Source organism: Crenobacter sp. CS_VA4, from assembly GCF_055597485.1.
Genome location: NZ_JBVMAE010000012.1, coordinates 1 through 53420, shown reverse-complemented (window position 1 = coordinate 53420; position 53420 = coordinate 1). Strand labels below are relative to the sequence as shown.

The window sequence follows — 53420 nt, the reverse complement described above, 5'->3', positions numbered from 1 at the left end:
GCGCGGCGGCGATCCAGCTCGCCAAGCTGATCGGCGCGCGGGTGTTCGCCAGCGCCGGCAGCGCCGCCAAGCTGGCGTACTGCCGCGAGCTCGGCGCCGACGAGGCGTTCAACTACAAGGAACTGCCGGCGTTCGGCCAATGGATCAAGGAGCGGGGCGGGGTCGACCTGGTGCTCGACCCGGTCGGCGCCAGCCATATCGACGAGAACGTCACCGCGCTGCGCCGCGACGGCCGGCTGGTGGTGATCGGCGTGATGGGCGGCAGCGACGGCCAGCTCAACCTCGGCCAACTTCTGATGAAGCGGCTGCGCGTGCAGGGCTCGACCTTGCGCGGCCAGCCGCTGGAGGTAAAGGCGCGGTTGACGGCCAGGTTGGCCGAACGGCTCGACGACTTCCGCACCGGCAGGCTACGCATCACGCTGGACAGCCGCTTCGCCTTCGCCGACGTCGCTGCCGCGCACCGCCACATGGAGAGCAACGCCAACCTCGGCAAGATCGTCCTGGAGCTGCCGGCGTAATATGTCCGTCATGCAGCCGGGATAGAGTCGGTGTCGCTTCACTGCTTCTTTGAGTGAACGGATGGGATGATCGGGGGCGGCAGGGGTGTCGCCCCCTCTTTTTTATTCGGCCTCGTCCTCATGACTGGCCGAACCGGTCAACCCCTCGATCAGCGCCACTTCCTGCGCATAGCTCAGGCCCTTGAGCTTCTCCAGCAGCGCATCGCCGTCGACCTTCCACTTGCGATCGAGTTCCTCGTCGATCAGCCGCGCTTCCACCGCCAGCCAAAGCCCGCGGCATGAGGCCGCGCTGTCGAAACGGATGCCGTGCAGCACCTCGGCGACCAGACGCAGCTCGGCGTCGATGAAGCGACGGCCCAGCACCGCCTGCTCGTGGCGGACGATCTCGGCGTAGCGCTCCAGCATCTCGCGGGTGCGCGCGTCGTCATGAATAGGGGCGACGACGTCTTCCTGCTCGCCGCTGAACCAGCCGACGATAGCCGGCACCAGTTCGGGCACCGTGTCGATCCACAGGCTGCGCAGCGCCTCACGGAAGCTGCCCGCATCGGTGAACGACAGCGTGTCGAACTCGAACGCCGGCATCAGCTGTTCGGCCAACATGCGGTTGGCGGCCCACGGCCGGCCCTGCTCGTCGAGCGTCACCGTCGCGCGCCACGCTTCGCTTTCGCCGGTGGCCAGGTTGTCGGCGATGACTTCCAGATAGGGCAGCGCCAGCTGCTGGCCTTCGTCTTCGGTGACGAAGCGCAGCGTCAGATCGAACAGGTCGCGCTTGGCGAGCGACAGCTGCTGCACATGGCCGCCTTCGACGCCGACCAGAATGTAAGCGCTGGCCGCCTCGTACACCGCCAGTGGCGCATCGGCGCCGGACGGCTCGAGCAAGCGGGCACCCAGGGTGTCGGCCAGCTCATTGATGTCGTGCACCCCCGCCAGCGGGCTCTGTTCGGCCGCGTGCTCGTCCCACAGCGCAGTCCAATCGTACATAAGCGTCTCCTGATAATTTTGCGGCGCAGTGTAGCGCAAACCGTCTGTCTTGTGGATGCAATCGAATTTGGGGGCAGGGGGTCGCCTGTGCTAAAATCGCGCGATTATTTTTCCGCCTCCATCCGGCCAGAAGACCCATGACCCGTCAAATTCGCAACATCGCCATTATTGCCCACGTCGACCACGGCAAGACCACGCTGGTCGACCAACTGCTGCGCCAATCCGGCACCTTCCGCGAGAACCAGCAGGTTGCTGAACGCGTGATGGACAGCAACGACCTCGAAAGAGAACGCGGCATTACCATTCTTGCCAAGAACACCGCGATCGACTACGAAGGCGTTCACATCAACATCGTCGACACCCCGGGACACGCCGATTTCGGCGGCGAGGTTGAGCGCGTGATGGGCATGGTCGACGGCGTGGTACTGCTGGTCGACGCGGTCGAAGGCCCGATGCCGCAGACCCGCTTCGTGACCAAGAAGGCCCTGGCCCTCGGCCTGCGCCCGATCGTGGTAATCAACAAGATCGACCGCCCGGGCGCGCGTCCGGACTGGGTGGTTGACCAGACCTTCGACCTGTTCGACAAGCTCGGCGCCACCGACGAACAGCTCGACTTCCCGATCATCTACGCCTCGGGCCTGTCCGGCTATGCCAAGCACGAGCTGGAAGACGAATCCGACAACATGCGTCCGCTGTTCGAGACCGTGCTGTCGCACGTTCCGACCCCCGCCGGTGACCCGGAAGCGCCGCTGCAGCTGCAGATCTCGGCACTGGACTACTCGACCTACACCGGTCGTCTGGGCCTTGGCCGCATCCTGAACGGCCGCATCAAGCCGGGCCAGGTCGTGGTAGTAATGAACCACGAAGACCAGACCGCACAAGGCCGTATCAACCAGGTACTGGGCTTCCAGGGCCTGGAGCGCGTAGCCGTTGAAGAAGCCGAAGCCGGCGACATCGTGGTCATCTCCGGCCTCGACGACATCGGTATCGGTGTGACCGTCTGTGACCGTGACGCCCCGGTCGGCCTGCCGGTTCTGGGTGTGGACGAGCCGACGCTGACCATGGACTTCATGGTGAACACCTCGCCGCTGGCCGGCACCGAAGGCAAGTTCGTCACCAGCCGTCAGATCCGTGACCGCCTGACCAAAGAACTGCTGACCAACGTGGCGCTGCGCGTCGAAGACACCGAAGACGCGGACATCTTCCGCGTATCCGGTCGTGGCGAACTGCACCTGACCATCCTGCTGGAAAACATGCGTCGCGAAGGCTTCGAAATGGCCGTCGGCAAACCGCGCGTGGTCTACAAGGATGTCGATGGCGTGAAGTGCGAGCCGTACGAGAACCTGACCGTCGATCTGGAAGACGCCACCCAGGGCGCCGTGATGGAAGAACTGGGTCGTCGCCGCGGCGAGCTGACCAATATGGAATCGGACGGTCAGGGCCGTACCCGCCTCGAGTACCACATCCCGGCGCGCGGCCTGATCGGTTTCCAGGGCGACTTCCTGACCATGACCCGCGGCACCGGCCTGATGAGCCATGTGTTCGACGACTACGCGCCGGTGAAAGCCGACATGCCGGGCCGTCACAACGGCGTGCTGATCTCGCAGGAAAACGGCGAAGCCGTTGCCTACGCGCTGTGGAACCTGGAAGACCGCGGCCGCATGTTCGTCTCCCCGGGCGACAAGCTGTACGAAGGCATGATCATCGGCATCCACAGCCGTGACAACGACCTGGTGGTGAACCCGCTCAAGGGCAAGAAGCTGACCAACGTTCGCGCCTCGGGCACCGACGAAGCGGTTCGTCTGACCACCCCGATCAAGATGACCCTGGAGTCAGCCGTCGAATTCATCGACGACGACGAAATCGTCGAGATCACCCCGCAAAACATCCGCATGCGCAAGCGCTTCCTACAAGAGCAGGATCGCCGCAAGAGCAAGAACGCCTAAGCGTTCTGGCTGGATGAGAAAAGGCACCGCAAGGTGCCTTTTTATTGCCCGCCGTTTACGGCTCAGCGCATCCGCTGCATCACCGGCACCGCGTGGCCGTAGAATTTTTTCCAACCGCGGCACAGATAGCTCAGATTGCCTTCGCCCGGCCGGGTCTTCAGGATGCGGGTGCGCAGGCATTCGCCGTAGCACAGGCTTAAGAATTGGCACTTGCGGCATTCGCTCGGCAGGGTGTTGAACTTGTTCAGGCCGAACTCCAGCTGCTTGATCGAAAACACCATCTCGCTCAGCGACTTCTCGCCGACCCGGCCAATCTCGTACTCCGGATAGACGAAGTGGTCGCAGGAATACACCCGGCCGTCGTGCTCGAGCGCGACGTTCTTGCCGCAGAACGGGCTGCTGGTGCAGATCATCGCCGGCTGCCCCTTGAGCTGCGCGATCGTCGTCTCGAACAGGTTGACCTTGACTCGTTTCAGGTCATGCGTCACCCACTCGTCGAACACCACCGACAAGAACGCGCCCCAGTCTTCCGACTCGACGCTCCAGTCGGTCACCACCGACAAGGGGTGCCCCGGCTTGGCGCGCGGGCTCAGCGCATCGACCAGCTGGCTCGGTTCCAGATAGCCCGGCGCGACGTTTTCGAACTGCTTCGGTTCGACTCAGGGGATGAACTGCATATACGTCGAGCCCACCTCGTCGCGCAGGAAACGGTAGACCTCGAGCGGTCGCTTGGCGTTCTTGCGGTTGACCGTGGTCAGCGTGCTGAACGGCACGCCGTGTTTCTTCAAGAGCTGCGTCGCCGCGAACACCGCGTCGAAGCTCGGCTTGCCCTTCTTGGTCGGCCGATACGCGTCGTGCAGCTCGCGCGGGCCGTCGATGCTCAAGCCGACCAGGAAGCGATGCTCGGCGAGGAACGCTCCCCATTCGTCGTCGAGCAGCGTGCCGTTGGTCTGCAGGTCGTTGGACACCCGCCGTCCCGCCGGGGTGTGGCGCGCCTGCAGCTCGACCACCTTGCGAAAGAAACCGACCCCGAGCAGCGTCGGCTCGCCGCCGTGCCAGGTGAAGGCAATTTCCTCGACGTCCTGGCTGTCGATGTAATCCTTGATGAAGGTCTCCAGCAGCGTCTCGTCGATGCGCCGGTTGTTCTGGTTGAGTAGGCCTTCCTTGCTCAGGTAGTAGCAGTAGTTGCAGCCGAGGTTGCAGGCCGAGCTGGCCGGCTTGATCGTGGTGTGCAGGTAGCGGGTGACGCCGGGCGAGGGCTTGCCGGCACCGGCGTCGAGATAGGTCTGCAGTGCTTCCGGACTGATGTTGAGACGCTTCGCCTCTTGTTTGATCGTGTCGCTGTATTGCATAGCGGATTCCATTCTTAGTTGCCGGGAGCAGGCACCGTCTCGAGACCGAGCCAGCTCTCGATGGCGGCCGCCCGTGCCGGGACGGCGCCGTAGCGGGGTGGAGGCAGGCGCAGTCTGTCTCGCAGCGCCCGGTAGGCTTGTGAAAAACCGCGCAACTGTTGCGTCACCGGCTTGTCCTCGGCGCGCTTACGCACGATCGCGGCCGCGACTTCCCGCTCGATCAGCGCCAGTTGCGCATCGAGGTAGTCGATGCAGCGGACACGGCAGCGTTCCGACACGCCGGAGAGCACCAGCAGCAACGGCACCAGGGCGATGGCAAGAAATCCGTCGAACGGCAGCAAGGCCAGCTGACCGGCCGACGCAAACAGATCGCGTTCCAGCAGCCGGTAGACGTCCAGACCCCAGCAGTGCTTGTCGGCCGCCATGGCTTCGCGCTGGCGAAGCAGCGCCTCCCGGAACGACGGGTCGACTACCTGGCGGTCGTGCGTCAACGGCGCAAAGCCGGTGCGCTCGCCGGCGACGATGCAGTCGGCCGCAAGATAGCCGTCTTCGCCATGACGACTGGCCAGCACCACGTGTTGCAAGCGATCCGGCTGCAGCGCATCCAGCGGCACCGTGGCGCAGGTGGCGGGTTTTTGGTCGCCGTGCAGCGTGCAGAGCCGGTCCGCGCCGAGTGCCGGGCAGCGCCCGCGCGACGGGTAGTCGAAGCCCTGCGCCGTGATCGCCACATCGCCATCCGCCGCAACCGATCCGGCAGGCGTGAACAGCAGCCGTTCGGCCAACTCGGCCATCGCCGCGGCATCATCCGGCGTCAGCACCTCGCCGCCGGCGAGAACGGCGCCGGGGACAGGGCGCCGGATGCGCCGCAGCGCCAGAGCGCCGATGAAACGATGCTGGTGGCGAAACAGCTCCGGCACCGACAGCTGCGGCGGCGTGTTGCAGCACTTGCCGCAGGCCGAGCAGTGAAATGCATAGCGGTCGGTCGCGGGCTACCATGGCCGCCGCACCGAGTCCTGATAGCGCGTCAGGATGAAGTGTGCGATGGCATCGCTGCGATAGCTGGCGATCAAGGTCTTGAGCCAAGGCCGCTCCTTGTCGACCGCCCGCACCGTGAGCACGCCGGCAAACGGCGTGCTCGCATCCTCCATGCCTATACCGTCGCGTGCCGGGTACAGCCCGGCGCGGACCGCGTCCGGATACCCGATCAGCGCCGCGGCGACCCGCGCACGACTGGCGGCCAGTTGCGAGGCGGGCAGGGCGACAACTCGGTAGCCGTGCGGGTTGTCCACGATGTCTTTGGGGCCGGCATCAAGCCCGGCGCGATCGGCCAAGGTGATCAGGCCGTAGTTCTGCAGCAGGATCAGTGCGCGCGCGGCGCTGGCGCGATGGTTCGGGATCGCCAACGTGTCGCCGTCCTTCAGCGCCTTGAGCTCGGTGATTTTCTTCGAATAGACGCCCATCGGCAGCGTCACCGTCGCCGCCGCGGCTATCAGCGGATAGCCGTGGCGCTTAACGTCGCGCTCCAGCGCGACGCCATCCTGGAAACTCGCGACGTCGAGCCGTCCGGCGGCGAGATCGCGGTTGATTTGCTTGCCGTCACGGTAGGCGACGAGCTCGACCTTGAGACCACGCGTCAGCTCGGCAGCCTTTACCTCGGCCAGGATTTCGGCCTGCGGCCCGTCGGTGACGCCAATGCGGATCGGCTTGGGAGTGGCAACGGCCTCGGCGGACAGCAGCGCACCGGCGAGATAAGCCAGCACGAGAAAACGGGGGAAAAACGTCATGGTGTTCATCGAGTGTCGTAGGCAAAAGCCGCCGGGCGTCGAACGCCCGGCGGGCACGGCTTCGGTCATCCAAGGCCGGCCGGATTTGGCCAATCTTGGGGCTCCGGCTTAGCTCGGCCGCAAGGGCTCTACGCCACCGACGCTGGCCATGTAGTCCTTCCACTGCTGCCGCAAGGCGCTGACCAGGCTCGGGTATTGCGCCGACAGGTCGGTGGTCTCGCCACGGTCGTTGGCCAGGTCGAACAGCTGCCAGTGGCCGTCGAGCGGGCCGAGCGGCGGTGCCGTCCAACGCGCCTTCCAACGGCCGTCGGCACTGACGATCATCGCGTGGCCGTAGCTTTCCTCGCCGAACGGCGTGCTACGCAACGGCGCCGGCGTCGCCACCTTCAGCGCGTCGAGCAGCGACTTGCCCGTCACCGGGTAGACGTAGCGGTTGTTGTAGACCACCTTGCCCTGGTTCTTGTCTTTACCGGTCTGCGGATCGATCAGCGGCGGTGCCGACTGCGACGGCGGCGTAATCCCCGCCAGCGCGAGGAAGGTCGCGGTGTTGTCGGTGACATGGGTGAACTGGGTCAGCGGCGGCAGCGCCTTGGTCTGGCCCGGCAGCTTCACGACGGTCGGCACGGAGATACCGCCTTCACCCATCGTCGCCTTGTAGAGCCCCAGCGGGGCCGCGCTCACCTCGGCCCAACGGGTACCATAGGCCAGGCCGAACGGCAGGCGGAAGCTCTTGAGCTGACCGTAGTCGGTGCCCAGCTTCTCGTAGACGCCCGGCTGCGCATTGGCGGTATCGGTCGCGGTCGGATCGGCGCCCGAGTCCATCGCCCAGCCTTCGGCCCCGTTGTCCGACTGGAACATAATGTAGGTGTTGTCGTACTGCCCGGTGTCTTTCAGGTACTGGATCAGCCGACCGATGTTGTCGTCCAGGTTGGACACCATACCGGCGTAGATTTCCATGTAACGCGCCTGGGCCTTCTTCTCGTCGGCCGACAGGCTGCCCCAATTCTTCACCACCGCGCCCGCACCGTAATCGACATAACCATCGGCCGGGCCGTGCTCGGCGTTGATGTACTTGGCGCTCGGCGTGCCGTTGTTGGCGGTCGCAGGCGAAGAAGCCAGCGTTTCCGGCAGGCCGGGGTTCGGCGTCAGATTGGGCGGAATCACGCCGAGCGCCTGCATCCGCGCGATGTGCGCCGAGCGCACCGCGCCGTAGCCCTGGTCGTACTTGCCCTTGTACTTGCTCAGCCATGGCTCCGGCACCTGCAGCGGCCAGTGCGGCGAAGTGTACGCGGCGTAGGCGAAGAACGACTTGCCATCCTTGCGGTTGGAGTCGATGTAGGAGATCAGCTTGTCGGTGTAGAAGTCGGTCGAGTAGAACTGCGCCGGGCTGCCGCCCGCACCACCGGGCTGTCCGGGCTGTCCCGGCTGCACGTACTTGCCGTCTTCGGTGTAATTCTTCGAGTTGGCCGCTTCGTGACCGAAGTGGTTGGCTGCGGCACCGCCGAGCAGAGTAAAGCTGCGCTCGAAGCCCCACTGATCGGGCGTCTGCCCGGCCGTCGCCGCGCTGCCGACGATGCTGGACCCGAGGTGCCACTTGCCGGCGATATAAGTGTGATAGCCACCGTCCTTCAACAGTTGGGCGACTGACAGCGCACGGTCGTTCAGGTAGCCCTCATAGCCCGGCAGGCCCTTGCGCTCGTCCTGCAGCGCGCCCATCATGCCTTCGCCGACCAGGTGATGGTCGATACCCGAGATCAGCATCGAGCGCGTGATCGCGCTGACCGTGCCGGTGTGGTGGTTGGTAAGAATGCGACCGTTGGCGACCAGCGCGTCCAGGTTTGGCGTCTCGATCTCGCCACCAAAGGCGTGGATATCGGAATAGCCCAGGTCATCCGCCATGATATAGAGGATGTTCGGGCGCTGATTCTGGGTCTGCGCGGCAGGCAGGGCGGCAGTACCGCCGGTTTGATCGGACCCGCAAGCGGAGATGGCGACGCTGGCAGCGACCGCGAGGCTGGCCGCACTCTTCGGGAATCCCGTGGGAACAGCACTTAACTGTGACATACAAAGGACATCCTGAATTTTTGTTATTTAGGAGTGCCCGATGCTAAAACCAACTTTTATTTAAATGAAATACTGTAGCGCTGTTTAAATATTCACATTCACCTTAAGATCAAGCGGTTATTTTCAAATAATCGCACCCCCTTCTCTCAAGATGCCCCATTAAGCACAGCTCCGCTTGTTACAACCTGCACCGCCTGTGCCGCCTGAAAACCCTGGGCGTCGAGGCTTTCTGGCGCCCCGGGTGCGTCTGGGATGCATCGAAATCGACACCTCGGTCAGAAAATCAGACGAAACGCCCGGAATTTCCCGCAGCGAAGTAGAAAAACAGGTGACTCGCCGTCATGGCAGCGCTTGGTTGGCCAAGTGCTGAGCGCTAAGCGCCTAACGGCGATGCGATTCCTCGTGAAAAAGTGCAGCCGAGACGGAATAAATCGACACAGTGATCAGTTTAGTCTGCATGACCCCGCCTATCGACGGGAGGGTGGGGTGCAAACCGAAGGAGAACTCCGATGAGATCGTCCCTATGAATGAAAAGGTTAGCGATTGGCGCCTTGCGATGTCAGCAATGGCCCGAGCTGGTGAAATCATTCTTTCGCTAGCCAAAGTGTCAATATAACCGAAACTGACAACACTTTTGCAATACTTAGTAAATTGGCTCGGAATGACTTTCCCAAGATAGTTTGAATAGTCATATCTGAAAGCCACCTACAAGTAAACCCAAAAGAGCTTACGCTGCGATCTACGCCGCCCATGCTCTTTGCAATAGGAGTCTCATCATGTCCATCGATAACAAGCACTCAGCCATTACCCCTGCCATACTGGGTTGCGCTGACACGGATCGCACCTTCTCTTCCCACAAGTTACTGAATATGCGACCAACCTTTCCTTGCGCCGCTAAAGGTGTGCGACACCTATTAATAGCCGGCCTAACGACCTTTGCCTCATTATGCTATGCCGATACGCTAACTGTAGGCATGCTGGTTAGTCAAGGCGCCCAGCTCCTGTCAAAAGATGCGCTACTGGCTCAGATGCCTGGAGAGACGCTTTATACAGAAACCGTGAACCTCAATGCGGAGTGGACAAACTTTGCGGATGGGAAGGTCGTCGGACAACTTCACGAGACATCAGAGAATATTGGTTACTATGGAATTGGCACATGGCATATCTCGGAGGATGGAAAATACTGCGTAGATATCACATGGCAAGTCTATCCAGATTCACACTGGTGCAGAGCGGTTTACAAGGTTGGAAGCAAAAGCAAATACTACATACCGGAGCAGGACACCCCTGATGCCATTCCTGTGAAATTCACAATGGTTCCATGACACGCAATCGGGCGATTATCCGATTGCTATAGAAACCTAATAAGTGTAAGCAGGCCAGGCAATGAGCAAGAGCCGTCGAGACCAAGGAAATGGTTTCTAATCTTACTCAGACTTGAAGGCAGTTCACCTCTACGGAGGAATCGCCGATGTAATTTCAACTACCGCTTGAAATTATGTTTGGTCCACCATCAAACTTGACGGACCAGGTAGTTTAGTTTTGAGCAGCGCATGGCGCTGCTCAAATTCTGTCTGACTCAGGTATCGCAAGGACGGATGGCGTCGTGGATCGAAGCCGTCAAACGCATGCAACCTAGTCTTATCATGACTCAGCTAGCGCGTCACGACAAGAAAACAGTTCCCTCATTTCTCGCAAAAGCTGGCCAGCGCACGATCAAGTGCAATCGCATGCACAGCATCGCCGCCATGCTGCTGCGCGTACACGCCAGCCGCCTTGGCGAGTGTGCTTCGGCAGACCGGCTGGCTACGCTGCGCCGAACTCGACGCCAGCAATAGCAGCAACTGTCCCTGCAAACGGTCGAGTCGGGGCCGAATCTCGCTGACGAGGCTGGCTCTTGGCATGTCGGGTGCGGCACCAGCACGGCGCCAGTCGGCGAGCAGGGCGTATTGCACCACCTTGCTGGCCTCGATCTGGTCGGCAAAGACACGCGCCACCCGCTCTTCGCTCAGACCGCTACCGGCCGACATGGCGACCGCACCGGCAATCACCTGCTGCTCGCGCGGGCGATCCTCCACCGGCTTGCCACTGTCCCACTTGGCGAGCGCCACTTGGTTGGCCACCGCCAGTCGCTGCGCAACGGCGTCGACCAGCGCATCGAGCGGATCGCCCGCCGGCCCAGCGGCCAAGGCCGGCAGCGCAGCGAGGCCGATACCTGCCGCAATCATCAGTCCGAACAATCTGTTCATTCATTCCCCTAAGTGGCGCCGGCGTCAGCCGCGCTCCGGAAATAATACTGCCCGGCGGCGCATTAAGCTCATGCGCGACCGGGCAGGTCATGTTCAAGCCATCCGGCGCTATGCGCCCGATGGCTTGTCAGCGATCAGGACGCGGCAGACGCAGCCTTGGCCTCGCTACCCTTGCCAACCGTCTTCCAGTTACTCGCGTTCAGCTGGTACAGCGTCACGGTGCCGTTCTTGATGTCGCCCTTGGCGTCGAACTGGATCTTGCCGGTCACGCCGTCGAAGTCGGTCTTGGAGAGCTCCGGCAGGTACTTGGCCGGGTCGGCCGAACCGGCGCGCTTCATCGCGGCGATCATCACTCGAGTGGCATCGTAGGTGTACGGCGCGTAGGCCTGGATGTCGGTCTTGAACTCGGCCTTGAACTTGTCGTTGAACGAGGCGAAGCCCGGCATCTGTTCCTTGGCGGCGCCGGCGGTCGAGGCGTAGGTGCCTTCGGCGTCTTTGCCTGCCAGTTTCGGGAACTCGGCGGTGTTCACGCCGTCCGCGCCCATAAACGGAGCGTTAAGGCCGATCTTGCGCATCTGTTTGACCATCGGGCCAGCCTGCGCGTCCATGCCGCCGTAGAACACCAGCTCCGGCTTCTCACCCTTGATCGAGGTGAGGATGGCCATGAAGTCGGTCGAGCTGTTGGTGGTGTATTCGCGTTTGACGACCTTGCCGCCGGCCGCCTCCACCGACTTGGCGAAGTCGTCGGCCAGACCCTGGCCATAGGTGGTGCGATCGTCGATCACCGCGATGCGCTTGGCCTTCAGTTCGCCCACGGCAAACTTGGCCAGCGCCTGCCCCTGCTGCTGGTCGTTGGCGATGATGCGGAAGGTGTTCTTATAGCCTTGCTGGGTGAAGGCAGGGCTGGTCACCGAGGCGGCGATCATCGGAATATTGTTGTCCGAGTAGATGCGCGAGGCCGGGATCGCGGCGCCCGAGGTGAGGTGGCCGATCACGCCGGCGACCTTGTCGTCGACGAAGCGCTGCGCTACCTGGGTCGCCATTTTCGGGTCGGCCTGGTCGTCCTCGGAGACGACTTCGAACTTGACCTTCTTGCCGTCGAGGGTGACGCCTTCGGCGTTGGCTTCCTGGACGGCCAGCTTCACGCCATTGTCGCTGTCGCGACCCCAGTGGGCGAACGGACCGGTCAGCGGGTTGGCGGCGCCGATCTTGACAACGACATCGCTGGACGAAGCGGCGGCACCGCTGGCATCGTTGGCCGCAGTATTATTGTGAGCCTTGTTGCAAGCCGCCAGTGATAGGACCGCGACGGCGATAAGCGAGAGACGAGCGTACTGCATGAAGAAACCCTTAGTTAAAAAGAAATCAGGGTCATCACCAGTCGATGTTTTTGACATTCACGGTTTGTGGGCAATACCGGGTTGCGGCGGCGCCCCTGTACGCGGCGACTGGATACAGTCGCCATCGTTGACATGGTCTCCGTTTTATCTTCTTTGCAAATAACCGTCAAGTCTGATGCCGAGCGCTAAAGAAAACGGCGCCACCTGGCGCCGTTTCTCTGCAGCGGATGGGCTCGAATTACTTCGCGCCGCCCGTGGTGGCCTTCACCTCCCACTTGCCGTCTTTCACCTCGTAAACGGTCACTGCACCGTTCTTGATGTCGCCCTTGTCGTCGAACTGGATCTGGCCGGTGACGCCGGTCAGGTTGGTCTTGCCGACTTCAGCCAGGTATTTCTTCGGATCGGTCGAGTTGGCGCGTTTCATCGCGTCAACCAGCACGTTCACCGCGTCGTACTCGTACGGAGCGTAGATCTGCACGTCGGTGTTGAACTTGGCCTTGAACTTGTCGTTGAAGGTGGCAAAACCCGGCATCTTGTCGCGCGGCACCCCACAGATCGACGCGTATTGCCCTTCGGCCGCGTCGCCGGCCAGCTTGATGAATTCCGGCGTCTGCATGCCGTCGCCGCCGATCAGCCTGGCCTTGAGGCCGAGTTTCTTCATCTGCTTGGCCATCGGGCCGCCTTGCGCGTCCATGCCGCCGTAGAACACCAGGTCCGGCTTAACCGACTTGATCGAGGTCAGGATCGCGCTGAAATCGGTGGCCGAGTTGGTGGTGAACTCGCGCTTCGAGACGGTCGCGCCCTTAGCCTTCACCGCCTTTTCGAACTGGTCGGCTAGACCCTGGCCGTAGGCGGTGCGGTCGTCGATGATCGCGATGTTCTTCGCCTTCAGGTTGTTGACCGCGAAGTCACCTAGCGCCGCGCCTTGCTGCACGTCGTTGGCAATCACGCGGAAGGCGGTCTTGAAGCCCTGCTTGGTGTATTCCGGGTTGGTCGCCGACGGCGAGATCTGCGGCAGGCCGTTGTCAGCGTAGATCTTCGACGCCGGGATGGTGGTGCCCGAGTTGAGGTGACCGACCACGCCGGCCACGCCAGCGTCAACGAGACGCTGCGCCACCTGGGTGCCGATTTTTGGATCGCCCTGGTCGTCTTCCGACACCAGCTGGAACTTGATCTTCTTGCCGTCGATCACCACGCCGGCCTTGTTCAGGTCGTCGATGGCGAGCGTGGCGCCGAATTCGTTGTCCTTGCCCAGGTGGGCAATCGGACCGGTCATCGGGGATACCTGGCCGATCTTGACGATCTGCTCGCCGCCGGTAGCCTGGGTGCTGGCACCGGCCGACGCCGCGCCTGCGGTTTTTTGTTCTTGTTTGCCGCAGGCGGCGAGGGTCATCACGGCGGCGGCCATGAGACTCAGACGGGCAATCTTATTCATTTGGTGTTCCCCTGATGTTTCCAATGTAGACGTGTGGACAGCCCCGCAATGGCACCCTCAGCCACGCAATGGCCTAGGCGGATTATTAGAAGCGGTTTTTGGCCTTGTCAACGCGATATGACATCGGACAGGGTTGCCGGAAAAATAAGTGTTACTTGTCTGCACCAGCCGATTTGGCCCGCGCCAGTCGGTCGACCACAAGCTCTTGAGGTTGCAGCGGATTTTCCCAGCCGGCCAGTTGCGCCTCGGCGATGTCCGAAAGCGCCGCGATCCAGGCCGGCGATTCGTTCAGGCAGGGGATGAAGCGGTAGTCGCCACCGCCGGCCGCGTGGAAGGTTTCCTTGCCCTCGATGGCGATTTCCTCGAGCGTTTCCAGGCAGTCGGACACGAAGCCCGGGCACATCACGTCGACGCGGCCGGCGCCGGCACGGCCGAGTTCGGCCAGTACCTCGCTGGTATACGGCTTGAGCCATTCGGCGCGGCCGAAACGGCTCTGGAAGGCGATGCTGTAGTCGTTCGGCGCCAGCTCGAGCGCCTCGGCCAGCAGCCGGCCGGTCTTCAGGCATTCGCAGTGATAGGGGTCACCCTTGTCGAGCGTGAATCGCGGCACGCCGTGAAAGCTCATCACCAGCTTGTCGGGGCGGCCGTTGAGCTTCCAGTAGTCGCGTACCGAGCCGGCCAGCGCCTCGATATAAGCGGGGTGATCGTGAAAGTGCCGCACCGTACGCAGCTCCGGCATATTGCGACGGGTCGCAAGCACGCGGAACACCTGATCGAGCGCCGTGCCACTCGACGACGCGGCGTACTGCGGGTAGAGCGGCAGCGCGACGATGCGCTCGACGCCGTCGGCGCGCAGCGCTTCGATCACCGACGCCACCGACGGCTGGCCGTAACGCATCGCGAACTCGACCCGCACCTCGCCGAGGCCTCGTTCGGCCAACATTTCGCGCAACAGCGCGGTCTGGCGCCGGGTATGCACCATGAGCGGCGAGCCCTCCGGCGTCCAGATCGTCGCGTACTTGTGCGCCGACTTGGCCGGGCGGGTATTCAGGATGATGCCGTTCAGGATCAGCCACCAGATCGCGCGCGGTATCTCCACCACTCGGGGATCGGATAGGAATTCCTTCAGATAGGGACGCAGCGCCTTGGCGGTCGGCGCGTCGGGGGTGCCGAGGTTGATCGGCAGGATGGCGGTGCGACCGGCAGGGGCATCGTGGCGGAAAGCGGGTTCGGTCTGGTAAGCGGACATGGTTTCTTCGACACAATAAAGCCGCCCGGGGAGGGGCGGCGGATAGTCTGACGACACAGCTGGACGAACGCATGGCTCGGCAAGGCTGGCAGGATTTAGTCTTCGCGCGCCGGCACCAGCACGGTGCGGTTGCCGTTGGTTTCCATCGGCGACACCAGGCCGGCGGTCTCCATCTGCTCGATCAGCCGCGCGGCGCGGTTGTAGCCGATACGCAGGTGGCGCTGTACCGACGAGATCGACGCCTTGCGGGTCTTGATCACGATCGCCACCGCCTCGTCGTACAGCGCGTCGGCCTCGCCACCCGCGTCGCCGCCGGCCACGCCGAACTCGCCGCCACCGTCCTCGGCACCACCTGACAGGATGCCCTCGATATAGTCGGGCTCGCCGGTGGTCTTCAGGTACTCGACCACATGGTGCACCTCGTCGTCGGCGACGAAGGCGCCGTGCACGCGCAACGGGTAGCCGGTGCCCGGCGGCAGGTAGAGCATGTCGCCCTGGCCGAGCAGCGCCTCGGCGCCCATCTGGTCGAGGATGGTGCGCGAGTCGATCTTGCTCGACACCTGGAAGGCGATCCGGGTCGGGATGTTGGCCTTGATCAGGCCGGTGATCACGTCGACCGACGGGCGCTGCGTCGCGAGGATCAGATGGATGCCGGCGGCGCGGGCCTTCTGCGCCAGGCGAGCGATCAACTCCTCGATCTTCTTGCCGGCCACCATCATCAGGTCGGCCAATTCGTCGATCACCACCACGATCAGCGGCAGCGTCTCAAGCGGCTCCGGCGTTTCCGGGGTCAGGCTGAACGGGTTGGCGATCTTCTGGCCGGTCTTCTCGGCGTCCTTGATCTTTTGGTTGTAACCGGCCAAGTTGCGCACGCCGACCTTGGACATCAGCTTGTAGCGCTTTTCCATCTCACCGACGCACCAGTTGAGCGCGTTGGCGGCGTGCTTCATGTCGGTGACCACCGGCGCCAACAGGTGCGGGATGCCTTCGTAGATCGACAGCTCGAGCATCTTCGGGTCGACCATGATCAGCCGCACTTCCTGCGGCGTGGCCTTGTAGAGCAGGCTCAGGATCATGGCGTTGATCGCCACCGACTTGCCCGAGCCGGTGGTGCCGGCCACCAGCACGTGCGGCATCTTGGCGAGGTTCGCCACGATCGGCGTGCCGGCGATGTCCTTGCCCATCGCCATCGTCAGCTTCGACTCGTTGTGCTGGTAGACGTCGGCGCCGACGATCTCGGACAGCCGCACGATCTGGCGCTTCGGGTTGGGCAGCTCGAGGCCCATATAGGTCTTGCCAGGGATCGTCTCGACCACGCGGATCGACACCAGGCTCAGCGCGCGCGCCAGGTCCTTCATCAGGTTGACGATCTGTGCGCCCTTCACGCCGACCGCCGGCTCGATCTCGTAACGGGTGATCACCGGGCCGGGATAGGCCGCGACCACCTTCACCTCGACGCCGAAGTCGGCGAGCTTGCGCTCGATCAGCCGCGAGGTGGCTTCGACCGTTTCCGGCGTCACCGGCAGTTGCTGTTCCTGGGCGGCTTCCAACAGGGCCAGGCCGGGCAGGGCGTTGTCACTCGGGTCGGCGAACAGCGAGCTTTGCACCGGTTTGGCCGGTTTCGGCGGCGCGACCGGGGCAGGGTAAACCATCGGCGCGGCCGGTTCGGCCGGCTCGCGGCGCGGTGCGATGGGGGCGGTATCGAACGGGATATCGTCGTCCTCGTCCGGCTCGGCCGCTTCGTTCAGCACCGGCTCGGGTTTGGAGGCAACGACCGGGGCAGGCGGCGCGGCCGGCTTGTCCGCCTTGCGCGGGCGGTGCTGCCAGCCGTCGTTCAGCTTCTGCCAGACGCGCAGCGCGGACTCTTCCAGCCCCGTGCCGATCTTTTCCATGATGTCGAGCCACGACCAGCCGGTGAACAGCGAAAAACCGATCGCAAAGAACACCGACAGCAGCAAGGTGGCGCCGGTCGCGCCGAAGGCGTGGTTCAGCCCGCCGCCGATGAAGCGGCCGAACATGCCGCCCGCCGCCAAGGGCAGCGACAGCGCCTTGCCGCCGAGGAACAGCGCCTCGAGACCGGCGCAGCTGAGGATCAGCATCAGGAAGCCACCGCCCGCCGCCAGCGCGACCGGCGAGGGCTTGAAGCCGCGGTTCTCCAGCGTCAGCCGGCGGTAGCCCCAGGCGATCGCCGCCAGGCAAAAGGTGACCAGCCACCAGGCGGAATAACCGAACACGTACAGCAGCATGTCGGACAGCCAGGCGCCGAACGCGCCGCCGATATTGCGGATGGTCGGATCGGACGAGCTGTGCGACCACGACGGATCTTGCGCCGAGTAGCTGAACAGGGCGATGACGAGGTACACCGCGGCCACCGCCATCAACAGCCACCAGGCTTCACGCAGCAGGTTGGCCAGACGGGGAGGGAGCGGTGTCGAAGAATTCTTGACGACGGCCTTGCGTTTGAACAGTCGCATAGTCCTGCAATATTGCTCTTAAAGGCCGCCAATTATAGCGTGATAGCGCGATAAAGCATGCTTAAACGGGATATAAAGCACCCAGCACGCGCAAACCGGCCGCACCGGTCACCGCCGGCAGGTTGCCGGGCCGGCGCTCGACGAACTGGCGGGCCAGCCAGGCGAACGCCGCGGCCTCGACCTGCTGGGCGCCCAGGCCCAGTGCATCAGTGGTGGCGAGGCGGTGCTCCGGCACCCGCCGGCCCAGGCATTGCATCAGGAAACCATTACGCGCGCCGCCGCCACAGACGTACAGCCCCGCCGCGTTCGGTGCGTGCAGCTCGACCGCCGTGGCGATGCCTTCCACCGTCAGCGCGAGCAGCGTCGCCTGCACGTCGACAGGCGTGATCTCGCCGAGGGTTGGCCGAAGCCGCGCCAGCTGCGCGTCGAGCCAGGATAGATCGAACAGGTCGCGACCGGTGCTCTTCGGCGGCGGCGCGGCAAAGAACGGTTCGGCCAACATCGCGGCCAACAGCTCCTGCACCACCGTGCCGTTGGCCGCCCACGCGCCGTCGGCGTCGTAAGCCTGGCCGTGATGGCGATGGATCCACGCGTCGAGCAGCATATTGCCCGGGCCGCAGTCGAAGCCGATCACCGTGCCGTCCGACTCGAGCACCGACAGGTTGGCGATGCCGCCGATATTAATGACGACGCGCCCCTCGTCGTCGCTGCCGAACACCCCCAGGTGGAAGGCCGGCACCAGCGGTGCACCCTGGCCGCCGGCGGCGACGTCTCGGCTGCGAAAATCGCCGATCACGTCAATGCCGGCGCGTTCGGCCAACCTCGCGAGGTTGCCGATCTGGATCGTATAACCGAGCTGAGGGGCGTGGCGTATGGTCTGACCGTGGCAGCCGATCGCGCGGACGGTGCTCGTCTCGACGCCGGTGGCGGCGAGTAGTTGCGCCACCGCCTCGGCGTACAGGTCGGCCAGCCGGTTACCCAGCCGTGCGGCGCGGTCGAGCTCATTGCCGTCGGCCGGCTGCAGCGCCAGCACCGCATCGCGCACATCGGGGGGGTAGGAGAGGGTAGCCTCGCCGACCAGCCGGGGATGGCCGGCCGCGTCGAATTCGACCAGCACCGCGTCGACGCCGTCCAGGCTGGTGCCGGACATCAGGCCGATATAGCGATCGACAGGATCGCCGGCTGGCGAACCCGGTCGGGAGGGGGCAGCGTCACGCTGCGGCGAGTGGCTATCCACGCGGCGGTGTCCTTTGTCGGGCGCCGCCAGGGTAGAGGGCGGCGCTAGTCGAGCTGCGCGACGGTGGTCGGGATCGCGCGCAGCAGTTTCAAATCCTGCGCCAGTTTGACGCTTTGCTGGCGGAACGCAAGCCGTTCGGACGGGGTCAGCGACCGGGTCGGCAGCGCCGACGTCGCCGGGTCGACCGCCTGGCCGTTGACGCGCACCTCGAAGTGCAGGTGCGGGCCGGTTGAGCGACCGGTCATGCCGACGTAGCCGATCACCTCACCGGCCTTCACCGTCTGACCCGCCTTCAGCCCGCTGGCAAAGCGGCTCATATGGGCGTAAAGCGTGGTCATTTTAGCGTTGTGGCGCAAAGTCACAACATTGCCATAGCCGTTCTCGCGCTGGGCGCTGGCGACCACGCCGTCGGCCGGAGCGACGATCGGCGTGCCGGTCACCGCGGCAAAGTCGATGCCCGAATGCAGGCGCAGCGCGTGCAGGATCGGGTGGTAGCGCAGGCCGAACGGCGAGCTGACGCGGGCATCGGCCACCGGCTGGCGGCTGAAACCCTGCTTGAACGGCTGGCCGTTCTCATCGTAGTACGCGCCCGAGTCGTCGCCCTGCGCAAAGTAGAAAGCCGCGTAGTGCTTGCCCTGGCTCTCGATCTCGGCCGCCAGCACATTGCCGGTGGTGATCGGCGAGCCTTGGTACAGATAGGTCTCGAACACCAGCCGCAGCTTGTCGCCGGCCTTCAAGGTCGCCAGGTCCAACCGGTCGGCGAAGATGTCGTTCAGCTGCGCGCGCACCTCGTCCGGCACGCCGGCCTGCGCCAGCGCGCCCGTGACGCTGTTCTTCACCGTCACCGAACGCACCGTCGGGATCATCTGGGTCTCGACCGGGTCGGCGTTGGCCTGCCACTGACCGCTGCCGGCCTTTTCGACCGCCACCAGCACCTTCTCGCCGTTGTCGTCATCGTTCAAGAACTGCAGCGCGAACAGCTTGCCGTCGTCGTTGGTCTTCACCGAGACGGTTTGACCGGCCCTCAATTTCAGCAGGTCGCGCGACACCGGGTTGGACGCGAGAAACCCATTGGCGTCGCCGCCACTGATGCCGAGCCGATGCAACAGCGCGGCGATGGTGTCGCCGCGACGGATCGGCTCTTCGCGCCAGTAGCGGGTGTCGCTACCCTGACCGGTGAACGCCGGCAGCGCCAGCGCCTCGGTCACCTGCTGCACTTTCACCGCCGCCGTTTCTGCCTCGTCGGCGGTGATCGCGTACGCGGTCACCATGCCGAACAGCGGCAGACAGGCCACCAGGCCGATCCAGCGGAAATGATGGTTCGCCAGAAAACTGGCGCAGTTTTGCGGGAAGTGGAGCAGTTTGCGATAATTCATCAACGAAAAACGAGACAATGGCGCTGTAACTAAAAGAGCGGCTAACAAAAATCAGCGAAGCTCCCCCTGGCTAGGCGGCACAATAACGCCAGGGGATTTTTGTTAGCGGCTCACAAGACTGGCCGCGGTTCACACACACAGACGCCGAACAAGCCGGGCGCTGCCGAATAAAGGTTGTTCACATGGAGGGCGGGCAGCGGGAAGAAGTTCCGCCCCGTCCGAACAAGCAGGTCATACTAGCAAGCTTCGCTTCAGCGAAAAATCATTTTTATCAATAAAATCATCATTTTACCCCGTCATCATCGGGGCCCGCAGCCCGATAACAAACAGCCATCCGCCGCGCATGACATACACTGCCTTTTCCCTGCCGGCCTCACCCCGTCCCGCTCGCCGGTCACCGAAGCCCGCAAATCCTCTCCACACGAAGGCCGTTCGATGACATTGACCCTGCACCTGCCGGGCCTGGCCTGGCTCGACGCGCACGACGCCGTCGAGGTCGCCAAGGGCCTGGAACTGCCGGCTCTGGCCACGCTGCTCGGCCGCGGCCGGCTGCAAGCGGCCGCCCAATCGCTCAGCAGCCAGACCGCTCGCGCGTTCTCGCTGGCCGACACCGCGCCGGCGCGCACCTTGGCACAGGCCGACGGCCTGGCCATCGATGACAGTCACTGGCTGGTCGCCGACCCGGTGCACGTACGCATCGACCGCGACCGCGCCTTGCTCGCCGACGTCGGCATCCTGACGCTGGCGCAGCACGAGGCCGACCGGCTGATCGCCTCGCTGAACCAGCACTTCGCCGAAGACGGACTGCGCTTTCACGCACCGCAGCCGGGACGTTGGTACGTCGAATCGACGACCTTGCCGCGCGCCAGCTTCACGGCTCTCGCCGACGTGGTCGGCGAGGACGTCAACGCCCACCTGCCCAAGGGTGAGGACGGCCTGATCTGGAGCCGCTTCCTCAACGAACTGCAGATGCTGCTCTACACCCACCCGGTCAACGACGAGCGCGAAGCGCGCGGTGAGCCGGCGGTGAACAGCGTCTGGCTGTGGGGCAATGGCGACGCCGGCCAGCCCGCCTGTTCGGCCAACCTGGTGCTGGCCGACGACGTGCTCTGGCAGCACTACGCCACGCTCGCCGGCGTCGCGCACGACGCCGTACCGTACGCGTTCGACGGCCTGCAAGCCGCGGCCGGCAAGGCCGTGTCCGTGCTGCTGCGCGACGACAGCCTGCTAGCCCCGGCGCAGTACCGCGACGCCTGGGGCTGGCGCGAGGCGCTTACCCAGCTGGAAGAACGCTGGTTCGCACCGCTCTTGGCCGCGCTGAAGACCCGCCGGCTCGACGAACTGACGCTGGTCTGCCACGGCGAGGCCGGCTTCACGCTGACCGTGCGCCCGGCCGACCTCTGGAAATTCTGGCGACGTCCGCGCACGCTCGCCTCACTCGTTTGAACTATGTCCCAGATCGTTGTACGCCCCATCCCCGATAGCGCCCGCCAGCGCCTACTGGCCGACGGCATCGAGCCCTTGCTCGCCCGGCTGTGCGCCGCCCGCGGCATCGAGAGCCCGGCAGAGCTCGACTGCAGCCTGACCATGCTGATCCCGTTCGGCCGGCTAAAGAACGCCGAAGCGATGGCGGTGCGCCTGGCCGACGCGATCGCCGCGCGCCAGCGCCTGCTGATCGTCGCCGACTACGACGCCGACGGCGCCACCGCCTGTTCAGTGGCGATGAAGGGGCTGTCCGCGCTCGGCGCGGTGGTCGACTTCATCGTGCCCAACCGCTTCGAGTACGGTTACGGCTTGACCCCGGAAATCGTCGAGCTGGCCTCGACCAAATCGCCCGACATCATCATCACCGTCGACAACGGCATTGCCAGCGTCGCCGGCGTCGAAGCTGCCAAGGCCCGCGGCATCGAGGTGCTGGTCACCGACCACCACCTGCCGGGCGACACCTTGCCCGACGCGCTGATCGTCAACCCCAACCAGCCCGGCTGCGAATTCCCGTCGAAGAACCTGGCCGGCGTGGGGGTGATGTTCTACGTACTGATGGCTCTGCGCGCCGAGTTGCGAAAGCGCGGCGTGTTCACCGCCGGGCGCGATTCGGCCAAGCCGGAGCCGAACCTGGGCGAGCTGCTCGACCTGGTCGCGCTCGGCACCGTCGCCGACGTGGTGCGGCTCGACCAGAACAACCGCATCCTGGTCGAGCAGGGCCTGCGCCGCATGCGCCTGGGCCGCATGCGCCCGGGCATCGCCGCACTGTTCCGCGTCGCCGGCCGCGCCGCGCACAAGGCGACGACGTTTGACCTCGGCTTCACGCTCGGCCCGCGCCTGAACGCCGCCGGCCGGCTCGACGACATGAGTCTCGGCATCGCCTGCCTGCTGTCCGACAGCGACGAGGTGGCGACGGGGCTGGCGCAGGAGCTCGACCGCCTCAACCGCGAGCGGCGCAGCATCGAGTCGGGCATGCAGGAAGAAGCGCTGGCGGTGCTGGCGACGATCGACCCGGCCGACCGCTACAGCCTGACGCTGCACCGCGACGACTGGCACCAGGGCGTGGTCGGCATCGTCGCCTCGCGGCTGAAGGAGCGCTTCCACCGCCCGGTGATCGTGTTCGCACCGGGCGACGAGGGCGAGATCAAGGGCTCCGGCCGCTCGATCCCGGGCTTTCACCTGCGCGACGCGCTCGACCTGGTCTACAAGCGCCACCCGGGGCTGATCGCCAAGTTCGGCGGCCACGCGATGGCGGCGGGCCTCTCCATCGCCGAGACGGACTTCGCCGTCTTCGCCGCCGCGTTCGAGCAGGTAGCGCGCGAGCTGATCGACGAGAGCCGGCTGACCCGCACCTTCGAGACCGACGGTAGCCTGAGCCAGCGCGAGCTGACCCTCTCTACCGCCGAGGCGCTGGCCGCGCAGGTGTGGGGGCAGGGCTTCCCCGGGCCGACCTTTACCGACCGCTTCATCGTCGTCAGCCAGCGCCTGGTCGGCGACAAGCACCTGAAGCTGCGCCTGGCCAAAGAGGGCGCCGAGTTCGACGCGATGCTGTTCAACCACAACGACTGGCTGCCCGACACCGTCGACGCGGTCTACCAGATCGTCGCTAACGAGTGGCAGGGCCGCAAGGAATTGCAGCTCTACCTGGACCACTGGCGCGCCGCCGACTGAACTCTTCGGCTAACGTTGGCCGAACAAGGGGAACACCATGATCGAAATAATCGTGACCGGCCTCGCCGGACTGCTGATCGGCGCGTTATTTGTCTGGCTGCTGCTGCGCGGCCAGAGCGCCACCGCCTACGAACAGGGCAAGGGCGAGGGTCTGGCCGAAGCCGCCATCCTGCAGACCCGCCTCGCCGGTGCCGAGGTGACGTCGGCCGAACAGCGCGAGCGGCTGCAGATCACTGACGAGCGCCTGCGCCTGACCCAGCAGGAACTGGCGCAGTGCCAGCAGCAGCTGGCCGGCAGCGCCAGCCGCGCCGACCGGGTGCCGCTGCTCGAGCAGGCGGTGGCCGAGCGCGACGGGGCGCTGGCACGGCTGGGCGAGGAACTGCGCAAGGCTGGCGCCGAGCTGGCGGCGCGGGTCGAGCAGGGCAAGCGCATCGCCCAGCTCGAGGCCGAGCTGGCCACAGTGCGCAGCGAATGCTCGCGCCTCGGCGACGAGATCACCCGGCTGACCGCGCGCGAACAGCAGCTGGCGACCACGCTGCAAAAGGAACAGGAACTCGCCAGCGAAAAGATGGCGCTGCTGATCGAGGCGCGCGACGCGCTGTCCAATCAGTTCAAGGCGCTGGCCAACGAGATCTTCGAGGAGAAGTCCAAGCGCTTCACCGAGCAGAACAAGGAAAACCTTGGCGGGCTGCTGGGCCCCTTGCACGAACGCATCCAACTGTTCGGCAAGCTGGTGCAAGACACCTACGACAAGGACTCGAAAGAGCGGCTGACGCTGGAAAACGAGCTGCGCAACCTGCAGAAGCTCAACACCCAGCTCGGCCAGGACGCGATCGCGCTGACCAACGCGCTGACCGGCGCCAACAACAAGGCACAGGGCAATTGGGGCGAGATGGTGCTGGAGAGCGTGCTGGAGACCTCCGGCCTGAGCCGCGGCCGCGAGTACGAGGTGCAGGTGTCCGATGTCGTGGAAACCGAGGAGGGCGGCTACAAGCGCTACCAGCCCGACGTGGTGATCCACCTGCCCGAAGGCAAGCAGCTGGTGGTCGACTCCAAGGTGTCGCTGAACGCCTACGTGCGCTACACCGCCGCCACCGACGAGCAAGAGCGTGAGGCCGAGCTGAAAGCCCACGTCGCCGCGCTGCGCCAGCACATCCGAACGTTGGCCGAAAAGCGCTATCAGGACCTCTACAAGCTCAACACGCTCGACTTCGTGTTCATGTTCGTGCCGGTCGAGCCGGCGTATCTCTTGGCGGTGCAGCAGGACATGAGCCTGTTCAACGAAGCGTTCGAGCGTCGCATCATGATCGTCGGCCCGAGTACCTTGCTCGCCACGCTTCGCACCGTCGCCAGCATCTGGCGCTACGAATACCAGAACCAGAACGCGATCGAGATCGCCCGCCAGAGCGGCGCGATGTACGACAAGTTCGTCGGCTTCGTCGACACGCTGGAGAAGCTCGGCAAGCAGCTCGCAACCACCCAGGACACCTACGGCACGGCGATGAAGCAGCTGTCGACCGGCAGCGGCAACCTGACCAGCCGCGCCGAGAAACTGCGCAAGCTCGGCATCAAGGCCAACAAGCAGCTGCCGACGCACCTGCTCGGCAACGAAGCGGACAGCCCGGACGGCGAGGACGAACTCGACGCGTTGGCCGAATAGGCCTTCGCCCCCGACACAGCGGCTTCGGCCGCTTTTTTTTTTGGTTCTTCATGGGATTGAGGGGACGCGAGTTTGGACCCGGCGGCGTCGAAGGGAAATGGGGGGCGTCCTACGCGATAGCGCCAAGCCGACGAACGGCGGCCCCTGCCCAGCGCCGCCCTGGCCACCCCAACCCGGCACCACGCATCACATTGACATGGCCATCACCGGCAAAACAGACTATGACGTCAGAGCAGCGCAAGTCATCATTTCTATAGACACCCCCATCAGGAGCCCATCATGCAGGTTCAGCCCTATCTGAATTTCTACGGCCGCTGTGAAGAGGCGCTCGAGTTCTACCGTCAGAAACTCGGCGCCGAAACCCTCTTCCTCATGCGTTTTAAAGAGTCCCCGGAAGCTGAGAAGACCCCGGCCGAATGGCAGGACAAGGTGATGCACACCACCTTCCGCATCGGCGATAGCCAGCTGATGGCGTCGGACGGCATGTGCAACAACACCGGCGCCCACCAGGGCTACAGCCTGTCAATCGACGCCGCAGATGCCACCGAAGGCAAGCGCCTGTTCGACGCGCTGGCCGACGGCGGCAACGTCACCATGCCGTATGGCCCGACCTTCTGGGCCCACGGCTTCGGCATGCTGACCGACCGCTTCGGCGTGCACTGGATGGTCAATGTGATGAAAGCCGAGTAAGCCGCCCCTCCGACGACGACAAGGCCCCGCTCGTGCGGGGCCTCCTGTTTGTGGCTTCCGCCGACAGAGGACGTCAATGGGTGCCCCCAGTTGGCTATCAGCTTCGCTAATCAGAATAAAAAACAATGCATTAGACTGATGGTCGCTGCGTCCACTACGCTGTCACTTTCTCCGCTCGAAAGGCTCACCATGTCCGGCATCACCGACCTCGCCGCACTGCTCGCCACCCTGACACCGTCGTTGCGCGACGAGGAGTACGTGTTCTGCACCCTCGCCAATACCACCTTGGCCGAACAGCTGGTGCTCAAGCCGCTGTGCACCTTCCGGGAGCCGGAAGGGCTGACCCTGATTCTGGAGAAATCGGCGGCCGAGGCACACGCCATGCCGTTCGAAACGGTGTTTCGCTGCATCACGCTGACCGTGCATTCCAGCCTGGAAGCCGTCGGCCTGACCGCCGCCGTGGCTCAGCGGCTGGCCGAACACGGCATCAGCGCCAATGTGATCGCCGCCTATTATCACGACCATATCTTCGTGCCGGCCGACAAGGCCACTCGAGCGTTGGCCGCGCTGCAGGCATTGCAGCAGGAAAGCAGTCGCGGGAGCTACGCTGATTTTTGTTAGCGGTGTCCAGGCCGGTTCGGCCAAGCTTTGTAGAAGGCAAGCCGACTCAGCGCAGGCTGACGAACTTGCCGACATTGGCCGCCATCGTGGCCTCGCTCAGGGTATCGCGTAGCAGCGGAATGTCGATCAGGCAGGTGGAGGCGGGGATGCCGGCGCGATTGAAACGCACCAGCACTTCATAAAGACTGATGAGCAGCGCGCAACGTGCCCGAACAATGGCCAACACGGCAGCATTCGGCGGAAACAACTCAGACCGTGGCACCTCGATGCGGCGCCAGCGTTCGCAAATCCTGATCGCGTCCAGGAGTGTCAGGTAACCATCCTGGAGCCGGCGCAAGTCCGCACTACTGGCCTCGCCGACATCATCCAGAGTCATCTACCAATGATAGGTCAGCGCTGGTCGCAAGCCAGTTTGCTCCCCAGAGCTGTGCCCCCTGTCGCCGATGCCACGGGGAAACAATTGCTAACAGTTCTTCACAAACGGTCATGCACAATCACATTACGATGGGATCAGAAAACATCGCTCTGGAGAACAAAACCATGAAAAACCGAACTCTGATCCCCGCCGCCTTATTGCTGGCCCTGACCGGTACCGCGTACGCAGGCGGCTCGACCGTTCTAGGGGGCGCCCTGGGCGGCGCGGCGGGTGCCGCCGTCGGCGAATCGGTCGGCGGACGCGATGGTGCCCTGATCGGTGGAGCCTTGGGCGGCGGCGTCGGCGCCGCGATCGGCCACGATTATGGCCGTGAGCCGTCGGTCCGCTACCGCGAACCGCGCCACTATGACCGTCCGCGCTATTACGACGACTGGGATGACGACCACCGCGGTCGCGGCTACTTCTGCCCGCCGGGGCAGGCCAAGAAAGGCCGCTGCTAAGAAGTTACTAAGCAAATTCCGCAGTCTGGCTCAACCCCAATTGATCGCACGACCTACAGCACAACTGTCTATCGCACCGCAACTCACGCTTATTTCTGCGTGATTGCGTACTTGCCGGGACCGGTCACAGCAAGCAACAGCAGCCCACCCATAATGCTGAGGTTCTTGTAGAAATTGATCCGGTTCGCGGCACGCGCTGCGCCCTCAAGCGTCCAGTAGTGATGGCCGATCAGGGCGGTGCCCAGCGTGAACAAGACAAAGAGCAACGCCAGCGGGCGCGTGAAGACGCCAACGACCAGCGCGATCGCGACGAAGACCTCCATCACGATCGCGATCAGCGTCGCCAGCGTGGGGAACGGTGCACCTAGCGACGCCATGTATTCGGCCGTGCCAGAGAAGTTGGTCAGCTTGCCCCATCCGGATAGCAGGAACAATGTCATCAGCAGCACGCGTGCCACCAGGATCAGTCCATCTTTGTTGCGCTCAGTCCAGTCACTCAACATAGCCTTTATCCTTTTTCATGAGTGGCACAACGAATGTCATGAAGTTGCGGGGCGTAGGACACGTCTGGCCGTGCCGCCGTCGCGGCGTCCGACACTGCATGACCGGCCATCTCACACCTGATCACGAAACCGTACCCCATAGACGCTTTATAAAAGGCAAGTTGCTGCGTTTCAAGCAACCATGACAAATGAATTTTCTAAGCACTTTTGCATGAGAACGCTAACAATACCGTGCAGAAATAAGCCGCCAGCAGCCTTCTTACTCTAATCAGGGCCGGGCATCGCTCGGCCTTTTTTGTCGGTCATTGCAAGTGAAGAGGGCGTACATCGTTATATATTATATTATATTACGTAAAGTGTATCGACCACCCAAACCAGGATCAGGATCAAGCATGCCCAACCCTTCTTTGCCCTCCCGCTATTGGCTCGCACTGGCGGCGCTCGGCCTAAGCTGCGCCACTCACGCGCAAGTTCCAGTCAAAGTGCTTGCCGCCGGCAGCCTAAGCGGCGCGCTCACCGCAGTGGCACAGCAATACAGCGCCGCCACCGGCGAAAGAGTGGAAACGGTGTTCGGCTCGGCCGGCCTGCTGCTTGAGCGCATTGAGTAGGGCGAAGCGGCGGATGTGTTTGCCTCGGCGAATATGGAGCAACCGCAACAACTGGCGCGCGAAGGCAAGACCGGCGTGGCAGTGGTATTCGTACGCAACCGAACTGTGCGCCACCGCACGCCCGGAGCTTAAGCTCACCACGCAGAACCTCTTAGCCAAGCTGCTGGACCCCGACGTCAAGCTCGGCACCTCCACCCCCAAGGCAGACCCTGGCGGCGATTACACTTGGCAGCTGTTCGCCAAGGCAGAGAAAGCGCGCCCCGGTGCGCAAGCCATCTTGGAAACCAAGGCGCAGACGCTGGTGGGCGGCCGCACCAACCCGGCGGTCCCGCCTGGGCAGGATGCGGTGAAATACTTCTTTGCGAAAAAAAGGGCGGACGTCTTCATCGGCTATTGCAGCCCACGCCAAACCACGCTGGACAACGGCGTCAGCAAGGTGGAATTGCCAGCGGAACTGGCCATCACCGCCAACTACGGCTTAACGGTGCTGAACCGGCCTGACCATGAGGCGGCCTACCGCTTTGCCCTGTACCTGCTGAGCCCCGAGGTGCAGAGTACACTTGCGACCTATGGTTTCATGCCGGTGACCACGCCGGCCAAGCCTTAAAGTCAGCCTCGGGGCTCGCCGGGCACGTTGCCGGTGGATACAACGCCCCCGCCAAATAGCATCAAATTAGCCAACCTGGGCCGAGCATCGCTCGGCCCTTTTGTCGGCCATTCCAGCGAACGAGCAGGGCGCATAACCACTTGCCGTTTCGTCGCCGAGCCGCGAGGCATTTCAGCTATGCTTACTGGGGCGCCAAACGTCGGACATCCCAGTCAAACAAGCCTTCTAAACCTTATCTTCAGGTCCCGACGCACCATTTAAAAGCCGGTCCGCTTTTGGCCCGCCAGACATCGACTCATCATTGTTAAGCCGTTTGCCTCCTAAGGAGCACAACCATGGCAACGTACATTCTTTTGGTGAATTTTACCGATCAAGGCATTCGCGCCGTAAAGGACACCACCAAGCGAGCCGAAGTCTTCCGAGAAATGGCGAAAAAACTGGGCGTCACGGTGAAAGACATGTACTGGACGCTCGGAGCCTACGATCTGGTCGTCACCGTCGACGCCCCCGATTCCGCAACCATCACCGCCGTTGGCTTAACGCTGGGCGCGGCCGGCAATGTCCGCACGCAAACGCTCACCGGGTTTTCCGCTGCCGAGATGGGCGGCATCCTCGACAAGATGCCTTAGACGCAAGGCCGCTGCCACGCTCCATCCCCACTGCTACGACATAAAAAAGGCCCCACGCGAAGTGGGGCCAAACGTCATGCTACCGCGGGAGCTGAATCATGCCCATCCTCAAGCTCGACCCGTATCACGTCCATTACGAGCTAGACGGCCCGGCCCAGGCGCCAGTGCTGGTATTGTCCAATTCGCTCGGCACCACGCTCGATATGTGGGCACCGCAACTCGACGCGCTGCGCTGGAAATTCCGCGTGCTGCGCTACGATACGCGCGGCCACGGCGAAACTTCAGTGATACCCGGGCCGTACCGGCTCGCTCAGTTGGGGCGCGACGTGCTGACGCTGATGGATGCGCTCGACATCAAACGCGCGCACTTTTGCGGCATCTCGATGGGTGGCCTGATCGGCCAGTGGTTGGGTGTGCACGCACCCAAGCGCCTGAACAAACTGATCATCAGCAATACCGCCGCACGGATCAGCACCGCCGAGGACTGGCAGGACCGCGCGCATCTGGTGCGCTCGGAGGGTATAGCGGAGGTGGCCGACGGCGCCGCCAGTCGCTGGTTTACGCCGGGTTTCATCCAGCACCAGCCGGAGCGGGTAGAAATGATGCTGCGCCAGCTACGCGCCAGCCCACAGGCTGGTTACGCCGCCTGCTGCGACGCGTTGGCCGAGGCCGACCTGCGCAACGAGATCGCTCGCATCGAGGTGCCACTCTTGGCTATCGCCGGCACACACGACCCAGTGACCACGCCGGCCGATGCGCGCTTCATCACCGAGCAGGTCAAGGGAGCCCGCTATGTGGAGCTAAATGCCTCGCACATATCCAACGTGGAAGCGTCCGACGCCTTCACCGAAGCGGTGCTACAGTTTTTGGCCGACTGATACGAGCGACCATACCAGGAAGATTCATACTGGCTGGCCAGCATGTTCCTTAGATCACAAAAAAAAGGCCCCACGCTAAGTGGGGCAAAACGTCATGCTACGAAAGGCAGAAACCCACGCTGATGGGTTGCGCCCATTCGAACGAATGAGCGACACCATGCTAACTAAATAACATTTCGCACACCATCGCATAAGTACCGAGGTATTTTCCGCACATGAACTGCCTGATCGACCCCGGCACGACCGGAGCCGGCAAAGTGTAGAGCAGGGCACGCGGACGCGCGCCCGGTGGGGCGACAAGAAGAAGCAACCGTCACGAAGCCGGCCACGGCCAGCTCAGCACCACCATCCGGCCCGGCGATCGTAGGCAAGTCAACGAGCAAGCTAGTTTCAGCAAGGCGTAATGCGCTATCGATACCTCGTCGAACAATGCTTGCTCAAATCACATCCAATTCATCATGGAAACAATTTCCATAAAGTTGCATTAATAGATATTTAATTGTCATCACGTGCTTGTAATTCACCCTATAAGTGCGATTATCAAAGTCACTGACAGTTAACGCTCTCGGCGTTTTTGCTCATCAGGCAACAAACTGGAAACGGCTTCCACAATTTCATACTCGCTAACAGATTCCCATGCTAGATTGCGGAGCCGCCTATCCAACTAGATGATTCGCTCCATGTTTCTTGAGGCCCACACGCTAAATAGAAACACCAGGGCTTATAGGTGTCTGCACAATCCAGAGATATAAGACGGGCCAGCTGTGCGGGGGCATAGCGGCCCAGCAACGAAGGGCATTCAGAAGCTCCAACCGCAGTAACGCGAAGCCTCTTAAATGTCACTTCACACAATGCATCCAAAAAACTGGAGACAACACATGAACGTACCTATCAACATAGGCAATACCGCATTCATGCTGCTATGCGCGAGCCTGGTCATGCTGATGACCCCGGGCCTCGCGTTCTTCTACGGCGGCCTGGTGGGACGCAAACACGTGCTGACCATCATGATCCAGAGCTTCATTTCGCTGGCTTGGACCACCGTGCTGTGGTTCATCTTCGGCTACTCGATGAGCTTTGGCCCGACCTGGCACGGCATCATCGGTGACCCGACCTACTACGCCTTCCTGAAAGGCATCACGCTGCAAACCATGTTTACCGGCAACGACGCCGGCATCCCGTTGATCGTGCACGTGGCCTATCAGATGATGTTCGCCATCATCACCCCGGCGCTGATCACCGGTGCGTTTGCCAACCGCGTGACCTTCAAGGCTTACTTCCTGTTCCTGACCGGCTGGCTCGTTCTGGTGTACTTCCCGTTCGTGCACATGATTTGGAGCCCGGAAGGCATCCTCGCCAAATGGGGCGTGCTGGACTTTGCCGGCGGCATCGTGGTGCATAACACCGCGGGCTTTGCCGCTCTGGCTTCAGTGCTGTACGTTGGCCGTCGTCAAATAGTGGAACATCGCCCGCACAACGTGCCGCTGATCGCTCTGGGTACGGGCCTGCTGTGGTTCGGCTGGTACGGCTTTAACGCCGGTTCCGAACTGCGCGTGGATGCGGTAACCGCTTCCGCCTTCCTTAATACCGACGTGGCCGCTTCTTTCGCCGCCGTAACCTGGTTGTTCATTGAATGGTCACAAGCCAAGCAGCCGAAGTTTGTCGGCCTGCTGACCGGCGCCGTGGCAGGTCTGGCGACGGTGACCCCGGCTGCTGGTTACATCTCCTTGGGTTCCGCCGCCATCATCGGCGTGCTGGCTAGCGTGGTGTGCTACTACGCTGTGGCCCTGAAGAACAAGCTGGGCTGGGACGATGCGCTGGACGTGTGGGGCGTGCACGGTGTGGGCGGCTTACTCGGCTCCATCCTGCTGGGCGTGTTTGCCTCCAAGGCTTGGAACCCGGCTGGCGCCGACGGCCTCTTGCAGGGCAACGCCTCCTTCCTGTGGAAGCAAACCGCAGCTGTAGTACTTTCCGGCATCTGGGCCTTTGTCTTCACCTACGCCATGCTGTGGCTGATCAACCTGATTACCCCGGTTAAGGTCGATCCGAGAGCCGAAGAGCAAGGCTTGGATGCAGAACTGCACGGCGAAGAGGCGTATCCTGACTACGCTGACCACATTGGTCACTAAGCCTTAGCGCAAGCATCACCTAGCCGGTGATCCCACGCTAAAAGAAACGGGTGGAAAGCTTTTAGCTTTCCGCCCGTTTCTTTTCTCCACTACCCGCAAACTCACCCTACAAACGCACACTTGGTGCCATTCGGCCAGCTCAGACAATTCCCTGACAACGTAGAATTAGAGCCGCTGAGAGGCATCGATAGCAACTGATATTCATCATTTCTTTTTAAAGAAAATAAAAAATACGGCCAACAAAATATACACAACAAAGAAGCTCGCATTAAAAAAATCACCAATAGAGTGAATTGATCCAAGCGAAAGCCAATTACAAGAAGCCTAATGATATATGGCATATTGATGTTGGGTGGATGGTGGTGATCAGGCGCCTTCAACCCGTGAACCCGCTGCTCGGGAGACTGCGCAAAGCGCGGCGGCCGTGGGTTGATCGGCTAGTGGAAGAAGAGACTTAAGGGCAACCGGGCAGGGTGGTTTTATACCCAGGTCCGGCTGCCCTGGCGGCGAGTCGTGGGGTGTGGGCAAAGCCCCGCGCATGCTTGACATTAAGGAGACCCACCTCAGGGGGCTGGGTATTGGACGGGTGACTGGTAATACCCGTCTTTTGTTTCATTTTGAAACACGCCCCCTTCGAAGAGCCTCCCGACGCACCCCGTCTTTAGTGCCAATTTGGCGCTATGGCAGGTCGAAATCTGGCCCAAAAATCCGGTTCAGCATCAGCCCGTAGCGGGCCTCGAGGGAGCACTGCGCCCGATAGAAATCGCGCTCGACCATCAGGCGTTCGATCAGCTCGGCTTGCTGTTCGGCCAAGCGGGCGGCGCGCCGGCAGTCGGGCAACCGCATGAATTCTGAAGCGTGCATGCTGACTCGGATGGCGGGCGACTCCAGGTGCTCGCCGCGCAGGCGGAATTTCCGCCACGGGCCGAACTGGGGGCCCAGCTCGGTCGAGGCGCGTTGCTGCAGGTACAGGTAAACCACCTTGGGCACTGGCTCGGCGCCGGATAGCCAAGCGTCCCATTGCTCGGGCGTGACGTCAATTTCGCGGCCTTTCTGGCGCTCGGGGTCGAACAGCAGGTTCGCTAGTTCATGCTGGTCACAGTGGTAGGTGGTGCGCGAGGCGATGCGACGACGTTTCATGGCGTCTTCGCCCATGACATCAAAATCATCAGGCATGGCGAATACATCCAAAACGCAACATACGCAGTTTTGCAGAGAGGAGGTGTTTTGAACGCCCAGAAGAGTGCCAAATCAACCATAAAATTTGACATAATATACATTACACGAACAAATATGCAGATCGGGCCACTTTTCGTAATTCATTCCAAAATGGCAGTCTTTTTCAAATTTCGGCTTTTTTGTAACGGATTGTAAAATCATGCGCTTTCCCCCGAAAAACCGTCGCACCCGTACCACAACCGACCCGGACGAATTCGCCGTGCTGCGTCACGGCCTGTCCGATGCCGCTTTGGCCACGCTGGCCGGCGTTGACCGCACCACCGCCAATCGTTGGCGGCGTGGGGTCAGCGCGGCGCCGTTCGCGGTGCTGGAGTTGCTGCGGCTGCGCCGGCATGGCGTGCTGCCGCGGGTGTGCGGCGCGTTCGCCGGCTTCCGGATAGCGGACGAGCGACTAATCCCGCCCGGCGCGCATTGGCAGGACGGCATTGCCGCTCGTGAGGTAAAGAACTGGTGGTTGCTGCGTCAGATAGTCGCCAGAACACGGAGGCCGTCCGAGGCTGGCGAGGTTCGGCCGACGCGCTACCAGCCGTAGCTATTGCGCGTGTAGCGGTCGGTACGCTGCTCGTGTCGGTCTATCAGCCAGTCGACCAGCAGGCTTGCCAGCACCGACGCCGCGACAGTCGCGACAAACAGGCTTAGCTTCATGCGATGGTCTCCATCTTGGTTTCGATCCGCGCCAGCCGCGATTCGATCTTTACCACGTAGATCAGCACCGGCAGATAGCTGGCGAAAATGGTCGCCATCTCTACCGCATTCACAGCGCGGCACCGCGTTCCGGCAGGAACACCGCCGCCACGCCGGCCAGCAGCGCCGGCACGGCGATGGACAGCGGCTGACCGGCGAAGATGCCCGCCGCGTTGCCGATGATGGCGGCGATACCGGCCGCGCTCGACGGTTCGGCCAGACGTTTGAAGATATTGCCCATGTCACATACTCCCTTGGTTAATGCAGCAGGCCCCCATAGCCGCCGCCGTACTGCTTGATGTCCTTGGCAATCTGGCTGTTCGCCGCCGCCTGGGCGGCGCTGGCCGCCTTGTTGCGGTCGTAGCCGTACCAGGTGAAGCCGTCCGTCGTGTGACCGGCAAGCTTGGCCTGTAGCGGCTTGTCGCCGAACCAGCCCGCCACCGTGTCGCGCACGCTGTTGACCGCGTCGATAGCCTGGCCGGCGTGGTCGTACAGCCAGACGCCCGGCAGCACGCCCGGAATCGCGTTGCTGACCACGCCGGCCGGCGCTTTCGTGACGACGTTATGCGCTGTCTGCGGCACGTCCTTGACCGCCTCACTGATGTGGTCAATCACGTCGACCACGCCGCCGGCCGCCTTGCGGTACAGCCACCACGCGACCAGACCACCGGCCGCGATCAGCCAGACGGTCGGCGGCACCACGCGCAGCCCCGCGCCGAGCTTGTCAGCGGCGCTCATCGACCGTTACCCGTGTTCCAGTACGGTTCGCCGTCGATCATGGTATAGGTCGCCCCCTGCGGGCCGCCCGCGTTGGCGAACTTGCCGGACGGCCCGCTGCCCGATTCGCCGTCTTTGCTAGTGAAAAAGCCGGCCTTCAGGTCATCCTGCATGGCGTTTCCCACGTCATCCCAGGTTGCTCCGGCCTGCTCGGCAAAGCGCTGAATCGCCCTTTTCTGCCGCGCGTCGGCGTTGTCGCCGCCCATCTCGGTTCCGAACAACTGGCGCACCGGCTCGAACAGGTCGCCGAGCTTTCCGGTGTCGAAGATCGGTTCTGAGCCGTGACGGATATAGGTCTGCGCCAGCAGCACGCCGGCGAAGCCCAGACCGGCGATTACCAGGAGGTTTTCTAGTTTGCTTGCCATACGTCCCCTTTCATGCAAAACGCTTAGCTTACAGCACGTCGCGGCCGGTCTGCTTGGCCTGCTCGTTGGTCAGGCCGTCGACCAGGATCAGGCCGTACTTGCGGGTTTCTTCCGGCAACACCTTCTTTTCGCCGCGCAGGTACTTTTCAAGGTTGCCCTCGCCCCAGTTGTACGCCCAGACGGCTTTTTTCCAGTCCTTGAAACGCTTGTACAGGTAGGCCAGATACTTCATCGCCGCGTCAGACGACGCGAACGGGTCGGCCGGGTTGACCTTGAGCGCGGCGGCGGTGTTCGGCATGAACTGGAAAAGACCGGTTGCGCCTACCGGCGATTTTTTCTTGCCGCTGACCACCGTCGGGTCGAAGTTGCTAGATTCCTGCATTGCCTGGCGCAGCGCGAGGCCGACCGGCACGCCGTACTTCTGCGCCGCTGCGGCAATCATCGCGTTGTAACCCTTGTCGGCAGGAATCCGTTCGGCGGTGCCGAGCACCGGTTGCCCGGTGGCGGCGCCGTCCTTCTGCGCGCTTCCCGGATTCACTACGAATGCGTTACCCATCACTCACCCCCTTACGCCGGCAGCGCCTCGACGTGCCATTGCCCGCCCTGCTCTTTCGCGATGCCGGTCGGCCAGTAGATCGGGGTGTAGACCAGCTGCTGGGTGGCCGGGTTGAACGGCAGCGGTGCGTCGGTGGTGGCGTTGGCCGGGATCAGGAACACGCTCGGGTTGAGCGGGTCGGCGTCGGCGATGCCCTGTCCGAGATAGGCGCCGGTTTTGGCGTGGTAGTGGTAGATCGGTTTGGACATGATGGCCCCTTAGTATTTGATGATTGGCAGCAGCGCGACGTTGCGCGGGCGGGTTTCCAACGCGGTGTTGGCGGCGATGGTCGGCGAGCCAGCCACCGAGACGGTCGGGTTCGGCCCGTAGTTGGCATTGCGCGCCATGTTCGTCGTCTGCGACGTGTCGTAGGCGGCGGCATTGGTGATGCCCTTCAAATATTGGTTCGGGACGGTGTCGGTTTGCGCGCCGCCGCTGCCGCCGGCGGCAATCTTGTGGTCATGGTCCTGCAGCGCGTGGCTCTGCGCGCTGCCGAGCGCCCGGCCGGTGTCGACGCCGCGCCCGCCGTCCAGGCCGCGCACGAACTCGCCGCGCAGGTCGGGCAGGTTGAAGGTGGTAGTGCCGTCACCCGCCCCGTAGGTCGAGCCGATCACGGCGAACAGGTTGGCGTAAGTGGAGCGGCTGATCGCCGCGCCGTTGGCCGCCAGCCAGCCCGATGGGGCGGTGGCGCCGGCGAAATAAGCGACTTCTGCTGTCACGTGGATGTCTCCTGCTACTTGGTTGATGCCGGCGGTGGCCAAGGCAAATAGGGCGCTGTTACTCATGTGCGGTACAGCTCCTGTATTTTGATGAAGACGGTGTCACCCGGCTTCGGCACGGCGACCCAATCGGCGCCCGGCGCGGCCTGTTCCTGCCAGAGCTGACCGGCCGCCAGCACGATCGCCGCGTCGTCGTAGTTCAGGCCCGGGGCGCCCAGCGCGACATAGCCTGGCCCGGCGTTGAGCACGCGCAGGCCGCAACGGTTGGCGTTGGCGGCGACTAGCGCGGTAGTGGTCGTAATCGACAAGGCGTTGCGGTTCACCACCGCGTCGGCGAGTTTTTCGACGGCGGTGACCTTGCCGACCACGCGGGTCGACCCGGCTGTGCCGTCCGACAGGATCACCTTGGTGAGCTGTAGCACGTTGCTGACCAGCTCTATCCTGTCGAAGCCGTCGAGCTTGCAGTAAAAGCCCTCCTCGACGTCCTCGGCGACCGATTCGACCTTGCCGCCGCGCATAAAGCGGATGGTCAGCGGCGCGGCGGCGGCGGCGAGCTGCAGGAAGTTGTTTTGGGCGTTCAGTACCCAGGCTTGGCCCGGATTGAGCACCTGATTGAGTGTTTGCATCGCTGCCCCTTATCTGAGCGACTTGGCCGCGATCACGCCGACCACGATCAGGCCGCCGACCGTCATCAGCTGCTTAGCGGTCTGGCCGTCCTTGGATAGCTCGGTTTCGCGGCTCTGCTGGTAGACCTGGCCGACGTCCTTGATCGTTTCGCGCGCCTCGGCGCGGCTGTCGCTGGCGTTCTTGTACGCCTGATCTATCATCCACTTGCCGGCGTTCAGCACCTGGCCGAATTCCTGGCTTGCGAGGTCGCGGCCGTTCTTGGCGAGGTCGATTGCACCGGCAATCGCGCCACCGTCCAACACGTTGTTGACCGTGCTCGAGCTGGTGCTGATGCTGTTGCCGGTGCCAGTAAGCCCCATGCCACCGTTGCCGATGGTCATGCGCTTGTCTTCGTTGTTGGTCTGGTAGGTGTTGTTCGTGGTTGTGCTGTTGGCACTGCTGCTGCTCGATTTACCGCCCATGGTCCACCCTCTTTCGCATTACCACCTCGACCGCCTCGTATCCCTGCGCCCGTAGCCGCTTGACCAGGCCCGGCCGGGCGGTGTGGATACGGACGAACTCGGCGCCGCTGTGGTCCTCGATATGCGGTAACACGGTTTCGGTGAGGCTCACCCCCACCGCCCGGCCGCCCGCGCCGACCACGACCACTTCCCGGCCGGCCGGCGTCTGCTCGGTGCGCAGCGCAAACGCGCACACCTGGCGCTCGTCCTGAAGCACGGTGTAGACCTCGCAGCCGGCCAGCGCGGCGCGGACGTTGCCGGCCAGGGTGTCGTCGTGAGAAAAGGCCGGCCCGATCATCTCGAGCACGTCCGGCGTCAGGCCGGCCCGCCTTACTTGAAGCGTTTCCACAGCAGCAGCGCCCCCAAGCCTAGCGCGGCGTACAGGATCAGGCTGGCCGGCTTGCCGCCGCCGCCCGCCCCTTGTACCGCGCCATTGCCGAAGTTGACGTTCCAACCGGAGCTGTCGAAACCGACTTCACCCCGGCCGCTGACGTTGGATTCCTGCTTGGCGCTCGATTCGGCGTTGCCGGGCTTCATCGCCCCGGCCACCGCACCGATTGCCTGCGAACCCATTTGGGCCGCCATCATTGGAATCATCGTCAGCCCTTCAGCAGCAGTACGAGCAGCACCAGCGCGCCCGCGCCCACCATCAGCACGGTTGGCGACAGTCCGCCATGAATGCCGTTATTGACGCTGCCGCCGTCCACATCGCCCTTCATGCTGTCTACTTCCATCTGGCGTTGTGCCAGTTGGAACGGCTGCTTGTATTCGGCGTCGACCTTGGCGCGCAGCAAGTAGCTTGCGTTGTCACCCAGCCACGAGCCGATGCCGCCCCAGTCGAAGCCACCCCCGCCTGAGTCGGCGGGTTCCATTTCGGTGACCGGATCCATTTTCCCCCCTGTTCGTCTGGCCCAGATGCCATTGCCTAGGCTGCCGTCATTGGCGCCGAGCCCAACCCTTATGTCATCCGCTAAGGACATGGCGCCCCCTTACAGGTTGCCGATTGCGTCCAGCGCTTCGACATAGACATACATCTGACCGGCCGCTTTCAGGTCGAGCAGCAGTTGCAGGCTGCGCACGCTGTTACCGCGGGTGTCGAGCATGTTCGACTGGTTGCCATCGAGCACGAAGTCGATGGTATGCACGTCGGTTTGCGGCTTGCGGTTGTATTCCTGCTGACGGAAGCGGGCGAGCGCGTCGGTCGACTCGTACACGATCAGGCCGTTTACCTTGAGGGTGGCCTTGTTGACGTTGTTTACGCCGCCCGCGCCGATCACTTGAATCCGCTTGATTAGCGTTCCGATACTGCCCTTTGGCAGGTTGTCGATGACGAACAGGCCAGAGGTAGCCGAGTTGACCGGGTATTGGATCAGCTTGCCGGCGACGTACTCGACGCCCGCGCCCATGTCCGAACCGGCTTGCGGGTCGTCCAGCTCGGCCCAGGCGTCCAGCGTCGGGGCGGTGGCGCCGGCAATCTTGATTTCTAGGGTGAAATTGCCAATGCGGCTGGTATCGAGCGCGCCGAGCATTTCGCCATTGATGGTCTTGGCCTTGATCTCGGAAAAGTCCAGCGTCAGGAAGCCCGGATCATCGAAGATGGCACGGTATTTGTTGAGCTTGTCGACGTCGGTGCCGCTGCCCTGGAAGATGGTGCGGCCGTTCACCTTCACCTTGATGTCGGTAATCATCGCCTTGGTGAAGGTGGTACCGCCGAGCGCCAGGACGATTCGCTTGTAGGTCGGACCGGTCTGCAGGCTGACGGTGGCAACGCCGGTCGCGGTGACGTTCGAGAACGGGTTGCACTGTTGAAGGTATTTCATCGGGTGTTCCCCTTACTGACCGGTGACGATCTTGCGCACCGGCTGCACGCGGTACACGACGGCCATGATGATGGCGACCGGCAGAGCCATGGCTACGACTTGTTTTACGCTCGGCATTTCGTTCCCCTTACAGAGATTTGTTGGTTGAGATTCCAACTTATCCGAAATGGGCAAGGGGCGTTTTCCGGTTACCGTTACCGTTACCGTAAGAAAATCGGCCCTGCCCTGACTGAAAAAAAACCGTCTGCAGATACAGACGGTGTGGCGTTACCGCGACATTCAGCCGCGCGAGACAGCGCGGGTATTCATGTCGCGCTGTATCCAGTGGTAGCCGCCGAGGTCGGCCACGTCGGATAGCGGCACGTCGAGGAAGCGCGCCAGCACCACCCGGTCGGTGTGGTAGTTCAGCCGGTGCGTGCGAACGTTCGTGGCGTTGCCCAGAAAATCCTTGTCGATGCGCGCCGGCCGCTGGCTGAGGCCATAGACGGTCAGCCCCTTGTGTCGCCCCTGGGTGCTGATCTTCCGCCACGCGCCCGGCGCATAGCTGGGCGAGGTCACGTCCGACAGCTCCTCTGCGACGAAGGTCAGGTTGCCGGCGGCGAACACGATTCGGCACAGCGCGCCGAACAGCTCTTTCAGCTTCTTTTCCTCGACTACGCCGGGCGGCCGGTAGGCGAGTTTCACCGGCTTGCCGCTGCGCAGCTTTTCGAGCACGGCTTTCAACGAATGCACCGGTGTAGCGAGGTCGCCGTACTCCTCGCGGGCGTCCCACACGACCAGCCGCGCCGGCTTGGCGCGCTTGATCTGCTGCTTGACGTAGTGGGATTTGCCTCCGCCCGACGAACCCATTACCGCTTCGATGTGGGCGACGTTGTTTGAGCCGTCAGCCATTGGCCGCTACCGGTTGTAGCTGGTGGTTGATACCGCCCGTTTCAGCCAAGCCCGGCGGCACCGGCTCGGCGGCCGGCGCGGCGGGTGCCATATTTGGCACCGGCTTCGCGGCCTCCTGCTCGCGGGCGGCGATGTCGGCGCGGATGCCGGCGTACACCGCGAAGCCGAAACCGCCCGCCACCATCAGCGCTTTCAGTTCCGCGCCGTACTGCGCCAGCCAGCCGGCCGTCTGCACGCCGTACTTGTCGAGCACCGCGCCGAGCGCCTTGCCGACCTGGCGGCACTTCTCCGGCGGTGCGGTGGTCGCCAGCGACGGGAAGAACTGTTTACCGGCGGTGACGGCCAGTTCCAGGCCCATCGTCACGCTGTCGGCGTTGCTCAGCTCGGCGGCCGGCTCGGCGGCACCCGGTTCGGCCAAGTCGGCCTCGTGCTCGGCAACCAGCCGGTCGAGTTCGGCGCTGGCGAGATCGTCGCGCGCCTCGTGTTGTGGTTCGTTCATGCGGTTACCCCTGTCAGGTTTTCCCAGAAACCGGCCTTTTTCGGCGCGGTTTCGCTGTTACCGTTACCGCCTGTAGCGGCAGGCTGCTCGTCCGCCACCGGCCGCATCCGCGCCAGCAGCCGCGCGCCGCGCGCGCCGCCGTGTGTCATCACCTGTTGGCTGCACTGCGGGCAGTAGCAGTACGGGTTGTCGTTCTTGTCCGGCCGCACTTCCATCTGGTCGTGTCCGCACGTCGGGCAATCTACAAAGCCGATGGCCGATTTCTTACCCATGACTGCGCCCCTGCAATTGCTGCAGCGAGGCTTGCAAGTCCGCTTTCGTGTCGGTCAATTCCAGCGTCAGCGCGTCCAACTGCGCCTGCATCGCCGCCACTTCGCGCACCGTCGCCTGGGCGAACTTGAGCGCCCGATCTTTGACGTTGGTTAGGTTGGCCGACACGAGGTCGGCGCACGCCCGTTTCATTTCCTGCATCGCTGTTTCTCCCTAAGCCGGCGAGGCCGGCAAATTTCCAATGCGCCAGCATTCGCCGGCCCTTGACTACGCACAGCGCGCCGTCGCGCTCGGTTTGCGCGGCGCTTCTGTAGGGGGCTAGGTAGGCGTCAATGCCGCCGGCCTCGTCGATCTGTTGCAGCAGCAGGCTGAAAACGATGTCTTCGGCCTGCTGCTCGAATTCGGTGAGGGGTTCGCCGCTGTTGACCGCCATTTGCTCGGCGTAATCGGCCGGCAAATCGACCGGCAAAGCCGGGTCCGTACAGTTATTGACACGAGTCCAAGGCTGCGCGGCTGCGCCGCTACGCTGAACAACCCACTCATGTAGGCGGGTTTTGAGGTACTCGCCGGTTTCAACGGCCACCACACCATGCACGACCGGGGCACCGGTTTCGCCGTAGCGGTTCGGTTCGGCCGCCGCGTCCTTGGCGAGCGACAGCGGCAAGTCGCAGCGGCTAACCAGCGGGCCGCCCATCAACCGCACGAACTCCGACCAGTTGCCGGCGTCGGCCGCCGTGGCAGCTTGTTCCAGTACATCGCCACTGCCCGGCACGTCGACGCGGCGCAGCTCGCGCCAAATCGTGACCGGGGCGCCGCCGATCTGCTGGAACTGGCGGATGCCCCAAGTGGACGCCCATGCATCGACTCGGGCCGCGCCTTCGGCGGCACTGGTGCCGTGCCGGCCCTCGAAATCCTCGCCGATGCTGTCGCCGGCATTAGTGACGCCATCGATGTTCTTGCTGATGTACTTGGCGATGTAGCCAACCGCACTGCCCTGGCTCCAGTCGATGGCCGTCACCTCGAAACGCACCTTGTCGGCGCCCGGCTCGTCACCGTCCAGCAGTAGCGCGTAATGGCGCATCACGGCGCGCACCGTGTCGACGTGGCGCGGCTCCATGAAAAACAGCATGTGCCAATGTGGCGTGCCATCGTGGTGCGGCTCGACCACGCGGAAGCCATATAGCTTGATGCCCTTGCGATGCAGCGCGGCGCGAATCTGCGCCCACACGCGGCACAGATAGCGTTGTGCTTCGAGCGGGGTGTTCTTGGGGTCGTAGCGCTTGTTCGGCCGCCCGTTGTGGTGGCGGGCGTGAAACTGTGACGGGGTGGTCAGGGTGTAGAACTCGCCGGCATGACCAAGGCCAACCGCGATCAGCTCGAAGCCGGCAATGCGCGTCATCAGCTCGGCGCGGCGGATCGCCGGATTGCTGACGGAGACGGCCGCCAACTGATCGAGCGTGTATTCCTGGCCCAGCTCGTTGACCGCCGACACCGATTCCAGCAACGCCCGATTGCGGGCCTTCTGCTGGCTACGGCGTGTCATGGCGTCGCGGCTGGCGTATAGGGCCGCTTCACGATGTACTAGCCCGACTTCGATGCTGAGCGCCTCGACGGCACGGGCATGACTGCTGCGCAACTGGCGACGCCACCAGCCCGGTTCGGTCGCCCGCGCCCACTTGGCCGCCTCGTGCTTGCCCTTGGGCTTGGTGCAACCCTTGGCGACGCAGAAGGCGTCACGCTCGAATGGCTCGGCGCCGTTGTCGCGCAGCTTCTCGACCTCGGCGGCCCAACGGCGTGCCTGCTCGCGGATGTCCTCGTCAGACGAGGCCAACGACAGCGCTCGCTCCGGCATCCGTTTCAGCAGCTCTAGCAGCCACAGATTGACCGGGCGCAGCACGGTATGCGACACGCTGTCGGCATCGCGGCCCTTGAGCCGGCGGCGGTGCTCGGCCGCCACCGCGCGCGCCATGTGGTGCGGCAGGTCGGCAAGCCGGTCGGCCAGCCAGCCGGCCATCGGCTGACGGACCTGTTCGCGCTTTGTCAGGACGGCTGACTGCATCAGCAACCACGTCCGGCAAGACGGAAGCGAAGCATCGCCCGCGCCACTGAAAACCAACCCTTTCGGCGCATCACGCCACGCTGACAGGCTTGGCAAACGCCGACGTGTACGGCTTCGGTTCCGCAATGGGTGCAACGGTGCAGGTATTGCATCACGCCACCCGCCGCTGTTCGTGCGATGCGGCTTGCAGCGGCTCGCCCGCGTTGCGCAGCCGGGCGGCAGCGCTGTTGTGGGCGAATAGCAGTCCTTCGAGGTCGTGCCAGAGGCGGCCCGAGTCAACGCGGCTCAGTGGCTTCGCGTTGATACCGTGTAGCACCAAGATGTCGTTTAGCTGTTTTTCCAGCTGGCCGAGCGCGAGCAGCCCCTCCTGCAACCCGGCCATCGCGTCCAATTGAGCCGGCGACAACACCCGCTTGCGGATGCTGTCGACCGACTCGATATCTGGCCGGGTCGGCTGGCGTACCGGCTCGCGGTACAGGGGTTGGCCGAATGCCTTCGCGATCATCTCTTGAATCGGCGTCAGGGCTGCATGGCTCATCGGTGGCACTCCTGGTGCGGGATATGCCGATATGTTTTGCCAATTTGTTAAGCAATTCACATTGCTTAACGAAATTCAGGCGCCCCATGCCGGTCCAACCCCGCCCGTAACGGTTACAGTCGGTATCGGTGAATTCGAGGCGGCCCGGTCCGTGTGGGATGGCCTGGGAACCGTGGGAACGGAGGCGGGCCGCAGGCGCAGATTAGTCACAGTGCCATCAATCATTGAAGGTCCATCCATCGTTGCCCCATTCCCTTTACATCGCTATAAACAGGGCGGGAACCTTGGGAGATTTGGAAATGCTTACGTCGTTGGAATGGCTTTCGGCTTTAAAAACAAAGACCCACATTCAATCCGACTATGGCATTGCCAAGTTTTTGGGGGTCGATACGACAACAATTTCCAACTACCGCAACCTGAAAAGTTTTCTAGGGCTCGATGTCGCCCTGAAGGTCGCTTTTGCGTTGGAAATCGATGCCGCCTATGTCTATCTGTCTGTGCAATTTGAGCGCTCGAAAAACGCCGAGGAAAAGGCGATGCTGGAGCGCCTCTACATCGCCATCAACGGCCCGCAAGTCGAGGATTCCATTAGGGTATTACTGGACTTAGAAGTGATGGAAGCGGCATAAAAAAAGCCCCCGAAACCGGGGGCTTTTTTGTTGAACACGATATACATTACACGAACTATTCGATATTCAAGAAAGCGGCACTTTGGCTGCCACCTTGAAGATTTTCAGGCGCCTCTGGATCTTCATAATCGTCGACCACACCGGCGCTCCGCTGTCGCCTCAAACATCAGGCTTAATCACGCCATAGCGCTTGTCTGGCCCTACGGCCATGGCCGGTACCCTGGGTTGAACACATCACGCGCACTTCGGTTGCTACGCAACAAGACCCCGCTCGGAACCATGTCCCACACGGCAACATCTAGGGGTAACGAGAACCAAGAATGGCCGGGCGACCAGGAGCAACTGCACTGCGTACTGAGTCGCGACGCCAACCACGCAAAAAAAGCTTGCCTGCCGGGAGAACAACGGGCACGATACTGGCTGCAGAATTTTCAAGTTGTGAGATGTGTTTTGTCTGTAGTGGCGTCAGTCAGTACCTCAAGTCGCCATTTCCCTTGAATTTCATGCAAGTTCATTACTTTTAACTTCCATACACAGGGAAACCAACATGGCTACCGGTACCGTAAAATGGTTCAACGACGCTAAAGGCTTCGGCTTCATCACTCCGGACGAAGGCGGCGAAGATCTGTTCGCACACTTCTCGCAAATCAATTCCAGCGGCTTCAAGAGCCTGGCTGAGAACCAAAAAGTGAGCTTCGACGTGACCACTGGCCCGAAGGGTAAGCAAGCGTCGAACATCCAGCCGCTGTAATCTTACAGCCCTGGCGAAAACCCGGCCTCGTGCCGGGTTTTTTCATTTCCACGTCTTGAAAGGACGCGCCATGAGCACGCTCACCCACGACCAGATCATCGCCGCGACCCGCCTCTGGGTCGAAAAAGCCGTGATCGGCCTGAACCTCTGTCCGTTCGCCAAGTCGGTTTATGTCAAAAACCAGGTACGTTTCGTGGTCAGCGAGGCGACACACATCGACGCGCTGATCGAGGATCTGGTCCGCGAGCTGGAAACGTTGGCCGAAGCCAACCCGGAGAAGATCGACACCACGCTGCTGATCCACCCGTACGTGATGACCGATTTTCTCGACTTCAACGACTTCCTCGATGTGGCGGACTCGGTAGTTGACGAGCTGAAACTGGAAGGCGAACTGCAGGTGGCGAGCTTCCACCCGCAATTCCAGTTCGAAGACACTCAGGCGGACGATATCGAGAACTACACCAATCGCTCGCCCTTCCCGACGCTGCATCTGCTGCGCGAGAGCAGCATCGACCGCGCGGTGGAAGCCTTTCCGGAAGCGGAATCCATCTTCCAGAAGAATATCGACACGCTGAACGCGCTGGGCCATGAAGGCTGGGCCAAGCTGGGGCTGGATCAGAAATGACCGCCTGTTAACGGCGGCGCATCTCACCCGTTTTATTCGATGGCGGCAAAAGCTAGTCCGCGCCCTCACCCGCCGCCGGCCAGGCCAGCATCTCGTCCAACTCCGGCAACCGTGTAACCGGATCCTGCCGGTAGAACGCCGCCAGATGCCGATACAGCGCCGGCAGGTCGCGCCGCAGCCAGTGCGGCGTCTCGAAAAACGCTTCGCTGAGCACCGCAAAGAACTCGGCCGGGTGCTCGCCGGCGTACGGGTCGAGCCAGGGCCAGCGCACGCTCTCGCCGTCTGGCGAAGCATCCAGATCGTGACAGAACGCCTCATAGGCGCGTCCCCAGTCGCGGGCCCATTGTTCGCGACTCATCCCCTTGTGCAGCGGCGGATAGCCGTTCGGCGCGCCGTTGAGCATGTCGAGCTTGTGGGCGATCTCGTGGATCACCACGTTCCAGCCGTCGAGTTCTGGCGAGTCGGCCACGGCCGGCAGCGACAGCACGACCGGCCCGTCCTGGCGCGCCTGGCCGATCAGCACCTGGACGCCTTCGTGCGCCAGCCCGGCATGGTCGAACCACAGGTCACGGGTGACGAAGGCGTCCGGGTACAGGATCAGCTCCTGCCAGCCCGCCAGCGCGATCTCGCCCAGGTTCAGCACCGGCAGCACCGCCTGCAACGCCACCAGCGCGGCGTCCTGTTCGGCCAACTCCGTGCCGTCGACCGGGGTCAGACTCTTGTTACGGAGTAAGCCCGTCGCCAGCGCCGTCAGCCGCTGCCATTCATCGTCCGTCAGGCCTTGCAATAGCGGCAGATCACGGCCGATTTCACGCAGCCTGCGGGCTTGTTGCTGCGCCTGCTCGCGCCGCTTTGCCTTGCCAAACCAGTCAAAAATCACCACACTGCCTTTCAGGGATTGCTTATACAGCCACACGGAACCGTTGCTTCACGCTACCGCCCGGCCCACCTCTGAATCGCACGCTTCGCGGCCGACGCTTCCTCTGGCACCGTTCCGCACGACCACCCTCATGAGCAGGGGCGTTTCATCAAACAAGTCATAAGGAGACGCTCATGAACCTATTTCCCTGGCAAGCCCTGGCGCTCAATCCGCTGACCGCCTTTGGCCTGATTCTGGCACTGGGCGTGCTTGGCGGCCAGATCGCCATGCGTATCGCACACCTGCCCAGCGTGACCGGCTACATCCTCACCGGCCTGATCATCGGCCCCGCCGGCCTTGGCCTGATCCAGCACGACTTGCTGAGCGAAGCGTCGCTGTTCAGCGATCTGGCCCTGGGCCTGGCACTATTCGAGCTGGGGCGCCGCGTCGACCTATCCTGGCTAAACCGCGAACGCACGCTGCTGCTCACCTCGCTGATCACCTCCGCCCTGCTCTTCGCCGGCCTGTTCGGCTTGCTGATCGCGTTCCAGCTTCATTACGCACCGGCCGCGCTGCTGGCCGCGGTCGGCGTGTCGAGTTCGGCACCGATCCTGCTCGAGATCACCCGCGAAACCCGCGCCGAAGGTCAGGTCACCGAACGCCTGCTCGCCACCGCCGGCCTGAACGGCCTGTTCTCGCTGGTGGCATTCGGCATTGCCCTCTCCTACTCCCACTTCGCCAGCGCCGCCGGCGTCGAATCGGTGTTCCTGCGGCCGTCGTGGCTGGTGCTCGGCTCGGCGGCGCTCGGCCTGGTCGCCGGGCTGATCGCGATCCGTCTGAACGCCTGGCTGAGCGGCCGTCAACGCGAGGCGCAGTGGGTACTGCTGTTCGCGATGATCGCGCTGGTGGTCGGCCTGGCCGAACAAATGGCGATGATGCCGGCGATGGCCTTGCTGGTCTTCGGCCTAGCCACCCGCAACCTGCAAAGCGGCGACACCCTGACCGACCCGAGCCTGCTCGCGCGCAGCAGTTTTTTCTTCGTCGCCTTCTTTGTCGCCACCGGGGCGCAACTGGTTCCGTCGGAACTGGTGCATGCCTGGCCGCTGGCGCTGGCCTTCGTGCTGCTGCGCGGCGCGCTGGCGATGCTGCCGTGGGCCATCGCCGCGCGCAGCAACGGCCTGTCGGTGAAGCGCGGCGCGCTGCTGGGGCTCGCCTTGACCCCGATGGGCAGCGGCGCCCAGGCGCTGATGCTGCTGGCGCCGAGCACCTTGCTGGCCAGCCAAAGTTCCATGCTGATGCCGGCAACGTTGGCGGTGCTGTGCATCCTCGAGCTGATCGGCCCGCTGACCAGCCGCTTCGCGCTGCATCTGGCCGGTGAAACCCACGAATGATCTGCCACACTGAAAACCGGCGCGGGAGGCTGCACCCGGCCGCTGCCCGGTGGTAGGGCCACCGGAGCACCCCGCCGGTTTTTCGTATCGACGAAAGGAGCTAGACCATGCTGGAATTCTCCACCAGCCAGCCGCTGACCCTCGGCGTCGAGTTGGAACTGATGATCCTGAACCGTCGCGACTACAACCTGACGCGCGGCTCGGACGACCTGTTGGAACTGATCAACCGCCGCCAGCACGGCTACGACATCAAGCCGGAAATCACCCAGGGCATGATCGAGATCGGCACTGCGGTACACAGCCAGACCAGTGCGATGCTCGAAGAATTGATCGCGATCCGCACGCTCTTGGTCAACTCCGCCGAGAAGCTCAACCTCGGCCTCGCCGGCGGCGGTTCGCACCCGTTCCAGCACTGGCGCGACCAGCGCATCTACCCGAAGGAGCGCTACCGCCTGGTGTCGGAACTGTACGGCTATCTCGCCAAGCAGTTCACCGTGTACGGCCAGCACATCCACATCGGCTGCCCAGACGGCGACGCGGCGGTGCGGCTGACCCACTACCTGTCGCGCTACATCCCACACTTCATCGCGCTGTCGGCGTCGTCGCCGTTCCACCAGGGTGTCGACACCCTGTTCCAGACCTCGCGGCTGACCAGCGTCAACGCCTTCCCGCTGTCCGGCTCGATGCCGCTGGTGCACAACTGGGACGAGTTCAACGACTATTTCGTCAAGATGGCCAGCCTCGGCATCGTCGAGTCCATGAAGGACTTCTACTGGGACATCCGCCCGAAGCCGGAATACGGCACGGTAGAGATCCGCATCTGTGACACGCCGCTGTCGGTCGACACCCCGGTGCTGCTGGCCGCCTACGCGCAGATGCTGGCGCGACGCTGCTTCGAGGAGAACTGGAACGATATCCGCCAGGAGCATTATCTGACCTATAGCTACAACCGCTTCCAGGCCTGCCGCTTCGGCTATGATGCGGTGCTGGTCGACGCCAGCGAGGTGCGCCAGACCAGCCTGCTCGAGGACATGCTCGAGACCCTGAACGCGCTGCTGCCGCACGCCCAGGCGCTCGGTGCCGAGAGCGAGCACGCCCAGCTACGCGAACGGGTGCTCAAACGCAATATCGACAGCCAGTGGCTGCGCGGCATTCATGAGTCGAGCGGCTCGCTGTCCGAGGTCGTGCGGCGTCAGAGCGAACGCTGGATGTACGGCGAGATTGGCCGCGACTGACGCGCCCCACTACTTCACCGGTCACCACCGACCGCGCTACAACGGCCGGCGGCCTGCTACACTGAGGCCTTTCACCGCCCGACCCCGCGCCCATGCTGCTCAACCTGCCCGCCTCGCCCGACCCGACGCTGCCCGCCCTGTGGAGCGTGTTCGACCGACAACAAGTGGTGCTGATCGACAACCGTCTGCCGGGCGACGAGGCCACGCGCTGGTCGTTGACCGGGCGGCGCTTCCTCGGCGAGCTGGGTGGCCGCAATCTGTTTTCGGCCAACCTGATCGGCACCGCGCCGGCCGGCACCACGCTCAGCCCGCTGCGGCCGGCGCTGCTCGGCCTGCCGCGCGACCAGGCCCAGGCGCTGGTGCGCGCGGCACAGCTCAACCGTTTCGCGCACACCCACCGTTTCTGCGGCGCCTGCGCCACCCCGCTGCGCCCGCATCCCCACGACCAGGGCAGCAGCTGCCCGAGTTGCGGCGAGGTCTACTACCCGCGCCTGGCGCCGGCGATGATGGTCACCGTTACCCGCGGCCGCGAGATCCTGCTGGCGCGCGCACCCCACTTCGCCCCCGGGGTGTACAGCGCGCTGGCCGGTTTCGTCGAACCGGGCGAAACGCTGGAAGACTGCGTGCACCGCGAGACCCTCGAGGAAGTCGGTCTGCGGCTGCAGACCCCGCGCTACGTCGGTTCGCAATCGTGGCCGTTCCCGCACTCGCTGATGCTGGCGTTCACCGCCGAATACGCCGGCGGCGACATCACCCCGCAGGCCGGCGAAATCGAGGACGCCAACTGGTACGACATCGACGCGCTGCCGCTGATCCCGCCGTCGCTGTCGATCGCCAACTGGCTGATCGGCCACACGGTCGACGAACTGCGCCGCCGCTACGACTGAGCCCCGCCACGGCTTGGCCGACACAGACGCGATAAAGCCCCGGTCATCGGCCGAAGCCGGTATTCGATCAGCAACCTAGTCGGCGTCGAGCCGCGTGCCGGTCGCCGGCGTCCAGTTTGGCCACCAGCCGTCGTCGTCCTGCGCCGCGCACGCCACCGCCACGCCGGGCAGCGCCATGCACTCGCCGGCGGCATCGACCAGCAGCGGCCAGCGTGCCCGCAAGAACGGCGGCACCCCGGCCTCCTGTAACAGCGTCTTCACCGGCTTTCGGCCAACCTTTAAGGCCAGCCTTTCGCCCCCCTCCCGCGGCTGCAGCCACAGGTCCTGCTCGATCAGCTCGCGGCGCAGCCCACCCTTGCGCGGCTCGAACGCCAGCACGCCTTGCCAGTTGGACAACGCCAATGGCGTCGTCAACACCGTCGGTGGTAACGGTTGGCGATGCGGCTCGGCCGACGCCAGGTCCGGCCACAATTCCCCGCGATAGCGGTGTACGAGCCCACGCGGCAGCGGCCATTGCGGCGTGGCGTCGGTGCGGGCATCCCGCAGCTGGCGCCGAAACGCCTCGACCGACTCCGGGCTCGCACTGCCGAGCCCACTGCGCTCCGCCCAACGCAACAGCAGTTGACGCTGCCGCGGCGCGGATAGCCGGGTCAGCCCGGCCAGCTGCAGACGGCCGGCCTGCACGGTCTGCGCCAAATCCTGTTCGGCCAACTCGTCGAGCAGCGCCGCCGCGTCGGCCATCTGGCTGGCCGTGCGCTGCAGCTGCGTTCGGTAGTCCGGCAGCGCCGCAGCCAGTGCCGGTAGCCAGTGGTGGCGCAGCCAGTTGCGGCGGTAACGCGGGTCGGCATTGCTTTCGTCGTCGACCCAGCGCAAGCCCCGCTCCTGCGCGTAGGCGGCCAGCTCGTCGCGGCGCACGCCCAACAGCGGCCGCCATAGCGCGAGCGCCGGCGTCAGCGACCGCCAGCGCGGCATTGCCGCCAGCGCGTGCGGACCGCCGCCGCGCAGCACCTGCAGCAACACCGTCTCGGCCTGATCGTCCAGGTGCTGCGCCAGCACCACCGCGTTGGCCGAAGACGCGGCAAACACCCGGTAACGCGCCCGCCGCGCCGCCGCCTCGATACCGTCGCCGGCCGGCACCACCTGTACCCGCTCGATCCGCAACGGCACCCCGAGCGCCTCGCACAGCGCCTGGCAGTGCACCGCCCAGGCGTCGGCGTTGGACGACAGACCGTGGTGAACGTGCACAGCGCTCAGCACAAAGCCGTAGCGGGTTCGGACCTGCTGCAGCAGGTCGAGCAGCACCACCGAGTCCAGCCCGCCGCTGAGCGCCAGCTCCAATGCAAAATGGCCGGACAAAGACTCCGGCCACTCCTTGGTCAGGCGTTGCAACAGCTCAGGCGCCCTCTTCCTCAAATGCTCGATATCTGCCATTTTTCATCCAAACCGCTCCCCGGTAAATCAAGCGTTTACCGTTCGATCACGGCCCAATATTACACCAACGGCCAATGCCATCAGAGCAGACAGCCAGACTCCCTCCGTCGATCCAAACCAGATTCTCGATTCACGACCGGTTGCAGACGCAAAAACCGCTACCCGACATTATTCGGGCAGCGGCGCAGGATTAGTGGCCGAAGAGGGTGGCCGGTAGTGCGTCAGTCGTCCCAGCGGCGTTCATGCCAGCGGCGATCATCCCAATGGCGACGCTCGTCCCAACGGCGCTCATGCTCATAACGGCGATGATCGTAATCGCGGTAGTAGCCGCTGGGCCGGTAGTAGTCGTCGTGGTAATAACGGCGTTCGTAGCGAACCTCACGCTCGCGGCCATAATCGTTGCCGATTGCAGCACCGACCCCACCGCCCAACGCGCCGCCCAGAATGGCGCCATCGCGTCCGCCAACCGATTCACCGATCGCCGCGCCGGCTGCGCCACCCAAGGCCCCGCCGATCAGGGTTGAGCCACCTGCGTTGGCCAGGCCGCTCAGTCCGAGCACGAGAATCGCGGGGAGAAGGAAGCGGGTTTTCATGGTTGTTCGCCTTTATGGTTTCTTGACGATTCCAGCATAACCAGCCCGCCTGTTAACGTCTGTTGGCAAGTGTTAGCAAATGTTGCCCACCTGTCATTCCGGCCCTCAGCGCGGCAGACTGCACCCGAGCCGATCGACGGATAGCCGCCAGGCGTTCGGCAGGAACTTCAGCCGGGAGCCATCTTCGCCAGTTGCTTCTGCATTGGAATCCGATGCTGCTGTAAACCGGCTCGCACCTGCCTCCAGGACGGGATGGGCGCGCAATGTCCGCAATACAGCTCCGCTGCCATGAGGTAGACCGTTTTCATCCGAGTCCCGCCTAGATATTCATTGCCACATTGCCCACAAACCCACTTGTAGCGAACTTCTGGAAGCGCGGACTCACATCGCTCCAGTTCGGCATAGAGTTGCTCCAGCGACATCTTGTCCAGTTCCATGGCTTATCGTCCCGTTCGGAAATAAGAGCAGCTAACAAAACCCAGCGGAGCGATCCTGCTCGTCGTGCGCCGGAGGCAGCGTATGGCAGGGAAGAACAACAGCGCTGGATGGGTTTTGTTAACGGCTCTGCGTGCGACGGTTCACCCGGCAAGACCCGCATACTCGCTCGTCCCGGGCATCGCCCTGACGTCGTTCCATACCTGAGACGTCATCGCCCGGCTAAAAAGCGGCCCAACACAGAGGTCGGGCCGGTAAATGGAGGAATGCTCGGTACTGCTCTTAGTGCACAGGTTCGTTTGCAATCGCGTTGCGTGTCTGGGGAATGAACTCGTAACCCTCTTTGCCACCGAGCACGTTGCGGGCGCGCTCCAGGTCGATGTCTTTTTCCCAGCGTGCCACCACCACGGTCGCGACGCAGTTGCCGATCAGGTTGGTCAGTGCGCGGGCGATGCCCATGAACCAGTCGACCGACAGCACCAGCACCAGGCCGATCACCGGAATCGCCGGGATCGCGGACAAGGTCGCGGCCAGGATCACGATTGCCGAGCCGGGGATGCCGTGCGCGCCCTTCGAGGTGACCAGCGACACCGCCAGGATGGTCAGCAGGTTGCCCAGCGACAGCGGGGTGTTGGTGGC

At 63.4% G+C, this 53420-nt stretch carries 61 protein-coding genes (1 of these 61 running past the window's edge); 22 read left to right on the top strand and 39 right to left on the bottom strand.

Translation table 11 applies throughout. The features are described from left to right. A protein-coding gene (locus ACZ2IA_RS12955) for an NAD(P)H-quinone oxidoreductase (protein ID WP_470293001.1) crosses the window boundary here: on the top strand, positions 1 to 518 show its 3' portion. 454 nt of this gene lie to the left of the window's left edge; 518 of the gene's 972 nt are visible here — the last part of the coding sequence; its start codon lies beyond the left edge, outside the window; its stop codon occupies positions 516 to 518. A 102-nt stretch (positions 519 to 620) separates the two neighbouring features. Here ACZ2IA_RS12955 and ACZ2IA_RS12950 read toward each other — a convergent pair whose 3' ends face one another. Next, positions 621 to 1499 (bottom strand): hypothetical protein, encoded by an 879-nt coding sequence (locus ACZ2IA_RS12950; RefSeq protein WP_470293000.1) that lies wholly within the window; start codon positions 1497 to 1499, stop codon positions 621 to 623. 137 nt (positions 1500 to 1636) lie between these two features. Here ACZ2IA_RS12950 and typA point away from each other — a divergent pair, with 137 nt between their 5' ends. Continuing rightward, positions 1637 to 3445, top strand: coding sequence for a translational GTPase TypA (gene typA, locus ACZ2IA_RS12945; protein WP_470292999.1), 1809 nt, complete (start codon positions 1637 to 1639; stop codon positions 3443 to 3445). A gap of 62 nt (positions 3446 to 3507) precedes the next feature. Here typA and ACZ2IA_RS12940 read toward each other — a convergent pair whose 3' ends face one another. From ACZ2IA_RS12940 to ACZ2IA_RS12920, 5 genes are all read right to left on the bottom strand, one after another. Further along, positions 3508 to 4002, bottom strand: a complete 495-nt coding sequence (locus tag ACZ2IA_RS12940; RefSeq protein ID WP_470293087.1) for an SPASM domain-containing protein — start codon at positions 4000 to 4002, stop codon at positions 3508 to 3510. 102 nt (positions 4003 to 4104) lie between these two features. Then, a complete protein-coding gene (locus ACZ2IA_RS12935) occupies positions 4105 to 4797 on the bottom strand; it encodes a radical SAM protein (protein ID WP_470292998.1) in 693 nt (230 codons plus the stop codon). Positions 4798 to 4811: 14 nt separating this feature from the next. After that, on the bottom strand, positions 4812 to 5714 hold the full coding sequence (locus ACZ2IA_RS12930) for a hypothetical protein (RefSeq protein ID WP_470292997.1): 903 nt from the start codon (positions 5712 to 5714) through the stop codon (positions 4812 to 4814). A gap of 72 nt (positions 5715 to 5786) precedes the next feature. Next, positions 5787 to 6590, bottom strand: coding sequence for a MetQ/NlpA family ABC transporter substrate-binding protein (locus ACZ2IA_RS12925; RefSeq protein WP_470292996.1), 804 nt, complete (start codon positions 6588 to 6590; stop codon positions 5787 to 5789). 99 nt (positions 6591 to 6689) lie between these two features. Continuing rightward, complete coding sequence (locus ACZ2IA_RS12920) at positions 6690 to 8645, bottom strand: arylsulfatase (protein WP_470292995.1); 1956 nt, start codon at positions 8643 to 8645, stop codon at positions 6690 to 6692. 776 nt (positions 8646 to 9421) lie between these two features. On the opposite strand from ACZ2IA_RS12920, the gene ACZ2IA_RS12915 reads away from it, so the two are divergent. Further along, positions 9422 to 9970 (top strand): hypothetical protein, encoded by a 549-nt coding sequence (locus tag ACZ2IA_RS12915; RefSeq protein WP_470292994.1) that lies wholly within the window; start codon positions 9422 to 9424, stop codon positions 9968 to 9970. A gap of 360 nt (positions 9971 to 10330) precedes the next feature. On the opposite strand, the gene ACZ2IA_RS12910 is transcribed toward ACZ2IA_RS12915, so the two are convergent. The 7 genes from ACZ2IA_RS12910 to ACZ2IA_RS12880 form a co-directional block, all read right to left on the bottom strand. Beyond that, entirely contained in the window at positions 10331 to 10894 is a 564-nt protein-coding gene (locus ACZ2IA_RS12910) for a chorismate mutase (RefSeq protein ID WP_470292993.1), read from the bottom strand. Between the two features lie 134 nt (positions 10895 to 11028). Next, complete coding sequence (locus ACZ2IA_RS12905; RefSeq protein WP_470292992.1) at positions 11029 to 12234, bottom strand: branched-chain amino acid ABC transporter substrate-binding protein; 1206 nt, start codon at positions 12232 to 12234, stop codon at positions 11029 to 11031. 238 nt (positions 12235 to 12472) lie between these two features. Next, positions 12473 to 13669 (bottom strand): branched-chain amino acid ABC transporter substrate-binding protein, encoded by a 1197-nt coding sequence (locus ACZ2IA_RS12900; protein WP_470292991.1) that lies wholly within the window; start codon positions 13667 to 13669, stop codon positions 12473 to 12475. A gap of 151 nt (positions 13670 to 13820) precedes the next feature. Then, positions 13821 to 14918, bottom strand: coding sequence for a ferrochelatase (hemH, locus tag ACZ2IA_RS12895; protein WP_470292990.1), 1098 nt, complete (start codon positions 14916 to 14918; stop codon positions 13821 to 13823). Positions 14919 to 15013: 95 nt separating this feature from the next. Continuing rightward, complete coding sequence (locus tag ACZ2IA_RS12890) at positions 15014 to 17392, bottom strand: DNA translocase FtsK (protein WP_470292989.1); 2379 nt, start codon at positions 17390 to 17392, stop codon at positions 15014 to 15016. A 61-nt stretch (positions 17393 to 17453) separates the two neighbouring features. Beyond that, the gene (locus ACZ2IA_RS12885) at positions 17454 to 18551 is read right to left on the bottom strand and encodes an anhydro-N-acetylmuramic acid kinase (RefSeq protein WP_470293086.1); all 1098 of its coding nucleotides are present in this window, start codon (positions 18549 to 18551) and stop codon (positions 17454 to 17456) included. A gap of 122 nt (positions 18552 to 18673) precedes the next feature. After that, a complete protein-coding gene (locus tag ACZ2IA_RS12880; protein ID WP_470292988.1) occupies positions 18674 to 20005 on the bottom strand; it encodes a M23 family metallopeptidase in 1332 nt (443 codons plus the stop codon). Between the two features lie 435 nt (positions 20006 to 20440). Between ACZ2IA_RS12880 and ACZ2IA_RS12875 the strand changes: the two genes are divergently transcribed. The 5 genes from ACZ2IA_RS12875 (at position 20441) to ACZ2IA_RS12855 (ending at position 26132) form a co-directional block, all read left to right on the top strand. After that, positions 20441 to 21451, top strand: coding sequence for a hypothetical protein (locus ACZ2IA_RS12875; protein WP_470292987.1), 1011 nt, complete (start codon positions 20441 to 20443; stop codon positions 21449 to 21451). A 3-nt stretch (positions 21452 to 21454) separates the two neighbouring features. Continuing rightward, positions 21455 to 23161 carry a single-stranded-DNA-specific exonuclease RecJ gene (recJ, locus tag ACZ2IA_RS12870; RefSeq protein ID WP_470292986.1) on the top strand — a complete coding sequence of 569 codons (1707 nt, stop codon included), beginning with the start codon at positions 21455 to 21457 and terminating at the stop codon, positions 23159 to 23161. 37 nt (positions 23162 to 23198) lie between these two features. Beyond that, complete coding sequence (locus ACZ2IA_RS12865; RefSeq protein ID WP_470292985.1) at positions 23199 to 24821, top strand: DNA recombination protein RmuC; 1623 nt, start codon at positions 23199 to 23201, stop codon at positions 24819 to 24821. A gap of 279 nt (positions 24822 to 25100) precedes the next feature. Further along, the gene (gene yjdN, locus ACZ2IA_RS12860) at positions 25101 to 25511 is read left to right on the top strand and encodes a VOC family metalloprotein YjdN (RefSeq protein WP_470292984.1); all 411 of its coding nucleotides are present in this window, start codon (positions 25101 to 25103) and stop codon (positions 25509 to 25511) included. Positions 25512 to 25700: 189 nt separating this feature from the next. Beyond that, positions 25701 to 26132 carry an ACT domain-containing protein gene (locus ACZ2IA_RS12855; RefSeq protein ID WP_470292983.1) on the top strand — a complete coding sequence of 144 codons (432 nt, stop codon included), beginning with the start codon at positions 25701 to 25703 and terminating at the stop codon, positions 26130 to 26132. Between the two features lie 46 nt (positions 26133 to 26178). Here ACZ2IA_RS12855 and ACZ2IA_RS12850 read toward each other — a convergent pair whose 3' ends face one another. Then, on the bottom strand, positions 26179 to 26508 hold the full coding sequence (locus ACZ2IA_RS12850) for a hypothetical protein (RefSeq protein WP_470292982.1): 330 nt from the start codon (positions 26506 to 26508) through the stop codon (positions 26179 to 26181). Between the two features lie 164 nt (positions 26509 to 26672). On the opposite strand from ACZ2IA_RS12850, the gene ACZ2IA_RS12845 reads away from it, so the two are divergent. Beyond that, a complete protein-coding gene (locus ACZ2IA_RS12845) occupies positions 26673 to 27008 on the top strand; it encodes a glycine zipper domain-containing protein (RefSeq protein WP_470292981.1) in 336 nt (111 codons plus the stop codon). A gap of 89 nt (positions 27009 to 27097) precedes the next feature. Here the strand turns inward: ACZ2IA_RS12845 and ACZ2IA_RS12840 are convergent, their stop codons facing one another. Continuing rightward, positions 27098 to 27511, bottom strand: coding sequence for a DoxX family protein (locus ACZ2IA_RS12840; protein ID WP_470292980.1), 414 nt, complete (start codon positions 27509 to 27511; stop codon positions 27098 to 27100). Between the two features lie 392 nt (positions 27512 to 27903). On the opposite strand from ACZ2IA_RS12840, the gene ACZ2IA_RS12835 reads away from it, so the two are divergent. The 5 genes from ACZ2IA_RS12835 to ACZ2IA_RS12815 all read left to right on the top strand — a co-directional run bounded on the left by ACZ2IA_RS12835 (position 27904) and on the right by ACZ2IA_RS12815 (position 32362). Beyond that, on the top strand, positions 27904 to 28119 hold the full coding sequence (locus ACZ2IA_RS12835; RefSeq protein ID WP_470292979.1) for a substrate-binding domain-containing protein: 216 nt from the start codon (positions 27904 to 27906) through the stop codon (positions 28117 to 28119). After that, entirely contained in the window at positions 28103 to 28726 is a 624-nt protein-coding gene (locus tag ACZ2IA_RS12830) for a substrate-binding domain-containing protein (RefSeq protein ID WP_470292978.1), read from the top strand. Before ACZ2IA_RS12835 ends, ACZ2IA_RS12830 begins: the two co-directional genes overlap by 17 nt. Positions 28727 to 29061: 335 nt before the next feature. Next, positions 29062 to 29355 carry a GYD domain-containing protein gene (locus tag ACZ2IA_RS12825; protein ID WP_470292977.1) on the top strand — a complete coding sequence of 98 codons (294 nt, stop codon included), beginning with the start codon at positions 29062 to 29064 and terminating at the stop codon, positions 29353 to 29355. A gap of 98 nt (positions 29356 to 29453) precedes the next feature. Next, positions 29454 to 30233 (top strand): 3-oxoadipate enol-lactonase, encoded by a 780-nt coding sequence (gene pcaD, locus ACZ2IA_RS12820; protein ID WP_470292976.1) that lies wholly within the window; start codon positions 29454 to 29456, stop codon positions 30231 to 30233. 878 nt (positions 30234 to 31111) lie between these two features. Further along, positions 31112 to 32362, top strand: a complete 1251-nt coding sequence (locus ACZ2IA_RS12815; protein WP_470292975.1) for an ammonium transporter — start codon at positions 31112 to 31114, stop codon at positions 32360 to 32362. 678 nt (positions 32363 to 33040) lie between these two features. Here the strand turns inward: ACZ2IA_RS12815 and ACZ2IA_RS12810 are convergent. Further along, positions 33041 to 33538: a hypothetical protein gene (locus ACZ2IA_RS12810; RefSeq protein ID WP_470292974.1), complete on the bottom strand. Its 498-nt coding sequence runs from the start codon at positions 33536 to 33538 to the stop codon at positions 33041 to 33043. Positions 33539 to 33740: 202 nt separating this feature from the next. On the opposite strand from ACZ2IA_RS12810, the gene ACZ2IA_RS12805 reads away from it, so the two are divergent. Further along, on the top strand, positions 33741 to 34133 hold the full coding sequence (locus tag ACZ2IA_RS12805; RefSeq protein ID WP_470292973.1) for a helix-turn-helix domain-containing protein: 393 nt from the start codon (positions 33741 to 33743) through the stop codon (positions 34131 to 34133). Here the strand turns inward: ACZ2IA_RS12805 and ACZ2IA_RS12800 are convergent. From ACZ2IA_RS12800 to ACZ2IA_RS12720, 17 genes are all read right to left on the bottom strand, one after another. Next, positions 34121 to 34246 carry a hypothetical protein gene (locus tag ACZ2IA_RS12800; RefSeq protein WP_470292972.1) on the bottom strand — a complete coding sequence of 42 codons (126 nt, stop codon included), beginning with the start codon at positions 34244 to 34246 and terminating at the stop codon, positions 34121 to 34123. The genes ACZ2IA_RS12805 and ACZ2IA_RS12800 overlap by 13 nt on opposite strands. 109 nt (positions 34247 to 34355) lie before the next feature. Further along, positions 34356 to 34526, bottom strand: a complete 171-nt coding sequence (locus ACZ2IA_RS12795; RefSeq protein WP_470292971.1) for a hypothetical protein — start codon at positions 34524 to 34526, stop codon at positions 34356 to 34358. 17 nt (positions 34527 to 34543) lie between these two features. Further along, positions 34544 to 35023, bottom strand: coding sequence for a hypothetical protein (locus ACZ2IA_RS12790; RefSeq protein WP_470292970.1), 480 nt, complete (start codon positions 35021 to 35023; stop codon positions 34544 to 34546). Beyond that, positions 35020 to 35427: a hypothetical protein gene (locus ACZ2IA_RS12785; RefSeq protein ID WP_470292969.1), complete on the bottom strand. Its 408-nt coding sequence runs from the start codon at positions 35425 to 35427 to the stop codon at positions 35020 to 35022. The genes ACZ2IA_RS12790 and ACZ2IA_RS12785 overlap by 4 nt, the downstream gene beginning before the upstream one ends. A gap of 28 nt (positions 35428 to 35455) precedes the next feature. After that, the gene (locus ACZ2IA_RS12780) at positions 35456 to 35983 is read right to left on the bottom strand and encodes a transglycosylase SLT domain-containing protein (protein WP_470292968.1); all 528 of its coding nucleotides are present in this window, start codon (positions 35981 to 35983) and stop codon (positions 35456 to 35458) included. A gap of 11 nt (positions 35984 to 35994) precedes the next feature. Next, a complete protein-coding gene (locus ACZ2IA_RS12775) occupies positions 35995 to 36231 on the bottom strand; it encodes a hypothetical protein (RefSeq protein ID WP_470292967.1) in 237 nt (78 codons plus the stop codon). A 9-nt stretch (positions 36232 to 36240) separates the two neighbouring features. After that, a complete protein-coding gene (locus ACZ2IA_RS12770; RefSeq protein ID WP_470292966.1) occupies positions 36241 to 36807 on the bottom strand; it encodes a tail fiber protein in 567 nt (188 codons plus the stop codon). Continuing rightward, positions 36804 to 37367, bottom strand: coding sequence for a hypothetical protein (locus ACZ2IA_RS12765; RefSeq protein ID WP_470292965.1), 564 nt, complete (start codon positions 37365 to 37367; stop codon positions 36804 to 36806). The genes ACZ2IA_RS12770 and ACZ2IA_RS12765 overlap by 4 nt, the downstream gene beginning before the upstream one ends. 9 nt (positions 37368 to 37376) lie before the next feature. Then, positions 37377 to 37829 (bottom strand): hypothetical protein, encoded by a 453-nt coding sequence (locus ACZ2IA_RS12760; RefSeq protein ID WP_470292964.1) that lies wholly within the window; start codon positions 37827 to 37829, stop codon positions 37377 to 37379. Then, the gene (locus ACZ2IA_RS12755; protein WP_470292963.1) at positions 37819 to 38217 is read right to left on the bottom strand and encodes a hypothetical protein; all 399 of its coding nucleotides are present in this window, start codon (positions 38215 to 38217) and stop codon (positions 37819 to 37821) included. The genes ACZ2IA_RS12760 and ACZ2IA_RS12755 overlap by 11 nt, the downstream gene beginning before the upstream one ends. Then, positions 38199 to 38441 (bottom strand): hypothetical protein, encoded by a 243-nt coding sequence (locus tag ACZ2IA_RS12750; RefSeq protein ID WP_470292962.1) that lies wholly within the window; start codon positions 38439 to 38441, stop codon positions 38199 to 38201. Before ACZ2IA_RS12750 ends, ACZ2IA_RS12755 begins: the two co-directional genes overlap by 19 nt. A 26-nt stretch (positions 38442 to 38467) precedes the next feature. Next, positions 38468 to 38758, bottom strand: coding sequence for a hypothetical protein (locus tag ACZ2IA_RS12745; protein ID WP_470292961.1), 291 nt, complete (start codon positions 38756 to 38758; stop codon positions 38468 to 38470). Between the two features lie 99 nt (positions 38759 to 38857). Beyond that, positions 38858 to 39688, bottom strand: coding sequence for a major capsid protein P2 (locus ACZ2IA_RS12740; RefSeq protein WP_470292960.1), 831 nt, complete (start codon positions 39686 to 39688; stop codon positions 38858 to 38860). A gap of 279 nt (positions 39689 to 39967) precedes the next feature. Next, the gene (locus tag ACZ2IA_RS12735; protein ID WP_470292959.1) at positions 39968 to 40579 is read right to left on the bottom strand and encodes a P-loop NTPase family protein; all 612 of its coding nucleotides are present in this window, start codon (positions 40577 to 40579) and stop codon (positions 39968 to 39970) included. Continuing rightward, positions 40572 to 41078, bottom strand: coding sequence for a hypothetical protein (locus ACZ2IA_RS12730; protein WP_470292958.1), 507 nt, complete (start codon positions 41076 to 41078; stop codon positions 40572 to 40574). The genes ACZ2IA_RS12735 and ACZ2IA_RS12730 overlap by 8 nt, the downstream gene beginning before the upstream one ends. After that, complete coding sequence (locus ACZ2IA_RS12725) at positions 41075 to 41293, bottom strand: hypothetical protein (protein WP_470292957.1); 219 nt, start codon at positions 41291 to 41293, stop codon at positions 41075 to 41077. The genes ACZ2IA_RS12730 and ACZ2IA_RS12725 overlap by 4 nt, the downstream gene beginning before the upstream one ends. Before the next feature lie 26 nt (positions 41294 to 41319). After that, complete coding sequence (locus ACZ2IA_RS12720; RefSeq protein WP_470292956.1) at positions 41320 to 43245, bottom strand: replication endonuclease; 1926 nt, start codon at positions 43243 to 43245, stop codon at positions 41320 to 41322. Between the two features lie 3 nt (positions 43246 to 43248). Here ACZ2IA_RS12720 and ACZ2IA_RS12715 point away from each other — a divergent pair, with 3 nt between their 5' ends. Then, on the top strand, positions 43249 to 43401 hold the full coding sequence (locus tag ACZ2IA_RS12715; RefSeq protein ID WP_470292955.1) for a hypothetical protein: 153 nt from the start codon (positions 43249 to 43251) through the stop codon (positions 43399 to 43401). A gap of 157 nt (positions 43402 to 43558) precedes the next feature. On the opposite strand, the gene ACZ2IA_RS12710 is transcribed toward ACZ2IA_RS12715, so the two are convergent. Then, entirely contained in the window at positions 43559 to 43945 is a 387-nt protein-coding gene (locus ACZ2IA_RS12710) for a hypothetical protein (RefSeq protein WP_470292954.1), read from the bottom strand. A gap of 299 nt (positions 43946 to 44244) precedes the next feature. Here ACZ2IA_RS12710 and ACZ2IA_RS12705 point away from each other — a divergent pair, with 299 nt between their 5' ends. From ACZ2IA_RS12705 to ACZ2IA_RS12695, 3 genes are all read left to right on the top strand, one after another. Continuing rightward, positions 44245 to 44574, top strand: a complete 330-nt coding sequence (locus ACZ2IA_RS12705) for a hypothetical protein (protein WP_470292953.1) — start codon at positions 44245 to 44247, stop codon at positions 44572 to 44574. 547 nt (positions 44575 to 45121) lie between these two features. Next, positions 45122 to 45325 (top strand): cold-shock protein, encoded by a 204-nt coding sequence (locus tag ACZ2IA_RS12700; RefSeq protein ID WP_289831526.1) that lies wholly within the window; start codon positions 45122 to 45124, stop codon positions 45323 to 45325. A gap of 70 nt (positions 45326 to 45395) precedes the next feature. Then, positions 45396 to 45950: a DUF1415 domain-containing protein gene (locus ACZ2IA_RS12695; protein ID WP_470292952.1), complete on the top strand. Its 555-nt coding sequence runs from the start codon at positions 45396 to 45398 to the stop codon at positions 45948 to 45950. Positions 45951 to 46002: 52 nt separating this feature from the next. Here the strand turns inward: ACZ2IA_RS12695 and ACZ2IA_RS12690 are convergent, their stop codons facing one another. Then, positions 46003 to 46830 (bottom strand): M90 family metallopeptidase, encoded by an 828-nt coding sequence (locus ACZ2IA_RS12690; protein WP_470292951.1) that lies wholly within the window; start codon positions 46828 to 46830, stop codon positions 46003 to 46005. Between the two features lie 173 nt (positions 46831 to 47003). On the opposite strand from ACZ2IA_RS12690, the gene ACZ2IA_RS12685 reads away from it, so the two are divergent. From ACZ2IA_RS12685 to nudC, 3 genes are all read left to right on the top strand, one after another. Then, complete coding sequence (locus ACZ2IA_RS12685) at positions 47004 to 48200, top strand: cation:proton antiporter (protein WP_470292950.1); 1197 nt, start codon at positions 47004 to 47006, stop codon at positions 48198 to 48200. Positions 48201 to 48307: 107 nt separating this feature from the next. Beyond that, on the top strand, positions 48308 to 49435 hold the full coding sequence (locus ACZ2IA_RS12680; protein WP_470292949.1) for a YbdK family carboxylate-amine ligase: 1128 nt from the start codon (positions 48308 to 48310) through the stop codon (positions 49433 to 49435). A 92-nt stretch (positions 49436 to 49527) separates the two neighbouring features. Further along, on the top strand, positions 49528 to 50322 hold the full coding sequence (nudC, locus tag ACZ2IA_RS12675; protein ID WP_470292948.1) for an NAD(+) diphosphatase: 795 nt from the start codon (positions 49528 to 49530) through the stop codon (positions 50320 to 50322). A 75-nt stretch (positions 50323 to 50397) separates the two neighbouring features. Here the strand turns inward: nudC and tilS are convergent, their stop codons facing one another. The 4 genes from tilS to ACZ2IA_RS12655 form a co-directional block, all read right to left on the bottom strand. After that, on the bottom strand, positions 50398 to 51753 hold the full coding sequence (gene tilS, locus ACZ2IA_RS12670) for a tRNA lysidine(34) synthetase TilS (protein WP_470292947.1): 1356 nt from the start codon (positions 51751 to 51753) through the stop codon (positions 50398 to 50400). 221 nt (positions 51754 to 51974) lie between these two features. Beyond that, positions 51975 to 52346, bottom strand: a complete 372-nt coding sequence (locus ACZ2IA_RS12665; protein ID WP_470292946.1) for a YMGG-like glycine zipper-containing protein — start codon at positions 52344 to 52346, stop codon at positions 51975 to 51977. Between the two features lie 167 nt (positions 52347 to 52513). Next, positions 52514 to 52783, bottom strand: a complete 270-nt coding sequence (locus ACZ2IA_RS12660) for a hypothetical protein (RefSeq protein ID WP_470292945.1) — start codon at positions 52781 to 52783, stop codon at positions 52514 to 52516. 280 nt (positions 52784 to 53063) lie between these two features. After that, positions 53064 to 53420: cation:dicarboxylate symporter family transporter (locus tag ACZ2IA_RS12655; RefSeq protein ID WP_470292944.1), on the bottom strand; the 357-nt coding region annotated here is incomplete at its 5' end.

What these genes read in the sequence shown, in the direction of transcription:
- ACZ2IA_RS12950 (WP_470293000.1), bottom strand. Translation starts at nt 1,499, where the DNA reads ATGTACGATTGGACTGCGCTGTGGGACGAGCACGCGGCCGAACAGAGC.
- typA (WP_470292999.1), top strand. Translation starts at nt 1,637, where the DNA reads ATGACCCGTCAAATTCGCAACATCGCCATTATTGCCCACGTCGACCAC.
- ACZ2IA_RS12935 (WP_470292998.1), bottom strand. Translation starts at nt 4,797, where the DNA reads ATGCAATACAGCGACACGATCAAACAAGAGGCGAAGCGTCTCAACATC.
- ACZ2IA_RS12925 (WP_470292996.1), bottom strand. Translation starts at nt 6,590, where the DNA reads ATGAACACCATGACGTTTTTCCCCCGTTTTCTCGTGCTGGCTTATCTC.
- ACZ2IA_RS12920 (WP_470292995.1), bottom strand. Translation starts at nt 8,645, where the DNA reads ATGTCACAGTTAAGTGCTGTTCCCACGGGATTCCCGAAGAGTGCGGCC.
- ACZ2IA_RS12915 (WP_470292994.1), top strand. Translation starts at nt 9,422, where the DNA reads ATGTCCATCGATAACAAGCACTCAGCCATTACCCCTGCCATACTGGGT.
- ACZ2IA_RS12910 (WP_470292993.1), bottom strand. Translation starts at nt 10,894, where the DNA reads ATGAACAGATTGTTCGGACTGATGATTGCGGCAGGTATCGGCCTCGCT.
- ACZ2IA_RS12905 (WP_470292992.1), bottom strand. Translation starts at nt 12,234, where the DNA reads ATGCAGTACGCTCGTCTCTCGCTTATCGCCGTCGCGGTCCTATCACTG.
- ACZ2IA_RS12900 (WP_470292991.1), bottom strand. Translation starts at nt 13,669, where the DNA reads ATGAATAAGATTGCCCGTCTGAGTCTCATGGCCGCCGCCGTGATGACC.
- hemH (WP_470292990.1), bottom strand. Translation starts at nt 14,918, where the DNA reads ATGTCCGCTTACCAGACCGAACCCGCTTTCCGCCACGATGCCCCTGCC.
- ACZ2IA_RS12890 (WP_470292989.1), bottom strand. Translation starts at nt 17,392, where the DNA reads ATGCGACTGTTCAAACGCAAGGCCGTCGTCAAGAATTCTTCGACACCG.
- ACZ2IA_RS12880 (WP_470292988.1), bottom strand. Translation starts at nt 20,005, where the DNA reads ATGAATTATCGCAAACTGCTCCACTTCCCGCAAAACTGCGCCAGTTTT.
- ACZ2IA_RS12875 (WP_470292987.1), top strand. Translation starts at nt 20,441, where the DNA reads ATGACATTGACCCTGCACCTGCCGGGCCTGGCCTGGCTCGACGCGCAC.
- recJ (WP_470292986.1), top strand. Translation starts at nt 21,455, where the DNA reads ATGTCCCAGATCGTTGTACGCCCCATCCCCGATAGCGCCCGCCAGCGC.
- ACZ2IA_RS12865 (WP_470292985.1), top strand. Translation starts at nt 23,199, where the DNA reads ATGATCGAAATAATCGTGACCGGCCTCGCCGGACTGCTGATCGGCGCG.
- yjdN (WP_470292984.1), top strand. Translation starts at nt 25,101, where the DNA reads ATGCAGGTTCAGCCCTATCTGAATTTCTACGGCCGCTGTGAAGAGGCG.
- ACZ2IA_RS12855 (WP_470292983.1), top strand. Translation starts at nt 25,701, where the DNA reads ATGTCCGGCATCACCGACCTCGCCGCACTGCTCGCCACCCTGACACCG.
- ACZ2IA_RS12850 (WP_470292982.1), bottom strand. Translation starts at nt 26,508, where the DNA reads ATGACTCTGGATGATGTCGGCGAGGCCAGTAGTGCGGACTTGCGCCGG.
- ACZ2IA_RS12845 (WP_470292981.1), top strand. Translation starts at nt 26,673, where the DNA reads ATGAAAAACCGAACTCTGATCCCCGCCGCCTTATTGCTGGCCCTGACC.
- ACZ2IA_RS12840 (WP_470292980.1), bottom strand. Translation starts at nt 27,511, where the DNA reads ATGTTGAGTGACTGGACTGAGCGCAACAAAGATGGACTGATCCTGGTG.
- ACZ2IA_RS12835 (WP_470292979.1), top strand. Translation starts at nt 27,904, where the DNA reads ATGCCCAACCCTTCTTTGCCCTCCCGCTATTGGCTCGCACTGGCGGCG.
- ACZ2IA_RS12825 (WP_470292977.1), top strand. Translation starts at nt 29,062, where the DNA reads ATGGCAACGTACATTCTTTTGGTGAATTTTACCGATCAAGGCATTCGC.
- pcaD (WP_470292976.1), top strand. Translation starts at nt 29,454, where the DNA reads ATGCCCATCCTCAAGCTCGACCCGTATCACGTCCATTACGAGCTAGAC.
- ACZ2IA_RS12815 (WP_470292975.1), top strand. Translation starts at nt 31,112, where the DNA reads ATGAACGTACCTATCAACATAGGCAATACCGCATTCATGCTGCTATGC.
- ACZ2IA_RS12810 (WP_470292974.1), bottom strand. Translation starts at nt 33,538, where the DNA reads ATGCCTGATGATTTTGATGTCATGGGCGAAGACGCCATGAAACGTCGT.
- ACZ2IA_RS12805 (WP_470292973.1), top strand. Translation starts at nt 33,741, where the DNA reads ATGCGCTTTCCCCCGAAAAACCGTCGCACCCGTACCACAACCGACCCG.
- ACZ2IA_RS12800 (WP_470292972.1), bottom strand. Translation starts at nt 34,246, where the DNA reads ATGAAGCTAAGCCTGTTTGTCGCGACTGTCGCGGCGTCGGTGCTGGCA.
- ACZ2IA_RS12795 (WP_470292971.1), bottom strand. Translation starts at nt 34,526, where the DNA reads ATGGGCAATATCTTCAAACGTCTGGCCGAACCGTCGAGCGCGGCCGGT.
- ACZ2IA_RS12790 (WP_470292970.1), bottom strand. Translation starts at nt 35,023, where the DNA reads ATGAGCGCCGCTGACAAGCTCGGCGCGGGGCTGCGCGTGGTGCCGCCG.
- ACZ2IA_RS12785 (WP_470292969.1), bottom strand. Translation starts at nt 35,427, where the DNA reads ATGGCAAGCAAACTAGAAAACCTCCTGGTAATCGCCGGTCTGGGCTTC.
- ACZ2IA_RS12780 (WP_470292968.1), bottom strand. Translation starts at nt 35,983, where the DNA reads ATGGGTAACGCATTCGTAGTGAATCCGGGAAGCGCGCAGAAGGACGGC.
- ACZ2IA_RS12775 (WP_470292967.1), bottom strand. Translation starts at nt 36,231, where the DNA reads ATGTCCAAACCGATCTACCACTACCACGCCAAAACCGGCGCCTATCTC.
- ACZ2IA_RS12770 (WP_470292966.1), bottom strand. Translation starts at nt 36,807, where the DNA reads ATGAGTAACAGCGCCCTATTTGCCTTGGCCACCGCCGGCATCAACCAA.
- ACZ2IA_RS12765 (WP_470292965.1), bottom strand. Translation starts at nt 37,367, where the DNA reads ATGCAAACACTCAATCAGGTGCTCAATCCGGGCCAAGCCTGGGTACTG.
- ACZ2IA_RS12760 (WP_470292964.1), bottom strand. Translation starts at nt 37,829, where the DNA reads ATGGGCGGTAAATCGAGCAGCAGCAGTGCCAACAGCACAACCACGAAC.
- ACZ2IA_RS12750 (WP_470292962.1), bottom strand. Translation starts at nt 38,441, where the DNA reads ATGGGTTCGCAGGCAATCGGTGCGGTGGCCGGGGCGATGAAGCCCGGC.
- ACZ2IA_RS12745 (WP_470292961.1), bottom strand. Translation starts at nt 38,758, where the DNA reads ATGGATCCGGTCACCGAAATGGAACCCGCCGACTCAGGCGGGGGTGGC.
- ACZ2IA_RS12740 (WP_470292960.1), bottom strand. Translation starts at nt 39,688, where the DNA reads ATGAAATACCTTCAACAGTGCAACCCGTTCTCGAACGTCACCGCGACC.
- ACZ2IA_RS12735 (WP_470292959.1), bottom strand. Translation starts at nt 40,579, where the DNA reads ATGGCTGACGGCTCAAACAACGTCGCCCACATCGAAGCGGTAATGGGT.
- ACZ2IA_RS12730 (WP_470292958.1), bottom strand. Translation starts at nt 41,078, where the DNA reads ATGAACGAACCACAACACGAGGCGCGCGACGATCTCGCCAGCGCCGAA.
- ACZ2IA_RS12725 (WP_470292957.1), bottom strand. Translation starts at nt 41,293, where the DNA reads ATGGAAGTGCGGCCGGACAAGAACGACAACCCGTACTGCTACTGCCCG.
- ACZ2IA_RS12715 (WP_470292955.1), top strand. Translation starts at nt 43,249, where the DNA reads ATGCGACACGCTGTCGGCATCGCGGCCCTTGAGCCGGCGGCGGTGCTC.
- ACZ2IA_RS12710 (WP_470292954.1), bottom strand. Translation starts at nt 43,945, where the DNA reads ATGAGCCATGCAGCCCTGACGCCGATTCAAGAGATGATCGCGAAGGCA.
- ACZ2IA_RS12705 (WP_470292953.1), top strand. Translation starts at nt 44,245, where the DNA reads ATGCTTACGTCGTTGGAATGGCTTTCGGCTTTAAAAACAAAGACCCAC.
- ACZ2IA_RS12700 (WP_289831526.1), top strand. Translation starts at nt 45,122, where the DNA reads ATGGCTACCGGTACCGTAAAATGGTTCAACGACGCTAAAGGCTTCGGC.
- ACZ2IA_RS12695 (WP_470292952.1), top strand. Translation starts at nt 45,396, where the DNA reads ATGAGCACGCTCACCCACGACCAGATCATCGCCGCGACCCGCCTCTGG.
- ACZ2IA_RS12685 (WP_470292950.1), top strand. Translation starts at nt 47,004, where the DNA reads ATGAACCTATTTCCCTGGCAAGCCCTGGCGCTCAATCCGCTGACCGCC.
- ACZ2IA_RS12680 (WP_470292949.1), top strand. Translation starts at nt 48,308, where the DNA reads ATGCTGGAATTCTCCACCAGCCAGCCGCTGACCCTCGGCGTCGAGTTG.
- nudC (WP_470292948.1), top strand. Translation starts at nt 49,528, where the DNA reads ATGCTGCTCAACCTGCCCGCCTCGCCCGACCCGACGCTGCCCGCCCTG.
- tilS (WP_470292947.1), bottom strand. Translation starts at nt 51,753, where the DNA reads ATGGCAGATATCGAGCATTTGAGGAAGAGGGCGCCTGAGCTGTTGCAA.
- ACZ2IA_RS12665 (WP_470292946.1), bottom strand. Translation starts at nt 52,346, where the DNA reads ATGAAAACCCGCTTCCTTCTCCCCGCGATTCTCGTGCTCGGACTGAGC.
- ACZ2IA_RS12660 (WP_470292945.1), bottom strand. Translation starts at nt 52,783, where the DNA reads ATGGAACTGGACAAGATGTCGCTGGAGCAACTCTATGCCGAACTGGAG.